At 68.7% G+C, this 57671-nt stretch carries 48 protein-coding genes and 6 pseudogenes (2 of these 54 running past the window's edge); 26 read left to right on the top strand and 28 right to left on the bottom strand.

Features of this window, described 5'->3' with window-relative positions; translation table 11 throughout:
- The 3 genes and pseudogenes from AB5J53_RS05585 to AB5J53_RS05595 all read right to left on the bottom strand — a co-directional run.
- Nucleotides 1-367: the 5' portion of a hypothetical protein gene (locus AB5J53_RS05585; RefSeq protein WP_369244492.1), read on the bottom strand. 110 nt of this gene lie to the left of the window's left edge; only the first 367 of its 477 coding nucleotides appear in the window; it begins with the start codon at nt 365-367; its stop codon lies beyond the left edge, outside the window.
- A complete protein-coding gene (locus tag AB5J53_RS05590) occupies nt 364-2259 on the bottom strand; it encodes an RHS repeat-associated core domain-containing protein (RefSeq protein ID WP_369244493.1) in 1896 nt (631 codons plus the stop codon). Before AB5J53_RS05590 ends, AB5J53_RS05585 begins: the two co-directional genes overlap by 4 nt.
- A gap of 120 nt (nt 2260-2379) precedes the next feature.
- Nucleotides 2380-2613 (bottom strand): annotated as a pseudogene (locus AB5J53_RS05595) (hypothetical protein); the annotation flags it as partial.
- A 31-nt stretch (nt 2614-2644) separates the two neighbouring features.
- Between AB5J53_RS05595 and AB5J53_RS05600 the strand changes: the two are divergent.
- On the top strand, nt 2645-3112 hold the full coding sequence (locus AB5J53_RS05600) for a DUF6368 family protein (protein ID WP_369252066.1): 468 nt from the start codon (nt 2645-2647) through the stop codon (nt 3110-3112).
- Nucleotides 3113-3239: 127 nt separating this feature from the next.
- On the opposite strand, the gene AB5J53_RS05605 is transcribed toward AB5J53_RS05600, so the two are convergent.
- The 6 genes and pseudogenes from AB5J53_RS05605 to AB5J53_RS05630 form a co-directional block, all read right to left on the bottom strand.
- The gene (locus tag AB5J53_RS05605; RefSeq protein ID WP_369244494.1) at nt 3240-4595 is read right to left on the bottom strand and encodes a PQQ-binding-like beta-propeller repeat protein; all 1356 of its coding nucleotides are present in this window, start codon (nt 4593-4595) and stop codon (nt 3240-3242) included.
- Nucleotides 4592-5143, bottom strand: coding sequence for a SigE family RNA polymerase sigma factor (locus AB5J53_RS05610; RefSeq protein WP_369244495.1), 552 nt, complete (start codon nt 5141-5143; stop codon nt 4592-4594). The genes AB5J53_RS05605 and AB5J53_RS05610 overlap by 4 nt, the downstream gene beginning before the upstream one ends.
- A gap of 711 nt (nt 5144-5854) precedes the next feature.
- Nucleotides 5855-7363 (bottom strand): integrin alpha, encoded by a 1509-nt coding sequence (locus AB5J53_RS05615; RefSeq protein WP_369244496.1) that lies wholly within the window; start codon nt 7361-7363, stop codon nt 5855-5857.
- 379 nt (nt 7364-7742) lie between these two features.
- Nucleotides 7743-7847: pseudogene (locus tag AB5J53_RS05620) on the bottom strand (IS5/IS1182 family transposase); the annotation flags it as partial.
- Between the two features lie 136 nt (nt 7848-7983).
- Complete coding sequence (locus AB5J53_RS05625) at nt 7984-8856, bottom strand: IS3 family transposase (protein ID WP_369244481.1); 873 nt, start codon at nt 8854-8856, stop codon at nt 7984-7986.
- Between the two features lie 17 nt (nt 8857-8873).
- Nucleotides 8874-9170, bottom strand: a pseudogene (locus tag AB5J53_RS05630) (transposase); the annotation flags it as partial.
- 305 nt (nt 9171-9475) lie between these two features.
- Here AB5J53_RS05630 and AB5J53_RS05635 point away from each other — a divergent pair.
- The gene (locus tag AB5J53_RS05635; protein ID WP_369244497.1) at nt 9476-10684 is read left to right on the top strand and encodes a PQQ-binding-like beta-propeller repeat protein; all 1209 of its coding nucleotides are present in this window, start codon (nt 9476-9478) and stop codon (nt 10682-10684) included.
- A 530-nt stretch (nt 10685-11214) separates the two neighbouring features.
- Here the strand turns inward: AB5J53_RS05635 and AB5J53_RS05640 are convergent.
- A complete protein-coding gene (locus tag AB5J53_RS05640) occupies nt 11215-11577 on the bottom strand; it encodes a hypothetical protein (protein ID WP_369244498.1) in 363 nt (120 codons plus the stop codon).
- 27 nt (nt 11578-11604) lie between these two features.
- Nucleotides 11605-11952, bottom strand: coding sequence for a hypothetical protein (locus AB5J53_RS05645; RefSeq protein WP_369244499.1), 348 nt, complete (start codon nt 11950-11952; stop codon nt 11605-11607).
- Nucleotides 11953-13262: 1310 nt separating this feature from the next.
- Here AB5J53_RS05645 and AB5J53_RS05650 point away from each other — a divergent pair.
- On the top strand, nt 13263-14216 hold the full coding sequence (locus AB5J53_RS05650) for an expansin EXLX1 family cellulose-binding protein (RefSeq protein ID WP_369244500.1): 954 nt from the start codon (nt 13263-13265) through the stop codon (nt 14214-14216).
- Nucleotides 14217-14434: 218 nt separating this feature from the next.
- On the opposite strand, the gene AB5J53_RS05655 is transcribed toward AB5J53_RS05650, so the two are convergent.
- Both AB5J53_RS05655 and AB5J53_RS05660 read right to left on the bottom strand, forming a co-directional pair.
- Complete coding sequence (locus AB5J53_RS05655) at nt 14435-14821, bottom strand: GntR family transcriptional regulator (protein ID WP_369244501.1); 387 nt, start codon at nt 14819-14821, stop codon at nt 14435-14437.
- Nucleotides 14814-15605: a hypothetical protein gene (locus tag AB5J53_RS05660; protein WP_369244502.1), complete on the bottom strand. Its 792-nt coding sequence runs from the start codon at nt 15603-15605 to the stop codon at nt 14814-14816. Before AB5J53_RS05660 ends, AB5J53_RS05655 begins: the two co-directional genes overlap by 8 nt.
- A gap of 170 nt (nt 15606-15775) precedes the next feature.
- Here AB5J53_RS05660 and AB5J53_RS05665 point away from each other — a divergent pair.
- From AB5J53_RS05665 to AB5J53_RS05675, 3 genes and pseudogenes are all read left to right on the top strand, one after another.
- A pseudogene (locus AB5J53_RS05665) lies at nt 15776-15952 on the top strand (site-specific integrase); the annotation flags it as partial.
- 569 nt (nt 15953-16521) lie between these two features.
- Nucleotides 16522-16800, top strand: a pseudogene (locus AB5J53_RS05670) (transposase); the annotation flags it as partial.
- Between the two features lie 17 nt (nt 16801-16817).
- Nucleotides 16818-17690: an IS3 family transposase gene (locus tag AB5J53_RS05675; RefSeq protein ID WP_369244481.1), complete on the top strand. Its 873-nt coding sequence runs from the start codon at nt 16818-16820 to the stop codon at nt 17688-17690.
- Between the two features lie 83 nt (nt 17691-17773).
- Here the strand turns inward: AB5J53_RS05675 and AB5J53_RS05680 are convergent, their stop codons facing one another.
- Nucleotides 17774-18235, bottom strand: coding sequence for a pyridoxamine 5'-phosphate oxidase family protein (locus tag AB5J53_RS05680; protein ID WP_369244503.1), 462 nt, complete (start codon nt 18233-18235; stop codon nt 17774-17776).
- Between the two features lie 483 nt (nt 18236-18718).
- On the opposite strand from AB5J53_RS05680, the gene AB5J53_RS05685 reads away from it, so the two are divergent.
- From AB5J53_RS05685 to AB5J53_RS05710, 6 genes are all read left to right on the top strand, one after another.
- The gene (locus AB5J53_RS05685; RefSeq protein WP_369244504.1) at nt 18719-20056 is read left to right on the top strand and encodes an MFS transporter; all 1338 of its coding nucleotides are present in this window, start codon (nt 18719-18721) and stop codon (nt 20054-20056) included.
- Nucleotides 20057-20969: 913 nt separating this feature from the next.
- Entirely contained in the window at nt 20970-22511 is a 1542-nt protein-coding gene (locus AB5J53_RS05690) for a sensor histidine kinase (protein WP_369244505.1), read from the top strand.
- 54 nt (nt 22512-22565) lie between these two features.
- Nucleotides 22566-23003 (top strand): roadblock/LC7 domain-containing protein, encoded by a 438-nt coding sequence (locus AB5J53_RS05695; RefSeq protein WP_369244506.1) that lies wholly within the window; start codon nt 22566-22568, stop codon nt 23001-23003.
- Between the two features lie 2 nt (nt 23004-23005).
- A complete protein-coding gene (locus tag AB5J53_RS05700; protein ID WP_369244507.1) occupies nt 23006-23386 on the top strand; it encodes a DUF742 domain-containing protein in 381 nt (126 codons plus the stop codon).
- Complete coding sequence (locus AB5J53_RS05705) at nt 23364-23966, top strand: ATP/GTP-binding protein (protein ID WP_369244508.1); 603 nt, start codon at nt 23364-23366, stop codon at nt 23964-23966. Before AB5J53_RS05700 ends, AB5J53_RS05705 begins: the two co-directional genes overlap by 23 nt.
- A gap of 31 nt (nt 23967-23997) precedes the next feature.
- Nucleotides 23998-24591, top strand: coding sequence for a GAF domain-containing protein (locus AB5J53_RS05710; protein WP_369244509.1), 594 nt, complete (start codon nt 23998-24000; stop codon nt 24589-24591).
- A 94-nt stretch (nt 24592-24685) separates the two neighbouring features.
- Here AB5J53_RS05710 and AB5J53_RS05715 read toward each other — a convergent pair whose 3' ends face one another.
- Both AB5J53_RS05715 and AB5J53_RS05720 read right to left on the bottom strand, forming a co-directional pair.
- Nucleotides 24686-25918: an acyl-CoA dehydrogenase family protein gene (locus AB5J53_RS05715; protein ID WP_369252068.1), complete on the bottom strand. Its 1233-nt coding sequence runs from the start codon at nt 25916-25918 to the stop codon at nt 24686-24688.
- Nucleotides 25919-26389: 471 nt separating this feature from the next.
- Nucleotides 26390-26695 (bottom strand): annotated as a pseudogene (locus tag AB5J53_RS05720) (Ku protein); the annotation flags it as partial.
- Between AB5J53_RS05720 and AB5J53_RS05725 the strand changes: the two are divergent.
- Nucleotides 26642-26809, top strand: coding sequence for a DUF6207 family protein (locus AB5J53_RS05725; RefSeq protein WP_369252070.1), 168 nt, complete (start codon nt 26642-26644; stop codon nt 26807-26809). The pseudogene AB5J53_RS05720 and the gene AB5J53_RS05725 overlap by 54 nt on opposite strands.
- A 242-nt stretch (nt 26810-27051) precedes the next feature.
- Here AB5J53_RS05725 and AB5J53_RS05730 read toward each other — a convergent pair whose 3' ends face one another.
- Together AB5J53_RS05730 and AB5J53_RS05735 are read right to left on the bottom strand one after the other, a co-directional pair.
- Nucleotides 27052-27201 carry a hypothetical protein gene (locus AB5J53_RS05730; RefSeq protein WP_369244510.1) on the bottom strand — a complete coding sequence of 50 codons (150 nt, stop codon included), beginning with the start codon at nt 27199-27201 and terminating at the stop codon, nt 27052-27054.
- Nucleotides 27177-27362: a hypothetical protein gene (locus AB5J53_RS05735; protein WP_369244511.1), complete on the bottom strand. Its 186-nt coding sequence runs from the start codon at nt 27360-27362 to the stop codon at nt 27177-27179. Before AB5J53_RS05735 ends, AB5J53_RS05730 begins: the two co-directional genes overlap by 25 nt.
- A gap of 298 nt (nt 27363-27660) precedes the next feature.
- Between AB5J53_RS05735 and AB5J53_RS05740 the strand changes: the two genes are divergently transcribed.
- The 5 genes from AB5J53_RS05740 (at nt 27661) to AB5J53_RS05760 (ending at nt 31652) form a co-directional block, all read left to right on the top strand.
- Nucleotides 27661-28152, top strand: a complete 492-nt coding sequence (locus AB5J53_RS05740) for a DUF2975 domain-containing protein (RefSeq protein ID WP_369244512.1) — start codon at nt 27661-27663, stop codon at nt 28150-28152.
- Complete coding sequence (locus AB5J53_RS05745; RefSeq protein WP_010981499.1) at nt 28152-28373, top strand: helix-turn-helix transcriptional regulator; 222 nt, start codon at nt 28152-28154, stop codon at nt 28371-28373. Before AB5J53_RS05740 ends, AB5J53_RS05745 begins: the two co-directional genes overlap by 1 nt.
- 536 nt (nt 28374-28909) lie before the next feature.
- The gene (locus AB5J53_RS05750) at nt 28910-29518 is read left to right on the top strand and encodes a TetR/AcrR family transcriptional regulator (RefSeq protein ID WP_369244513.1); all 609 of its coding nucleotides are present in this window, start codon (nt 28910-28912) and stop codon (nt 29516-29518) included.
- 241 nt (nt 29519-29759) lie between these two features.
- Entirely contained in the window at nt 29760-30158 is a 399-nt protein-coding gene (locus AB5J53_RS05755; protein ID WP_369244514.1) for a nuclear transport factor 2 family protein, read from the top strand.
- A gap of 627 nt (nt 30159-30785) precedes the next feature.
- Nucleotides 30786-31652 carry an alpha/beta fold hydrolase gene (locus AB5J53_RS05760; RefSeq protein ID WP_369244515.1) on the top strand — a complete coding sequence of 289 codons (867 nt, stop codon included), beginning with the start codon at nt 30786-30788 and terminating at the stop codon, nt 31650-31652.
- A 460-nt stretch (nt 31653-32112) separates the two neighbouring features.
- Here the strand turns inward: AB5J53_RS05760 and AB5J53_RS05765 are convergent, their stop codons facing one another.
- Nucleotides 32113-32466, bottom strand: coding sequence for a hypothetical protein (locus tag AB5J53_RS05765; protein WP_369244516.1), 354 nt, complete (start codon nt 32464-32466; stop codon nt 32113-32115).
- Nucleotides 32467-33871: 1405 nt separating this feature from the next.
- Here AB5J53_RS05765 and AB5J53_RS05770 point away from each other — a divergent pair.
- Nucleotides 33872-34051 (top strand): CsbD family protein, encoded by a 180-nt coding sequence (locus AB5J53_RS05770; RefSeq protein WP_369244517.1) that lies wholly within the window; start codon nt 33872-33874, stop codon nt 34049-34051.
- Nucleotides 34052-34137: 86 nt separating this feature from the next.
- Here the strand turns inward: AB5J53_RS05770 and AB5J53_RS05775 are convergent, their stop codons facing one another.
- Nucleotides 34138-34473: a hypothetical protein gene (locus AB5J53_RS05775; RefSeq protein ID WP_369244518.1), complete on the bottom strand. Its 336-nt coding sequence runs from the start codon at nt 34471-34473 to the stop codon at nt 34138-34140.
- 367 nt (nt 34474-34840) lie between these two features.
- Between AB5J53_RS05775 and AB5J53_RS05780 the strand changes: the two genes are divergently transcribed.
- Nucleotides 34841-35545, top strand: coding sequence for a GAF and ANTAR domain-containing protein (locus tag AB5J53_RS05780; protein WP_369244519.1), 705 nt, complete (start codon nt 34841-34843; stop codon nt 35543-35545).
- A 200-nt stretch (nt 35546-35745) separates the two neighbouring features.
- Here the strand turns inward: AB5J53_RS05780 and AB5J53_RS05785 are convergent, their stop codons facing one another.
- From AB5J53_RS05785 to AB5J53_RS05800, 4 genes are all read right to left on the bottom strand, one after another.
- Nucleotides 35746-37041: a diacylglycerol kinase family protein gene (locus AB5J53_RS05785; protein WP_369252072.1), complete on the bottom strand. Its 1296-nt coding sequence runs from the start codon at nt 37039-37041 to the stop codon at nt 35746-35748.
- Between the two features lie 130 nt (nt 37042-37171).
- On the bottom strand, nt 37172-37606 hold the full coding sequence (locus AB5J53_RS05790; protein ID WP_369244520.1) for a hypothetical protein: 435 nt from the start codon (nt 37604-37606) through the stop codon (nt 37172-37174).
- A gap of 33 nt (nt 37607-37639) precedes the next feature.
- Entirely contained in the window at nt 37640-38107 is a 468-nt protein-coding gene (locus AB5J53_RS05795; protein ID WP_369244521.1) for an SHOCT domain-containing protein, read from the bottom strand.
- A 200-nt stretch (nt 38108-38307) separates the two neighbouring features.
- Entirely contained in the window at nt 38308-38967 is a 660-nt protein-coding gene (locus tag AB5J53_RS05800) for an HdeD family acid-resistance protein (RefSeq protein ID WP_369244522.1), read from the bottom strand.
- Nucleotides 38968-39167: 200 nt separating this feature from the next.
- Between AB5J53_RS05800 and AB5J53_RS05805 the strand changes: the two genes are divergently transcribed.
- A complete protein-coding gene (locus AB5J53_RS05805; RefSeq protein WP_369244523.1) occupies nt 39168-39755 on the top strand; it encodes a potassium channel family protein in 588 nt (195 codons plus the stop codon).
- Between the two features lie 144 nt (nt 39756-39899).
- Here AB5J53_RS05805 and AB5J53_RS05810 read toward each other — a convergent pair whose 3' ends face one another.
- From AB5J53_RS05810 to AB5J53_RS05825, 4 genes are all read right to left on the bottom strand, one after another.
- Nucleotides 39900-40103 (bottom strand): hypothetical protein, encoded by a 204-nt coding sequence (locus tag AB5J53_RS05810; protein ID WP_369244524.1) that lies wholly within the window; start codon nt 40101-40103, stop codon nt 39900-39902.
- A 128-nt stretch (nt 40104-40231) separates the two neighbouring features.
- On the bottom strand, nt 40232-40750 hold the full coding sequence (locus tag AB5J53_RS05815) for a hypothetical protein (protein ID WP_369244525.1): 519 nt from the start codon (nt 40748-40750) through the stop codon (nt 40232-40234).
- Between the two features lie 17 nt (nt 40751-40767).
- The gene (locus tag AB5J53_RS05820) at nt 40768-42387 is read right to left on the bottom strand and encodes an MFS transporter (protein WP_369252074.1); all 1620 of its coding nucleotides are present in this window, start codon (nt 42385-42387) and stop codon (nt 40768-40770) included.
- A 194-nt stretch (nt 42388-42581) separates the two neighbouring features.
- Nucleotides 42582-45284 carry a LuxR C-terminal-related transcriptional regulator gene (locus AB5J53_RS05825; RefSeq protein ID WP_369244526.1) on the bottom strand — a complete coding sequence of 901 codons (2703 nt, stop codon included), beginning with the start codon at nt 45282-45284 and terminating at the stop codon, nt 42582-42584.
- 429 nt (nt 45285-45713) lie between these two features.
- Here AB5J53_RS05825 and AB5J53_RS05830 point away from each other — a divergent pair, with 429 nt between their 5' ends.
- The 5 genes from AB5J53_RS05830 to AB5J53_RS05850 form a co-directional block, all read left to right on the top strand.
- Nucleotides 45714-47822: a SpoIIE family protein phosphatase gene (locus AB5J53_RS05830; RefSeq protein WP_369244527.1), complete on the top strand. Its 2109-nt coding sequence runs from the start codon at nt 45714-45716 to the stop codon at nt 47820-47822.
- A 256-nt stretch (nt 47823-48078) separates the two neighbouring features.
- Nucleotides 48079-49617 carry a M1 family metallopeptidase gene (locus AB5J53_RS05835; RefSeq protein ID WP_369244528.1) on the top strand — a complete coding sequence of 513 codons (1539 nt, stop codon included), beginning with the start codon at nt 48079-48081 and terminating at the stop codon, nt 49615-49617.
- Between the two features lie 305 nt (nt 49618-49922).
- The gene (locus AB5J53_RS05840) at nt 49923-51854 is read left to right on the top strand and encodes an N-acetylmuramoyl-L-alanine amidase (RefSeq protein WP_369244529.1); all 1932 of its coding nucleotides are present in this window, start codon (nt 49923-49925) and stop codon (nt 51852-51854) included.
- Nucleotides 51855-52277: 423 nt separating this feature from the next.
- Nucleotides 52278-54848 (top strand): Pls/PosA family non-ribosomal peptide synthetase, encoded by a 2571-nt coding sequence (locus tag AB5J53_RS05845; protein ID WP_369252076.1) that lies wholly within the window; start codon nt 52278-52280, stop codon nt 54846-54848.
- 110 nt (nt 54849-54958) lie between these two features.
- Nucleotides 54959-57671, top strand: partial view of an amino acid adenylation domain-containing protein gene (locus AB5J53_RS05850; protein WP_369244530.1) — the 5' portion only. 575 nt of this gene lie beyond the right edge of the window; the window shows 2713 of its 3288 coding nt (coding positions 1-2713); it begins with the start codon at nt 54959-54961; its stop codon lies beyond the right edge, outside the window.

Below are 57671 nucleotides of genomic sequence, written 5' to 3' on the forward strand. Positions count from 1 at the left end.
CTATGGCTTGCCGAAATTCTGAGAGCCTACAGGACCCCTGAAAATCTCCGAAGCTTGGAGAAATTGTGACCATCTCGCCAGATCGATGAAACCGAATCTCGGCATCAGATTCCGTGAAGTAATACTTGGCGTCAGTGTCGCCAGCTACGCCAAGCGTCGTGTAGATGTCGGCAAGCGAGAGGGAGAAATGCAAAAGCGGTACCCACCCCAGGTTCGTCTCCCAGCAGTTGCTATCAACCCGGATAGAAACATCGCCTGGGAAGAAGTACCACAGAAGCTCGCCTCGCGTAGCGGACGCACAATCGCGTCGATGCTCCCATCCAACAGGATCCGGCCGCTCTTCAAGCCTGCCACGGAATTCGATCATCGGATTGGGTGCATCGTTTGGACGTTGCGGTCTTCATCAACCCAGACCCGCACCTTGGTCTCACCGTTCTCGCCAACAACTCGACCAAGATCATGGTCGTGAGCGTGGTTGCCGGTCACAGAGTCGACCTTACTCGGCGTAGGACTCCCGCTTACAACCTCATTTGCCATGTCTTCAAAATCATCCGGATCGACATCTTCACTGAACTTGCTTCCCGTAGCAGGTGAGCCCGGTCCGTGCCTCGGCAAAATGTGCGTGTCGATCCTCTCGTCGGACAGACTAACCGGGCCGCCACAATTGTGAACGAGTACCGAGGTGGCTCCCGCCAGCACATAGTACGTGTGGAGGGTTCCGACGGTGAGGTCGTACGTGGTGGTGTGCTGATGGAAGTTTCGGACGCCGAGGATGACGACGGTAGTGCCGTCGGCGTGGCGGAGTTTGGTGCCGGGGGTGAGGTCGTGGGCGTCGGTCCAGCGGTGGTGGGTGACGTCCCAGAAGGGGTGGTGCCATGTCGTGGTGAGCTTGGCCTGGTGGCTCGGCGGCGGCCCGCGCTTGGGCGCCGTGCCCATGGTGAGCTCGGTGAAGTCCTTGTCCGTAGTGGTGATGATGACGTTCTGGACCGGCTCCGGGGCCGTGACACCGGTCTGCGGGTCGGTGGCCAGGACCGTGTCGCCGGCCTTGACCGTGCTGATCGGTTTCGATGAGCCGTCCGCCAGGCGGACGCCGGTACTGGGTATGAAGCTGTGCACCGCGCAGCCTGCCGCGTCTTCGGCCGCGCCAGCCCCGGCGCTTTCGGCCTTGCGGGCTTCTGAGATGGCGTGTTCGGCCTTGACCGCGTCCTCCGCCAGTTTCGCGGCTTCTTCTGCGTCCTTGACCGCCGTGTAGGCGCGGTCGAGGGAGCGCCAGACCTTGAAGGCTTCGACGCCGACCTTGATGGCTTTGAAGATCTTGCCCCAGGGGACGGCTGTCAGGGCTGTGTTGATGCAGCCCATGACGTCGCCCTTGGTGAAGCAGTTGTAGGCGTCGGTGAGGCCGATGACGTCCGCGACCAGGTTGAGCAGGCGGTGTTTGAGGCCGGATGCCTGCTTCTTCGCCGCGGCGGCGGCCGCGTCGGCGGTGGCCTTGGCCCGCTGCACGGCGCGGGCTTCGGCCTGCGGGTCGTACGTCTCCTTGCTGATGTTGCCGCCGCTGGCGCCGAGGTTGTGGCCGTCGGAGCACTTGCCGTGGTGGCAAACGGAGTGGTTTGAGCCGCCGGGGTCGACCGGGCCGGTTGTGACGTAGCGCTCGGGGTTGCTCTTGCTGGTGCCGGTGCCGCCGATGGGGTAGCCGACGCCGCACTGGTCGGCCATGCACAGTCCGGACGGGTCGGAGTGGGTGACCGGGGAGTCGGCGGAGTAGTCGTAGGCGTTCCAGGTTTGCGGGGCGCCGGTGTCCAGCAGGGGGTCGGGGCTGAGGAAGCGGCCGATGGAGGGGTCGTATTCGCGGGCGCCGAGGTTGGTCAGGCCCGTGTTGTCGTCCTGGGTGCCGCCGACGTATCCCCGTTGCCCGGTCCAGGTTCCGGACTGGTCGCGTGTTTCGCCGAAGGGTTTGTACTGGCGGCGGGTGACCTGCTGGGTCTGGGAGTCGATGGCCAGGGTGCTGGTGCCCTGGCGGTCGGGGATCAGGTAGGTGAAGTGTCCGTCGGAGGAGTGGGTGGCCACGGTCTGGCCGGCGATGGAGATGTAGCGCACCCCGTCGGCGGTGGTGGCGCCCTTCTTGAGGGTGATCTCCTCGTCGCCGGTGTAGAGGGTGGTGGCGTCGGGGCTGTGACGGATCAGCAGGCTGCCGTCGGCGTCGTAGAGGTACTTGGTGTCGCCGCACGTGGCCGCGGCCGAGGAATTCTGTGCCGCCATATCGCTGCACAGCCCACCTGGAGCGTTCGCCCGCGCTCGGGGGCACGAGGATGCAGTAGTGGTGGGTGCACAGGTCGAGGAAGACCAGGCCGCCCTGACCCAGAGGCGGCAACCGGCAGCTCAAGCGAGCGATGTTCCTGTCCGCGTTCGCCGCCCTGCACGATCCCGCCTCCCGCACCTACTACGATCCTCGGGCCCGATGCCGAGTTCGGCGAGCACGGCGCGGATGTCGTCCAGTGCGGCTGTGACGTCGTCCTCGTCGACGAAGGTCTCGACTTCGAGGAACGTCCCGTCGATCTCAGGGACGCGGACGAGGGTGGCGAGCATCTGCCGGCCGCGGGACTCGAAGTCGTAGCACTCGGCGATCCAGCGGCTTCGCGAATTTCTGGCTAGCTCGTCGGCGCGTTTTGAGGAGAAGCGGGTCGGCGAGTACGACCTGAGCATTCGTGCGGAGAGCCTCGGCATCATGGACACCGGGGGTGTCGACGGGCATCGGCCGATTCTGGTCTCTCTCATGGGGCCTGGTATCGGTGACGAGGCCGTCTTCGAAGCCGAGCACGCCGACGAAGTCGACCAGAAGCCTCTCATCGGCTTCGCCCCGACCCACGCGGTCGACGTCATCGCGTTCTGCAACAGTCCAGTCGACCACACCGTTGCAACCCTTTTGACCGCCGCCATCATGGATGTGATCGGCGGTGTCGCCAACGCCGAACTGCGGGAGGACCAAGTGCCGATCGTCGCTGGCCTGCCGGGCATCATCGCAACGATGACCAATCCATGGCTCGCTGCGTACGGCTCGGCGGAGTTCCTTAGGGCGTGGACCGAACAGCCCGGTTTCCGGCTCCTGAAGTAGCCGGAACTCGTCCAGTCGGCTCACGCGAGCAGTACCCGTTTGCGCAACAGCGGGAAGCGGGCGCGGCCGAACGCACCAGTCAGGCCCAGGCCGGGGCGGGGTGCCGCCCCGGCCTGGGCCCTTCGGGTCAGTCGCCGGTCCGCGGCAGCAGGGAGACGATCTTGCTGCCGTTCCGGGCGACCAGCACATCCTCGTAGAGCAGGAGTTGGGGCGAGTCCCCGAGGCCGGGCCCCGGTCCCGGCTCGGCGGTGTCGACGTGACCGCGCCAGACCTGCTCACCCGTGCGCAGATCGAGGCCGGACAGATCTCCGGTCGGGCTGAAGAAGTACACGACCCCCTGCCCCGCCGACACCACGGGAGACGCGATGCCCGACATCGTGTCCTTAGCGGGCATCTTGACGCCCACCGGGCCTGTCCACAGAGTCTTTCCCGTGGTCAGCGAGTAGGCCGAGGCCTTGCCCTTCCAGGACACGGAGATCAAACGATCACCGACGACATCCGAGTTGGCCGCCTGCCCCTCGATCCGATAGGAGTGCGAGGTCTGCTCCCCGGAGCCGCTGATGGTGGTCAGCTGCATGTCCTTGCCGGCCGCATCCTTCACTCCGATCAGGACCATCCGGTCCCCCGAGGTCCCGACGAGCTCCTGCCTGCCGGGGAGGGTCATGACCTTCTTGGCACTTCCGGTGGCGGGATCGAGACGGAAGACGTCGGTGTCGCCCGGCTCCTCGGTGTCCCGCGTACACAGGAGATGGGGCACACCGCTCAGCACCGCCCGTTGACACACGATGCCCTTGTCCCAGGTGTGGCGCCACTTCTCCTTACCGGTCAGCGGATCGAGGGCCGACATCGTGCGAAGCGACGGGGTGTTCGCCAGCACCGCGCCGTCGATGAGCATGGCGGCCTGGCCGGTGCGGTCATCCTGCGGCATCTCGATCGCCCACAGCACATCGCCGGTGTCGGCGTCCACCGCCATCAGATCGGTGCCGCCCGCGTAGTCCCCGTTCGGCAGCTTCTCCGCGGTGTGATTGCGGTAGGCATAGACCACCCCATCGCGCACGGCGAACGGGTGGTCGATCCCGTCGCCTTCGCGATTGACCTTGACAGTCCACAGCCGCTTGCCGGTGTTGGCGTCGAACTTGGCGGCGTCGTACTTGGACCCACTGCAGTACAGCGCGGAACCGTCCACCAGGCAGCCCCGCTCACTGGCACCCGGGGCGCCGCTCTGCCACGGCTTCCAGCCCTCCGGCGACACCGCCGGCCGCACAGGCCGGTCATGCTCGGCCGCACCGCCGCCCCCGAAGCCGAACACCGCCCCCACAGTGATCGCGGCAACGGCCACCGCCGCCCCCGCGGCCTGCGAGAAACGGCGCCGGCTGCGCCGCCGCACCACCTTCTCGACCAGGTCCCCGGGCGCCCGCACCCGGTCCAGGGCGACCGCGTGCAGCGTCTCCCGGACCTTCTCCTCCACCTGTTCCGTCGTCATCCCTGGATCCCCTTCGACGTATAGCTGAGCGGCCGCACCTGTTCCGCATGCCCTTCGGGCCCGAGCTCCGGTACGAGCACCCGGAGCTTGGCGAGCGACCTGTGCGCCGTACTGCGCACCGTGCCGACCGGGCACCCCAGCAGCGCCGCGACCTCGGCCTCCGGCAGGTCCTCGAAGTAGCGCAGCACGACCACGGCCCGCTGCCGCTTCGTCAGACGACCGAGCGCCGCCCACAGCGCGATCCGCAGCTCGGAGTCCGACCCGGCGTCGGCCTCCCCGCCGGACTCGGGCAGTACCGGCACCGTCGTCTCGGCGCGGTGCCTGCGCAGCCGCCAGCGGTTGACCTGCTGGCGATACATCACCTGGCGGACATACGCCTCGGGCTGCTCGATGTGCGCCCAGCGCCCGTAGGCCTTCATCAGCGCAATCTGCAGCAGATCCTCCGCGGAATGCCGGTCCCCGCCGGTGAGCAGCACCGCGAGCCCCAGCAGCGCGGTGGAGCGCATCGCTACGAACTCCCGGAACTCGTCGTGACTCGAGGCCTTCATCGACCCTCCCCTTCTCTCAACATCACGACGCGATGAGCCACCCGCAGCTATCCCTCAGCGGGCGAGATTGTGTGTTCACACCAAGTTGGTGACAACTTTCGCGCTCCGCCACGAGATTGACGCGCGCGACAAGCCCACTCCGTCACGGAGTCCTCACCGCAGGTCCCATGACCCGCCGCCCCGCGCTTCTCGCCTCCGCCATCGCGACCGCACGCGCAGCAGGGCTCGTCACCGTCCCGTAGCCCGCCGTCACGGCGGAGCCGAGGATCAGCGACACCCGGGGCAGGACCCGCATATCCCCGCTGGACGGGCAGCAGGTGTCAGGGAGTCCGCGTTACGACAAACTCGCAGTCGCTACGAAGCCACCGGCCAACTCGCCCTGATACGACACACACTGTGACCACATCTCAAACAGGCCTTAGCGGAACGGGGCGCAGGCTGCGCAGCGCGCACTACCGTCTGGCAGCCACGTCGCGGTCGCATAAGGGAGGAGTTCGTTGATGGCGCCTGGTACTGCGCACTGATCAAGCTGGCTGCGCATTCCTCTACCGAAAGAAGCATCGACGCAGGGTCAGATGCGCGCCACAGTCTGGACAGGGTATGCGCTACTCACCTTGACTGAGCGATCACGCACACTCTCCGCTCAGTGCAAATGCACAACTCACAGCCCCGGCACCTCAGTTGCCCACACGTACGGGGATGTGGTCGCCGTCAGTCGGCCACCGAGGCTCCGAACAGGGCCCCGGTCGCGGGCAGGCCCATGGTGGACGGGCCGAACGAGAAGGAACCGCTCGCGGTGATGCCGCTGGAGGTGGCCGAGAAGACCCACGCGGCACCGTTGTTCGCGTTCTCCGCCCAGTCGCCGACGACCATGCCGTCCTTCTTGTCGCCGTTGGCGTCGACGAGGGCGGTCTCGCCGCCGAAACGGTCCAGCTTCTCGGCAGTGCCGGGTACCCCGGCGGTGTTCTGGCTGAACGACTTGATGCCGGTGGTGGTCAGACCGTTCGCGCTGCCGCGCAGCACGAGCACGGTGCCGGCGTCGGTGAGGCCGTCGAAGTCCTCGCCGGGCAGGCCGGTCACCACGTCGAGGTAGCCGTCGCCGTTGGTGTCGCCGATCGACAGGCCCGAGCCCATGCCGTCACGCCACTCCCCCACGCCCGGCACGCCCGCGGTGTCCTGGTTGATCCACACCGGCTTGCGGGTGGTGGACACGCCGTTCGGGCCGCCGTGGACGACGGCGATCGCACCGCCCTTGACCGGGAGGCCGACGTCGTAGTCGGTGCCGTCGACGGAGTGGCCGACGACGATCTCGGCGTGACCGTCCTTGTCGAGGTCGCCGATCTCGACGTCCTCGCCGCGGACGAGCCGGCCCTGGGCGTCCTTGAGGAGGCCCTTGTACGTGAACCCGGACGGACCGCCCACCAGCAGGGCGACCCCACCAGTACCGATCTCGCCGTCCTGCTGCCTGGCGCTGACCGCCAGATCGGCAATGCCGTCGCCGGTCACGTCACCGGCGGCCATCGCGATGGCGTACCACTCCTCGCCGGGGACGAGGGTGAAACGGGTCGTCCTCGCGCTGCCGCCGTCCCGCTGGAATGGGCCGTGCAGCACCGAGCCGTCGCCCGGGGTGTTCTCGTCGCCGTAGTCGTCGCCCGACGCCGCCACGTCCGGGTTCTTGTCCCCGTCGACGTCGGCGACCACGAAGGAGCCGCGGGAGTTCGCCGGCACGTTCCTCAGCAGGATCGGCGTGGCGGACAGCCCCTTGGGGCCGCCCCAGTTGACGGCCAGGAATCGTCCGTTGTAGCCGCTGATCGGCGACATGTCCACGAGCGACAGCAGGTCGGCGTAGCCGTCCCGGTCGAGGTCGCCGCTCTGCAGGTCGCTGCCGTAGCGCGTCTGTGGCTGCGTCGTCGACCGGCTCGACCAGGTCAGCACCTGCTTGCGCGAGGTCGACAGCCCGCTGGACGAGCCGTACAGCACCCTGACGGCCCCCGCCTTCGCCTGCCCGTTCAACGTGGTGCCCGGCGCGCCGATCGCCAGGTCGGGGTAGCCGTCGCCGTTGAAATCGTCGTGCAGGCGCTTGGTGCTGGGCGTGGTGGCGGTCGTCGCGGCCGGGGTGGCGGCGTTGACGACGGGAGCCAGCACGGCACCGCTGACAAGGGCGATACCGGCGGCGAGGACGAGCCGACTGCGGCGCCGGGGAAGGGAACGGGAAGCCATGGTTGTCCTTACGTAGGCGGAGAAGAAGGCGCGTAACGTAGGCGGAGAAGAAGGCGCGTAACGTAGGCGGAGAAGAAGGCGCGTAAGGGGGGATCAGCGCGGGAACGCGTCGCCGAGCCAGGCGCCGCTCGCGACCGTGCCGAGAGTGCGGGCGCCGAAGGGGATGGAGCCCTTGGCCATGACACCGGCGGACCCAGAGCGGAACACTTATACGGCACCGGCGTACGCGTCCTCACGCCGCCCAGTACGACTCACTAGAGCGACGGTTGGTTGTGTTGGGGTACGCCGCGACTTTCCCTGCCGTTAAGAGGTCGTTTTCTCCTGCTGTTTCATTCCGTGATGCGGATTTGGTCCTGTGATGTCGGGTCGCGCCAGGAATGGTGGCTCCACCGGTGAGGCGGCGGGCCATCAGGTCGGTCATCGTGGGGTGGATCATGGCTTCGGAATGGTGGGGGTGGGTTTCGTAGTCGCGCGCGAGGCGGCGGCGCAACATCAGCCAGGCGTCTCCATGCACGCTCACGAAGCGCACCTCAACGCCGAAGTGGCTCTGGTCGACATCTCTGGACGGTCACGATCGTTGTGAGCTTGCTCCGCTTTGACGGACACCATCGGTGTGGTGGTCAGGCCGCGAGTGCGGTCTCGTACTCGGCGGGACTGCGGTAGCCGAGGCTGCTGTGCAGCCGGTGCAAGTTGTACCAGCCCTCGATGAAGTCGAAGATCGCGGTGCGGGCTGCGGCCCGACTGCGCCAGGAGCTCGTGTCGAGCAACTCCCGTTTGATGGTGGCGAAGAACGACTCGGCTAGCGCGTTGTCCCAGCACTGCCCGGTGCGCCCGACGGAAAGCCGAACGCCCAACTCCCTTGCCAGGGCGGCGAATTGCTGACTGGTGTACTGACAGCCGCGATCCGAGTGAAAGATCACCGGCCGGGCGGGACGACGCAGGCGACAGGCGGACCTGAGAGCGTCCGCGACCAGTTCGGTCCGCAGGTGGTCGGCGGTGGACCAGCCGACCACGCGGCGGGAGGCGATGTCGATGACGGTGGCCAGATAGAGCCAGCCCTCGTCGGTGGCAACGTAGGTGATGTCACCGCACCAGCGGGTGTCGAGGCCGTCCTGGGCGGGAGCGAAGTCGCGAACGACGAGGTCGGGCCGAGCGGCGGCCCGCGGGTCGGGGATCGTCGTCAGCTGCCGCCGCCTGCGGTGCCGGCCCTGCAGTCCGGCGCTGCGCATCAGTCTGGCGATGCGGCGGCGGCCGCAGCCCTCGCCCTGCCGCTGCAGGACGGCGTGGATGCGCGGGGCTCCGTAGGTTCCGCGGGAGGTCTCATGGACTTCGGTGATCTTCTCGGTCAGCTCGGCATCGCGGACCGCCTGCGAACCGGGCCTGCCACTGCGACGGGCATAGAAGGCGGCTCGGGAGACCTTAAGCAGTTCACACGCGCGCTTGACGTTGTGACCGTCTCGCTTCTCCGCCTCGATGAACGGATGCACCGTCACCGGGTCTCCTTCGCGAAGAAAGCCGTGGCCCGCTTGAGGACCTCCACGTCCTCCCGCAACCTGCGGTTCTCCCGCCGCAACGCGGCCAGCTCCTCGCGCTCGCTGCTGGTCAGCCCGTCACGCTCGCCCGCGTCGACCTCGGCCTGGCTGACCCACAGCCGCACCGCCGTCTCCGTCAGATCGAAGTCCTTGGCGACCTGACCAACCGAACGGTCACCGCGCCGGCACAGCTCGACGATCTCGGCCTTGAACTCCGGCGTGAACGAACGGCGAGGCCGAGGCTTCTTCTTCCCCATGCTCTCCATGATGGACATCCTTCCGGGGCAGAACCCCTGATCTCAGATGTCCGTCAAAGCGGATCAAGCCCAGTTGTTCGCAGCGATCAGCTGTGTGGGGTGGGAATGCCCAGGTCGTGCAGGTCATGTCCGTGGTGCCGCAGCTCTCCTTCCAAAGGCGACCGGATGGGTGCTCGACCGGTTCATCGAAGCGGACCTGACGGTTGTGGTCGAAGCGCCCGCAGTGCTTCGACCACCGCTGCGTTTGGGGAAACGGCGTGGTCGGTGCAAGGGACGCATAATCTTGAGCCTGTTGGGGACATCCGTCGATCGTCGGGGGAGCGATGGCAGCGGAGCGGGTCAGAAAGAGACGCCTGCGGCAGGTGCGGGCCGTCTGGCAGGTACCGGGGGCCCCGGGCAAGAATCACGACGCCGTGGGCGGTTGGTGCACGGCGGGACTGGTGGTCCGAGGGCGTCCGGACGGGCTGCACGGATACGACGTGGAGACCGGTGAACCCCGCTGGTCCTGGATCGCTCCTGACCGCAGACTGCTGCTCGCCATGAGCCGCGCGGCCGAGGACGGGGTGGGCCTGGCTGTCCACGCCGACGAGAACGGCCCAGGTGAGTGGGGCGCCGATTGCGCCGTCACCGCTTTCAGCACCGAAGACGGCAACGCCTTGTGGTCCGTTCCCTATGACTTCAGCAACGAGCCCTGGAGATACGACTACGACCGCTTCGCCGACGCCATCGCACTTGCCCCGGACCGGGCCGTCGTCCTGGCACAGGGAAGCCCCACGGCCCACGCGCTGCGCAGCGGGAACATCGTCTGGCCGCCGATAGCACCCCTGAAGGGTGACGGCCGGCTTGCGGTCTGCGGGCACGGCATCGTCCAGATCGGGCTCGCCGACGGCCACGTCACCGTCCGCTGCCTCGACGCCTCCGAGGGCGCCATCCGCTGGGAAGTCAGGCCGTCCACCGACGGTCCCGTCGGGGAGGTCCACGTGCTGTATGAGGATCCCCTCGCCATCCTCTGCCTGGGAAAGGGACGCCGTGCGGAAGAGATGCTGCTGGTCCTCGACGGCGAGGACGGGCAGCCGACCGCCCGGATACCGGTCCAGGGCCTGCACGGTGAGCTGTGCGTCCAGTCCCCGTACGGGCTGCTGGACGACCAGCCGGTGGCGGCCGTCCGGGACTTGCTGGTCGCCATGGTCCGTCCCCCGGGTGCCTACGGGGACCATCTGACCGCGTTCGCCCTCGATGGTGGAACGCCACGTTGGACATGGCGGTCCAAGGGAACGATCAGCGGCGTCTTTGCGCTCGGCGACAACGTTGTGGCGGTAAGCAAGTGGCAATCCTCTGAGGGACCGGACGGCACCGTCCATGTTCACCAGCTCAACGGCGCCACCGGTGCGGTGATGAAGGTGCGCCGGCTGCATGGATGCCAAGCCGGCATGCGCGGCCGGTATTACCTCGATGGAGACCGGCGCCTCGTCCGCATTGCCCGCTGGGGTGAAGGGACCTGGCATCCGGTGCAGATGTTCCGGCTGCGCTGACACGTAAGGCTAGGGTTGCGAACAGCACGGTGTCGGTCTCCGTGCAAGCATGACGGGGGAATTCGCGCCCTGATCTGTGATCGTTAGAGGGCGGTCACAATCGCAGCAGGACACGGGTGCGGAGGAGCCGGAAGGATCCGCGGCCGTACATCTGCCGCTTGATCACCATAGACACCTGACAGGTACCGCTTACCTGCAAATGGGTTACGCGGCGCCCCGGTGACCAGGGATTGGGTGCCCACCATCTGTCGTTGCCTGTCGTGGTTGGCCACCCTCGGACGGCCCACAGACGGCCCAGTCTCGGCCCCCGAGGAGCCGCTAGTGCTAGCGACAGGGGCCGCTAACGTTAGCGGCCCCGCTAGCGACCAAAGCCGCTCGGGATCAGTGTGTTAGCGGTTAGCGAGCCATCCGGACAGACGCCAGAATCGTGCCGCTCGGGGTCCTGAGAGGAGCGCCGGCCGGACGCTACGCGGCCGTAGTCACGCGCGAACGGCCAGGCGCCTGCGCACCTGGCCGTTCGACAGCCGCCGTCAGGCGCTTTGCCAGCCGGAAGTACGCCCGCCCCGCCAGACAACTTCGATCTGAGTGATTACGGTGCCGGTCGGCGCGTTGAACTCATAACAGCTGCCGTTGGCCCCATCACCGTCGGCAACGTCGTAGATCTTGCCGCCGGTGACCTTGAAGCGGCCGTAGACCCCCACACCGTCCGCTTTCTCGTCGCATACCGCCCCCCTCGTGTGGTCGTACGACGCCCAGATCGACCCGAGCAGCGTTCCGTCCGCGGCCTTGACGAAGGCGGACCCGTAGTGGGCCGCCGCGGGCGTCGCAACGGCGAGCACGCAGGCTGCCGAGGCAGCAGCGGCGACGGTAAGGAATGAGGTGGTTCTGATCAACGTGATCTCCCTCGTGAAGGGTCGTCTTCAGGACGTCTTCCAGCCAGAACCGCGCGGTGGATCGCTCCGCAAGACTGCTTCGAACTCGATGATGTACTTGCCGATCGGCGCGGTGAACCCGGGGCAGATGCCCCCAGCACCATCGGAATCGGCAACGTCGTAGATCTTGCCGTCGTTGAGCTTGAAGCGGCCGTAGACGCCCAGACCGTCCGCATCCCTGTCGCAGACACTCCCATGCTCGTGGCCGTCGTAGACCGTGGTCTGCGCGGCCACCACAAAACCGGCATGCGTATAGACATAGGCATTCATCGTGTGGGCCGCTGCGGGCGTCGCGAAAGTCAGCATGCCGGCGATCGTGGCACTGGCGACGCCCAAGACTGGGATGGTCTTTCTCAAGGTGATCCCCCCGTGAATGTTCGAGTCGTCTGTGATTCAAGTCACGCGAGTCGGAATGCTGGCATGTACCGCACAAGGCGTCAATGGCCCCACAGAGGGTGCCTCCCCACTTCATGTCCGCAGCCGCCGAGCGCGCCGCCGGGCGCGGGCCTTGATGAGGTAGAGAAATCTGCAGCTCCGGTCTTCCCGCGGTCCGTGTTCCGTCCTCTGCCTTGTCGCTTGTCGCTTGTCTTGTCGCTTGTCGGCTCGCAGGTCAGAGGCCGTATCAGAGTGCCGCTGCAGTACGACTTTGTCTGAGGCGACAAGCGACAAGCGTGCCGACGGGCCGCCCCGCGACGCGGGGTGCGTCATGAGAAGAGCAGGAAGGAGCGGCCTACGGCCGCGCGACCCTTCGCAGCTCGCTACGCTCGCGCGGAGACCCGCCGTCGGGGCGAAGGCGGGGACGCCTTCCTGAGGGCCCGGACCCCCTTGCGCGGGGTGTGGAAGGTGCGTAAGGGCGTGAACGGCCACCCATGGCCCCGTGGTTGCGTCGACAGCAGCAGTTTCCGCCCGCCCTACGCGCGCATGCGCGTAGGGCCCCTCCCCGGAAACCCCAGCGACTCGGAAACCCGCAGGTCGGAGCCAGTTGCAGGGGTCAACTGGCGCTGTCGACGCAACCGACGGCATCAACCGCCGCAAATCGGGCGGGCTGGCGACCCGGTATAACGACCGCGTGCACAAGCAAGAGCACGCCTCGCCCCGTGGTGCTCCTCTTGCTTGTGCACGCGAGGACGGCAATCCAGGGGGCGGCGGACGCGCCCGCCTGGAATGCCGTCCTGGGGGCCTTCCAAGGGGTGGACGGCGATGTGTCCGTGCATGCTGATGATCAGGTTGGCGAGGGTGTCCCCGCGGAGCTCGCGGCATTCCTGCGGGGTCGCTGTCCGCGATGAACGCACGGCTGCCGCATCCAGAAAAAGGGGCCCGCCATGGCCGCTGCCGCTGTCGTCACCGCCGCGCCCGCGCTGCCGCGCCAGGCGGTCTGGGGCATTTCCGTCAGCATGCCGATCCGGAGCCGGTTGCCGTCAGGGGCGCACAGCTCTCACGCGCCCACGGAGCGCCCTTGTCCATGTCGCCCCTCGCCGCAGATCGGCCGACCGAGGAGGGGCGGACGTGACAGGGATCTGCCGCAGCGCTTCTCTCTGGCTGTCAAAATCCCGGACCCAGCCCGACCGAAAGGCCGTTGGCAACCTTTTCGCCTCCTGCGGCAACTGAGGAGCGCAAGACCTACTCGCTCTTCCGAACGGATGGACATGCAGGAAACAAGGCAGGCCGCGCGGCACCGCAAGCGCAGACGCGGGCTGATGACGGGCACAACTGCGGCGCTGATCATCGCAGGCCTTCTTGTCTGGCTGGTCGTGACCATGCAACCCGACAGCAAGACCGATGCCAGGCGTGCCACGGCCACGCCCGTTGCCGACTCCCAGAAGACTCTCCCGCCCACATCGCCGGGTCAGAAGCCGTCCACAGCCTCCCCGTCCCCCGCCTCTGCGACCGGCACGGCCTCCGCGACCACTCCGAAGGCCTCCGCGACCACGTCGACGCCTCAGTCATCGGCCACCCCGCGCAGGGCTCCTGCCACGGCATCCTTGGCCGGACGGATCCGACCCAAGGTCACCTACCAAGGAGTTGCCACTGTCTACAAGGCCGGGACCGGGGACGGCGCCTGCTCGTACGGCCCGAGCAGCGACATGATGATCGCGGCCATGAACACCACCGACTACGAAACGTCCAAGGCCTGCGGGGCATACGTGCTCGTCCGCGCGGCGAACGGCGCCTCCGTCACGGTTCGGATCACCAACGAATGCCCACTGCCCTGCGCACCTGGGCAACTCGACCTCAGTGAACAGGCCTTCGCCAAACTGGCCGCTCCCTCGACCGGCCGGATCGCGATCACCTGGAGCCTGTTGAGCCCCAGCACGTCCGACACGATCTCGATCCGCTACAAGACCGGGTCCAGCCCCTACTGGTGCGCCATCCAGGCGATCGGCCACCGTAACCCGCTCGCGCGGCTGGAGGTCCGCACCAGCAGCGGCTGGCGCCAACTGACCCGCACCGGCTACAACTACTTCCTCTCCCCCGACGGCAGCGGGTGCGGCGGCGCCATAAGGATCACCGACATCTACGGAGAACGACTGACCATCAACGGGATCACTCTGCGGCCGGAAGCCGTGCAGCCGACGCGGCTCCAGTTCGCACGGCACTGACCCGCAGCCCACCCTGGCGCCCCTCCGAACGGAACGCTCGGCCACGAGGCACTGCCGCCTACGAGTTCGGCTACGGCTTGGCCGCCGTCCTGTACTCCAGCGATACGCAGCACCGTCCCACCCCCGGCCGCCACGACCCCCCTCGGCTGTGGCGGCCATGGCTCCACCCCCACCAGCTCTCGCCAGAGGCAGGTCCAGATTTCTTCAGGGGCAAGTAGCTAGGGGCGGTCCGGGTCCAGGGCGTCGCGGACGGCGGCCATGATGGCCTCGGTATCGGCGCCCAGCGCGCGGGCGGAAGAGGTGAAATCGCGCGCAAGGGTGGCGAGTTGGGAGGCGTATGGGCGGGTCGGGCCAGCTGGAAGTGCCGCGACCCGGGAGCCCGCCCCGCGCCGGGTGCGGATCAGCTCGGCGGCCTCCAGCTCGCGGTAGGCGCGGGCCACGGTGCCTGGTGCGAGGCCGAGGTCTGTGGCCAGCTGGCGCACGGTCGGCAGCCGGTCGCCCTCGGCCAGCTGGCCGGTGACGATCAGCGCGCCGAGTTGCGCGCGGATCTGCGCGTACGGCGGTACCTGGCTGGCAGTATCGACGCGGACGGCGGGCTCATTCATCGTCGGGGGACCCCTTTGCCGCATCGTCGTCGACGGCCCGGGGGGCCACCACGGTGATCAGGGACCAGGCGACGGTGAACAGGTTCAGCAGGGCCAAAGGGTAGAACACCCAGAAGGTGAGCGCGCCCATCGAACCGGCGCAGCCCGTCTCCGTGAGCGAGATGGAGATCATCAGCACGGCGTACAGCTGCTGGCTCGACACCAGCAGGCCCCAGGCCCCGGTGACTGCCCACGCGCGGTCGCGACGCTGCTGCTCCCCGCCCGGTCCGTGGGCGATGCGGCGCAGAGCCCACACGCAGGTTGGGGTGGCTATGGCGAGGGCGCCGAACGTCGGGAGGCTGTAGTACATGCCTGGCCAGGGGCCCAGGGACGCCGGCATCCCGTTGCAGGTGACGGCGATGACCTTGCCCGTGCTGAAAATACGGTCGGGGTCGACGGAGGCCGTGGCGGCCGTGATGGCCAGCAGCACGGCAAGCGAGACCCCCTGAAGGGCAATCAGGGGGCCCATGCGTGGTGGCACATGGTCTCTGACCAGGCGCGGGGCGAGACTCGCCGTGCGTACCGCGTCCTGGGGGATCAGGGTCAGCGCGTCGGCAAGAAGGACGCCTGCCACCGCGCACAGGCCGAAGGCCGTGATGCAGAACACGACGCGCTGCTCGAACTCGACGTGCCCCAGTGTGGACAGCGCCTGTGCGGCCACGATGCCGATGGCCAGGCCGGACCAGCGGGCGTAGTAGTTGGCGTGATCGAGGAAGCAGCGCTGGAACGGGGCGGTGCCGAGCATAGGGAGATCCCCTCAGATCATCTTGTACCAAGCAGCAAGCACAAGATGCCCTAGTTGGAATCTTGTGTCAAACATCCGATACAAGGCGATGCAGAGGGAGGTGGATTCTGGCGCGGGACAGCCCTTGGGACTCCAGCCGGACTTCTGCATTCGTCCTGGTCAACGGCTCGCTGGCGTCGGTTGCGGACGACGAGATCGGCGTGGCCCTCGAACTGCTCTGGGGCACCGCGGCGATGAACACGTGGAACTCCCGCCGGGCGGGAGTGCTGTCCTGGCTCGGCTGGTCCCGTGAGCGCGGCTACGAGGGGCCGACGGTCCCGGCCTGGGCGAAGCGGCTGGCTGTGCCCCGGACCTCTGAGCGCGGATGGCGCCATCGTGTCGGCGAAGGCGATGTCGCCGAATTTTACGGGCAAGTTGGGGCGTTGTGCTGGGACGATGACTGTGCTTCTCCTCTGGGGGCACCGATGCGCCTGTCGAAACTGTCGGCGGCAATCCGCCGAAGTGGGCTCATCGACCGGGCTTCACCCCGTCGTCCATGTCCACGCGGTCACGCTGTCGAAGTGGACCCGCTGGGCGCTCTGGCTCCACTGACCGGCAGCATCGTCTGCCCGGGGCCGCGCGCCGCCCCGCCGTCGCGCGCGAGAGGGCAGGGTGACGCCCCGATCCCCTCGCCCGCTGCCAGCGCTCCCGCCCCACCCCCCTTTCCTTTCCTGGTGTTCGAGGCGGGCGTGGGTGGCGTAGAGGGGATGTCGGGCTGGCGACCACGGCCGGACCAGCGTGGTGACCTGCGTGTATGCAGACCGGGCCCGAGAACGGACGGGCGGCTGTCGTACTCGAGCTGTAGTGGGCTTGATCCGCTTTGACGGACATCTGAGATCAGGGGTTCTGCCCCGGAAGGATGTCCATCATGGAGAGCATGGGGAAGAAGAAGCCTCGGCCTCGCCGTTCGTTCACGCCGGAGTTCAAGGCCGAGATCGTCGAGCTGTGCCGGCGCGGTGACCGTTCGGTTGGTCAGGTCGCCAAGGACTTCGATCTGACGGAGACGGCGGTGCGGCTGTGGGTCAGCCAGGCCGAGGTCGACGCGGGCGAGCGTGACGGGCTGACCAGCAGCGAGCGCGAGGAGCTGGCCGCGTTGCGGCGGGAGAACCGCAGGTTGCGGGAGGACGTGGAGGTCCTCAAGCGGGCCACGGCTTTCTTCGCGAAGGAGACCCGGTGACGGTGCATCCGTTCATCGAGGCGGAGAAGCGAGACGGTCACAACGTCAAGCGCGCGTGTGAACTGCTTAAGGTCTCCCGAGCCGCCTTCTATGCCCGTCGCAGTGGCAGGCCCGGTTCGCAGGCGGTCCGCGATGCCGAGCTGACCGAGAAGATCACCGAAGTCCATGAGACCTCCCGCGGAACCTACGGAGCCCCGCGCATCCACGCCGTCCTGCAGCGGCAGGGCGAGGGCTGCGGCCGCCGCCGCATCGCCAGACTGATGCGCAGCGCCGGACTGCAGGGCCGGCACCGCAGGCGGCGGCAGCTGACGACGATCCCCGACCCGCGGGCCGCCGCTCGGCCCGACCTCGTCGTTCGCGACTTCGCTCCCGCCCAGGACGGCCTCGACACCCGCTGGTGCGGTGACATCACCTACGTTGCCACCGACGAGGGCTGGCTCTATCTGGCCACCGTCATCGACATCGCCTCCCGCCGCGTGGTCGGCTGGTCCACCGCCGACCACCTGCGGACCGAACTGGTCGCGGACGCTCTCAGGTCCGCCTGTCGCCTGCGTCGTCCCGCCCGGCCGGTGATCTTTCACTCGGATCGCGGCTGTCAGTACACCAGTCAGCAATTCGCCGCCCTGGCAAGGGAGTTGGGCGTTCGGCTTTCCGTCGGGCGCACCGGGCAGTGCTGGGACAACGCGCTAGCCGAGTCGTTCTTCGCCACCATCAAACGGGAGTTGCTCGACACGAGCTCCTGGCGCAGTCGGGCCGCAGCCCGCACCGCGATCTTCGACTTCATCGAGGGCTGGTACAACTTGCACCGGCTGCACAGCAGCCTCGGCTACCGCAGTCCCGCCGAGTACGAGACCGCACTCGCGGCCTGACCACCACACCGATGGTGTCCGTCAAAGCGGAGCAAGCTCAGTAGATCGTGATCCGAGAGAGGCGCGTCGGCGAGGGACGGCCGTTATTCCACCCACATCCCGTCGCGCATGATGACTCTCCCGCGTAGTTCCGGCTCGCCGCGCCAAGCGCGCACAGTCCTCGGGACCACTCGTACATACAGAAAGGAACCCTCTTCCACGCGTGGATCCCACCCGAACTTGTCGGCGAACGCCTCCGCTGCGCCTCCGGGCACCTCTTGGTCCGGGAAGCACTCCGCCTCACCCTGGAGGAGCACGACGTCGAAGGTGTCCGGTAGCGCCAGGCGCACGCGCGGCTCTTTGCGGACGTTCCGCGCAGTCACGGAAGTGGCGCTCGTGCACATCCACACTGCCCGCCCATCCCACAAGAACCACAGCGGCACCTGATGCGGCCCGTGATCAGGGTGAGCCGTCGACACCCATACATCCCGCTCGTCAACAAGCCGCTCCAGAGCGTCGCGCATACGCTCCGCCGTCTGGCGGCGAGCGATTCCCGTGGTCTCCATGAGGACCGACCCTAGCCAAGCAGGCGCGAAGCGCGCCTCAGGCGCAGGACCTACTCCCAGCGACCGATGAACCCCTCAGCTTTCGGCTCGGGCGACCGACTTCGGTGCTCACAGTGGCCAGCGGAAGTGCTCAGTCACCCTTGTCTCCGGTAATGGCTGGCTCGTGATCGCGCCCGGTGGCTGCGTCGCCAGGCGGACCAGCTGAGCCGGTGGGCCGGGCCGTGAACGGGCCGGACAACAACACTGAAGCTCGGCCATCTTGAAGTGTGACGTCCGCTGTTGTTCGTTTCTGCGCCGTTCCTCTAGGCTCAAGGAGCGTCTGCAACTACCGCATGACATCTGCCCGGTGACGAAGTCGGCGTGGGGTGCGCGTCCCCGCTCCACGCCACTACTGGACGGCTTCAGGCGCAGCCACGGGTCGGGTCATTTGGACGCCGACGACCCCGTGTGGCGCGTCCCGCCGGGCGGCGAAAGGGATGCGCCGTGCCTTCGGCTTCGGCGAACTACCGTGCTCTGCTGCGCACTTCGGGTGCCGCGGCCTTCTTCCTTCCCGCTGCTGCCGGGCGTCTGGGCATCGCCATGACGGGGATCGGCATCGTGTGGCTGGTGCACGCACGCACCGGGTCGTATGCCGCCGCGGGTCTCGTCACCGGCGGATTCGCTGTCGCGGACGCCGTCGCCGGGCCCCAGCTCGGGCGCCTTGTCGACCGGTTCGGGCAGGCGCGGGTGCTTCCCTGCGCGCTGGGCGCACATGCCGGGGCCGTGGCGCTGCTGCTCGCCGGCGCCGTTCCGGACCTCGTCGCCGGAGTGCTCGTCGGGGCAACGCTGCCCCAACTCGGTGCCCTGTCCGCCGCTCGCTGGTCCGCTCTGCTGTCCGGCGAACGGGCTGCCGCGCTGCCCACCGCCTTCGCCCTGGAGGCCCTCGCCAACGGCGTGTCCTACCTGGCCGGCCCGGCCCTGGTGAGCGTCCTCGGTGCGGCGGGCCGCCCGGGCGCCGGGGTGCTGCTCGCCGCCGGGCTCGTCGTCGGCGGCGGGCTCGCCCTCGCCGCCCAGCGCCGCACCATGCCGCCCCTCACCGGACGCGCCGAACGCCGGCACGCCGGACGCGCTCTGCTCCGCTCCGCATTCCTGCGGCAGGTCGCGCTCGGCCTCGCGCTCGGGGTGTTCTTCGGCGCGATGCAGGTGTCCGTCGCCGCGTATGCCGTCGGACGCGGCACGCCGGACGCGGCAGCGCTGCTCTACTTCGCCTCCAACTGCACCAATCTGGTGGGTGGTTGGGCCTACGGATCACGGCGCTACGGCGGCTCGCCCCGGCGCCGCCAGGCCGCAGCCGCCGCCTGCCTCACCCTCGCGAGCCTCCCGCTGACCTTCCTCGACGCGCCCCTCGCGGTCGCCGTCACCCTCGCCCTGACCGGACTCGCCGTGCCGGTCCTACTGATCCTCGCTTCCGTCCTCACAGAGTCGTCGGTCCCGCGCGCCGTCCTCACCCAGGCGTTCATCTGGGGCAACTCCGCAAGCGCCGCAGGATCAGCAGCCGCCGCGGCGGTCGCGGGGCGGGTGGTGGACACGGGCGGCGCACACAGCGGTTTCGGTGTGGCGGCGGGGGCCGCGGTGGCGATGACGGTCCTGGCGCTCGGCGGTCTGCGGGACTCATCGCCAGACGTGCCGAAGTCGTCCGCACCCGCGGAAACCACGGCGCCGAACCCGTCGGCAACCCCGAGACTGAACGCGGCGCGCGCACACGAGTCCGGCGCAGGCGGCGAAGCCGACCGCGGGCGCCGCGTAGTCGTGCATGCCGGCTGGGTTGCGCGGTGCCGGTAGGCGTCGGATGACGATCGTCGGCGCCATGGGCCCCCTGAAGATTTGACTCGCGGAGGAGACCGTATCTGCTTGCCGGTGAGGGCAGTTGGGCTGCGGACTTCGTGGTCATCCGGCATCCCCGCCTTCGACCAGATCGTCGCGTGCACCAGCACGACGCGGGGTTCCGCCCGATAGCGGAACGCTGCCGGGGCGGCTGCCCCGGCGTGGGACGTGAAGGGTCCCGCGGTCGCAGCATCGCAGAGCCGATCCCCTCCACACCGTCACGCCCGCTGACAAATCTTGGGCGTGCGCGTCCAGTTTGAGTAAGCATGTTTCCGCCCGAAACGGCCTGTTCTCAGAAGAAAGACACGCGCTATCGCGGTCCTGCAATGTAACGAAAAGTCGAAGTTCGGAACGTTCAATGCATTTGGTGGATTGGTGACTCCTTTGCCGTGACCGCCGACTTCGCGCCGTCATGGCCTCCCTGCGATAGCACGGCGTTTCCGGGATGTTTCTACACGTTGCAAATATGTCCATTGGCGGCATAGGTGCACCTCGGGTATTGGAGGTGCCATCCCGTGAGGCTGAGCCGGCTAATCGATTTGCAGGTCATGTGTCATGTTTTGCAACGAACCATTCCCCGGTGCGATTACGCCACATTGATGAGCTGTCGTAGGGTGGCCGCGCCATTAACTGTCCAATCCGGTACCCGAGTTGACGGTTGGTCGACGGTGTACCGCCGTGTACCCCCAGGCTGATCGAGAGGACTCCAATGTCTGAATCGCCGACATATGCAGTGCGCTCGGAGCCCGGTCGTACGGCCGCTGCGAGCCCGGAACGAAACAGGCACGGCAAGCCGCCGGCACAGCATGGGGAAACAGACCCCGAAGCCCGCTCCCGTGCGATACGCCTCGCAGTCTTTCCCGCAGCCGCCATGGCAGCTGTCGCCGCGGCCGTGGTTGTTTTCGTTCTGCGCGCGCAGGCCGGCACGGCCGACGCCGCTACCTGGGGCGTTCTCGCCGGTAGCGCGGTGCTCGGTTGCGGTGTTCTGATCGTTGCCGCGCGGGCAGCCTCGGCCGATGCCCGTCGCATAGCCGGACGCCACGCATCCCTGCGCCGCACCGTTGCTCAGGGCGCGGCCGATCTGCGAGGGATGGTGCTCCAGCTGGAGCGGGGCGACGTGGTGGAGCAGTCGCTTTTCGCGCAGCCTGCTCCGCCCGCGGATGACCCCATCAGCCGTCTCACGTATGAGCTCACTCTCAGCCAGCTGCAGACCCGGGACGTCATTGCGCACGCCTCGCAGATAGCTCAGGGAACTGCCTCCGACAGCGAGGAGAACATCGAGGTCTTCGTCAACCTCGCCCGGCGCCTGCAGTCTCTGGTCCACCGGCAGATCAGCATGCTCGACGAGCTCGAGAACGAGGTCGAGGATCCCGAGCTCCTCAAGGGCCTCTTCCAGGTCGATCACCTGGCAACCCGTATCCGCCGGCATGCGGAGAACGTCGCCGTTCTCGGCGGCTCCGTGTCGCGCCGGCAGTGGACCAAGCCGGTGACGATGATGGAGGTGCTGCGGTCTTCGATCGCCGAGGTCGAGCACTACTCCCGGGTGAAGCTCGTTCCGCCGCTCGAGGGGACGCTGCGCGGCCACGCGGTCGCCGACGTCATCCACCTCTTGGCCGAGCTAGTCGAGAATGCCACCGGCTTCTCCGAGCCGAATACCCAAGTGCTGCTGCGGGCTCAGCGGGTGACCGCCGGACTGGCCGTCGAGGTCGAGGACCGAGGCCTGGGAATGTCCCAGCAGGAGCAGGACCGGATCAACTCCCTGCTCGCATACCCCGACCGCATCGACATCAGCAAGCTCCTTGCGGACGGCCGAATCGGTCTGTACGTGGTCTCTGCGCTTGCTCGCCGCCACGGCATCGCGGTCCGGCTTCAGAGCAACATCTACGGCGGCATCCAGGCAGTCCTGGTCCTGCCGCACGGACTTCTCGGTGACGTGACCGCCGAGGCACCCCACCAGGCGGCCACCCAGGCACCCCGGCCGGTCCACGCCGCCCCTCCGCAGCGTCCCGCCGTGCAGCCGGGGCCTGAGGCGCGATACACACCGCCGGCGCTGGACACCTCGCAGCCGATGACGCAATCCCACCAGATGCCCCAGCGCCAACCGCAGCCTCAGCCCCGGCAGATGGCCACCCCGACACCCCCGCCGCATCAGCCCACGCCCCAGCAGCAAGCCCGGACCGCAGAACGTCCAGCGCCGCCGGCCCCCGGGCCGTACGACAGTGACGACCTGCGCACCGGGCGGCCGCGGCTGCCGCAGCGCCGAGCGCAAGAGCACCTGGCTCCGCAACTCCGGAACGCACCGACCACGCGCGCGACGGGCGACGCGGAACCCGAGCACGACCCGGGACTGATGGCCGCCTTCCAGCGAGGAGTCAGCCTCGCCGACGACGATTCCGACGAGAGCCCCAGCTGACAACTCTCGCTGGCGCAGGCCCCGTACTCACCCCCAAGGAGAAAGACCGCCACCATGGTGAGCGACACGCGTACTGGTTCGAACCAGAACCTCGACTGGCTCCTGCAGAGTCTTGTCCAGAGGGTTCCGCATACCCGCAGCGCACTGCTGCTGTCGTCCGACGGGCTGACCAAGGCCGTTTTCGGGCTGGAGACAGACGAAGCCGACCACATGGCAGCCCTGGCGTCCGGCATGTACTCGCTCGCCCGCAGCGCTGGTGTCCGCTTCGCCGATGGCGCTGACGTACGTCAGGTGTTGGTCGAGCTGGACACCGCCCTGCTCTTCGTATCCGCGGCGGGTTCCGGCGCCTGCCTGGCCGTGCTGGCCACACGGGACGCCGATGCGGCCGTGCTCGGCTACGAGATGGCCATGCTGGTCAAGAGCGTTCGCCCCTACTTCTCCACGCCAGCCCGACACCAGGCCCCCGCCACGCCGCGTGATGCGGGGCACTGAGCATGTCGGACGCGCAGGACGGGGCGTGGCTCGACGACGAGGCCGGACGACTGGTCCGGCCCTACGCCGTCAGCAACGGGCGCACCCGTCCCACCGCGCACTTCGACCTTCTGACCCTCGTCATGGCCACCGGTACCCGGCCGAAGACCTACCTGGGCCCCGACTACGACCAGGTCCTCGCCCTGTGCGGCGGCCGTCCCCTGTCGGTGGCGGAGGTCGCAGCCCATCTGCGGCTGCCGGCCGCCATCACCAAAGTGCTTCTCTCCGACCTCGTCACGCACAGGGCGCTCACCACGAGGGCGCCCCGCCCCATCGAGGCGGCTCTCCCGACCGACCGAAACCTCCTGGAGGCGGTGCTGCATGGACTACGCAAGCGGCTCTGACCCCTTCCCCACTGCCGTGAAGATCCTCATCGCCGGAGGATTCGGGGTAGGCAAGACCACCTTCGTCGGAGCAGTCAGCGAAATCGCACCGCTGAGCACCGAGGAGCTGCTGACCCAGGTCAGCGCCCGCACGGATAGCCTGGTGGGCATCGAGGACAAGACCACCACCACCGTGGCGATGGACTTCGGCCGCATCACCCTCAGCCAGGACCACGTCCTTTACCTGTTCGGCACACCCGGGCAGGAACGGTTCTGGTTCATGTGGGACGAACTGTCCAACGGGGCACTCGGAGCTGTGGTGCTCGCCGACACCCGCAGGCTCGACCAGTGTTTTGCCGCCGTCGACTTTTTCGAGCGCCGCGGCATCGGCTTCGTCGTCGCCGTCAACGAGTTCGAGGGCGCCTACAAGTACGACGCTGACGAAGTCCGCGCGGCCCTTGACCTCAAGCCCGACATACCCGTGGTGATGTGCGACGCCCGGCAGTGCAACTCCAGCACCCAAGTTCTGATCGCACTCATCGAGCACCTGCTTGCCCCGACTCCCGGCATGCCGGCCGCGGAGCCTACCCAGTTGCACTGACGCACGCCCAGCGCCGTCGAATGGAGCCCGCATGTCCGCGCCTGTTCCCTACACGCAATACGACCCGACCGGCCAGATGCTGGTGACGCCCCAAGACAGGGACGCACCGGCCCGGGTAGCCCGGCTGCGCGAACTGGGCATCGAGAATGTCCCCGTCCCGGAATTCGACGCGTTCGCCCGCAACTTGGCCCGCGAACTCGGCGCCCCGTACGCGATGGTCAACTTCATCGACGAGAACCGCCAGTACTTCGCCGGCCTCTTCACCCCTGCGGACGACCAGCCCGGCGTTGAACTGGAACCGCAGCAGGGGGCCAGCACGGGCCGGGTCATGGCGCGCGATCACGGCTGGTGCCCGCATGTCGTGGTGCGGCGCAGGGCGCTGGTGCTGGAAGACGTCTGCGACTACCCGAGGTTTGCTGGGAACCCCGTGGTGGACGAGATCGGCATCCGCTCGTACCTGGGCGCGCCACTGATCGATTGGAACTCAGGCATTGCCCTCGGCACCATCTGCGTGATCGACACGGACATCCGCCCGTGGGGCCGGGAGGGCTTGGAGATCATCAAGGCTAATGCGCGGGAGATGGTCGACCTGCTCCATCAGCGGGAGGACAGGGGCGGAATCTGACCGGGCACGGGCTGCCGCCGCTCTCGGCGGAGGTAGCCCCGACACCAAGGCGGGAGCTGCGGGCACGACGCTGTGTCCGTAGCTCCCCGTTCTTTCACACCCCAGCCGTCTCCAGCCGGCCTTCTTCCAGGTGGTCCGTCGGCCCCAGGCGTACCAGGTCCGCCAGCCGCTCAGACCAGTGCCCCTTGGCCGTACCGAGCGCGACCTCCCCCAGGCGCAGGAGCTGGATGTCAGAGGTGCCGGCCGGTGCGTAGATGTGGTGGGCGTCGCGCAGATAGCGCTCGATGGGGCGGTCGGTGAACAGGCCGCTGGCGGCGTGGATGTCCATGCCATCACGGGCCGACTCGATGGCGGACTCCACATTGAGGTACTTGGCATTCATCAGTTCCACGTCACACGGCAGACCCTGGTCCAGCAGATGCACGGCGTAGTACGCAGCCAGCCGAGCCGTCATCAGCCGGTGTTTCATCATTCCCAGCTTGATCTTGATGTTGCTGAGCTCCCCGAGCGCCGCGCCGTACCGCTCGCGCTCAATGCACAGCGCAGTCGTCTCCTCAAATATGGCCTGGTGGATGCCGAGGCTGACGGCCGTCAGGTTGGGCCGGCCGTAGAGCACGCTGGAGGAGTACGCGACAGCGAGGCCCTGGCCCTCCCCGCCGAGTAGATTCGCCATCGGTACCCGGCAGTTGTCGAAGATCAGCTTGCCGAAGCTGAAGCCGTGCAGCCCCATCGCCGACTGCTGCTGGGCCAGTGAGAAGCCGGGCCGGTCCGCCTCGACGAGGAAGGCTGACAGTCCCTTCGATCCCTCACCGGTGCGCACGATCACGCCGTGCAGGTCGCCGACATGGCTGTTGCCGACGAAGACTTTGTGTCCGTTGAGGATGTACTCGTCGCCGTCCCGGACGGCGGTACTGCTCATGCCGAGGACATGGCCCCCTGACTCTTCCTCAGTGGTCGCGATCGTCGGCAGGCAATCGCCGGCGGCGATACGCGGCAGCCAGGTGGCCTTTTGGACATCGTTGCCAAAGTGGATGATCTTGGCCACGCCCAGCTGGGAAGCCTGCACCATGGCGCCCATGGCTCCACTGACCCGGGCCAGTTCCTCGATGATGATCGTCTTCGCCAGGTGCCCGGCTCCCATGCCCCCGTAGGTCCGGTCGATGGTGACGCCGATCCATCCCTGCTGAGCGATGAGCCGTGACACCTCGTGCGCTACCGTCCGGGACGCCTCCATCTCCGGTATGCGGGGCCGTACCTCGCGCTCGGCGAACTCCCGCACACGCTGCCGCAGATCCTCGTGCCATCTCTCGGTGAAGTACCGCTCCACAAGCCCCTCCTCCACGCTGCCTCCGGGTCCGAACGGATACGGAGGGACGTCCTCTTCGGGCAGTGGTTCTCTGCCTCCAGGCAGACCGTCTGTAAGATTGTCTTCTTATCGATCCATCTCGGCCAAGATCGCCAGCCACCTTTGACTCAAACTCTGCGTCTTGCGAAGCGATCCCAACTGTGCGATGTGGTAGATCACTTGCTCACGTCGGGACAGAAGCGGAAGTAAAGCGGCGAGAGTGCGAGCAGCGCCTCCCGATGCGGACGCCTGCCCGCCCACCAGGCAATTGCCCGGCGCACAGGCCGTCGTGCCGGAGCCCAATCAAGCACCCTCCTCGTGGCCGATAACTCCCTTCCCGTGAAGACCGATCGACGCTCCGTCCAGCGCACTTCAGCCATAGTCGCGGGAGTGGGGGTATACCGGTCCATCCATGGGCATGCATCGTGCGGCATTCTGCCGGTTCAATGAACGCCCCAGTCGCTCCCGGCCGGACCGCGCGCACTTGGCGACCGCGACCTTCGACGAGCGCTCCAGGGCCTGGCACAGCAGCGAATAGGGCTTCGCTGCTCCCCGCCCATCCGCCTGCGGGTAATACCCTTCGCCGATTCGGATCGGGTCGACGCTGCCGTCCGGCACGAACGCTTCGATCTCGATCGCCGTCGGCAGCTGCAGCTCCCGCAGCTCCTCATCCAGCACCGGGACGATCGTGTCCTTCGACAGCTGATTGCCGTTGCCGATCTTCGCGGTCGACACCTCGCGGTCCTCGACTTCGCACGCACATGTGCGACCGCGCCGGCAGACAGGACAACCCGAGATCCCGGCCAGCCCGGCGTCCGGCTGCGTCTCTTCCTTGACCTGCGCCAGACACTCCCCCATCAGGACGGGCCATAGCTGCTCACGTGCCGCCGCCGCGGATACCGGATGGCCCCGACGCAAGGGGCATGGCCCGCCGCTACGGGGGAGAGCGACGGGCCACGTCTGGCTCTACCGTGCCACGCGCGCCTCTTGCATGGGCGGTTTCTGGGTGAACTGGCCTGTCCTCACCGCGGCGTACGCGTTCGGAGCCGGCGGGGCCGTCGGCGGTGAAACGCAGCAGATGCTCGTGCTGGCGCGGTCGGCCTCGATGCGGATCGTCATTCCGTGGTCCAGTCGCGAAGCTGGGCGGCGATCTCCTGGACGCCGGCTCCCTTGTGCTTGGCGCGCATGACGAGTGCGAGGGCCTGTTCCGGCTCGTACTGCATGTAGTGCCCGTTCGCGTTCAGGAACACGTCGGCGACCAGCACGCGAAAAACAGGTTCTTGTTCTCCAGCGGCTCATGCAGGGCGACCGACTCGAGCACCGCGGCGGCCTTGAGCCAGTCGCTGGAGTAGTCACCGACTTCGTCGGTTCCGGGCTCAACAACTTGCTTCACAATGAGGGCCAGCCACAGCCGCATCGGTGACACGCCGTGCGCCTTCTGCCTCGCTCACAGTCCCGAGACCACCCTGCCTCGTGTGGGCGGCCGTCACAATCCGGGAGCCGGCGGCATCCAGGGCTTCGGCGTAGTCGGGTGACGTCCGATTTGTGCTCGAGCGAGGCCGACGTCGACAAGATCAAGACGGTTCGCGCAATCGCCATGCCATGGGAGGGGGCGGCGGCGTCCAGCCATGGTGTGAACCCGCCGCCCCATCCTCCGCCCCAGCGCTTGCTTCACCTATCGAAACTCGATAGATTCCCATCGTAACTCGATGGAAGGATGGGTCGTGGGGAAGCTGACAGTGCGTGCGCTGCGCGCCGTGCTCGCGGTGGTGCTCGCCGGCACCGTGTTCGTACAGGCATTGATGGTGTGGGTGTTGGCCAGCGGGAGCGACCCGGAGGACGGGTCGCTCCCGCTGACCCCGCTCCGCGTGATCACGTTCCTGGGCATGGTGTCGGTCCAGGTCGCTCTGGTCTGCGTATGGCGGCTGGTGACGATGGTGCGACGCGGAACCGTGTTCTCCCACGCCGCCTTCCGGTACGTGGACGGCGTGATCGGCGCGATCGTGGCGGTTGCCCTGTTGTGGTTCGCGGTCACGGCCCTCAATGCGCCGGGCCAGCGGGACGACCCGGGGGTCACCGTCATCATGGGCGGGATCGGCATGGCCATCCTCGGGGTCGCGCTCATCGTGCTCGTGCTGCGGATGCTGCTCGCCCAGGCCGTCGCGCGCGACGTCGAAGCGGCGCAGATGCAGGCAGAGTTGGACGAGGTGATCTGATGCCGATCGCCGTCGACATCGACGTGATGCTGGCCAGGCGGAAGATGTCCGTGGGCGAGCTCGCGGACCGGGTAGGAATCACGCCCGCCAACCTGGCGGTACTCAAGAACGGCCGCGCCAAGGCGGTCCGCTTCGCGACGCTCGCCGCGCTCTGCGAGGTGCTCAAGTGCCAGCCGGGCGACCTGCTGCGCTGGGAGGCCGAGGACGCCGCCGGCGGATGACGTGCCCCGGGGCAGGCGTGAAAACGCCCGACACCACCGGCCCGTGACACGGCACATGGACCGCATGGACATGGATCGCCGATCACCCACAGCACCGTCCCGACACCGTGGGCAGATCCCGGTTGACCTGCACCGCACCGCACCGTCCCTGCCGACGATCGCGACCTGCGAACGTGCCCCCACCGCAAGCCCCCGCCCTTCCAGCGCGGAAGGGCGGGGTTCGTCGTTGGGCCGGCAGCCAGGGCTTCGCCGTAGTCGCTTGACGCCCGAATATGACGAACTGCCAGTTCGCGGGCCTGACTGCGCAACTCCACCCGGGCCGCCGGCTCTTTGCCGGGACTCGACCAGAACGGATGCCACCAAAGGCGAATCGACGGCATCAGCAGGCGGCGACGGAGCGTCGTGTTCGCCGTAGTACGGGGCGCGGCGAGGGCGTCGTAGGTGCGGTTCCAGGTTACCGAGGGGTGCTTGAGGAAGCCGCAGCACGGCTCCTCGCCATTCTGTACCGATCGGTGTAAAAGTGTTACTGTCCATGCATGACCACGAACCAGCGCCCAGCACTCGGCCGGCCCCGCGCCTTCGACGTCGACCAGGCGCTCGACCGTGCGATGCAGGTTTTCTGGCATCAGGGCTACGAGGGAGCCTCGCTCAGCGACCTGACGGGCGCCATGGGCATCACGCGTACCAGCATGTACGCGGCCTACGGCAACAAGGCGGATCTCTTCCGCAAGGCACTGCAGCGGTACACGGCCGGGCCGGCCGGCTACGTGTACGAAGCGCTCAAGGAGCCGACCGCGCGGACAGTGGCCGAGCGCATACTCCAGGGCGCGGCTTGCGCGACCACCCTGCCGGGCCGGCCGGCTGGGTGCCTCGGCGTACAGGGCGCGCTCGCCGTCGGCGAGAGTGGCCGAAGCGCGAACGAGGCTCTCATCAGGTGGCGCCGCGACGGTGAGGACGCCATCCGGGAGCGGTTCGTGCGCGCCCGCGCGGAAGGTGATCTGCCCCCGGACGCCGACCCCGCGGCCCTGGCCCGCTACCTCCTCACCTTCGCCTACGGGATTTCCGTCCAGGCCGCCACCGGCGTCCCCCGTGACGAACTGCTCCAGGTCGCACAGAGTGCGCTGCGGGCCTGGCCCGCAACCTGAACACCCAGGCACGCCGGGCGGGGCCGGCAAGGACCAGCGCACCGGACCCGACCTCCCGGGCGGCGGACGCACGGCGCTCGCGGGACTGCACAGTGGCGCGACGTGATGGCCGACTCTGCCGGTCAGCAGCGGACAGGGGCGGCAGGCTCCTTCCCGGAAAGAGGCAGACCTCACCCCCCTACCAGCAGTCATGCGCAATGACATTGACATTGCGTGCTCTCCACAAGGAAAGGCTTTGATCATGACTACGCGAGACGTCGTCGAGAAATTCTTCCACCTGCTGGCAAGCGGAGACCCCGACAAGATCACAGATGTCTTCGCCGACGACATCGACTGGTACGTTCCCGGGTCGGCGGATCTGCCCTGGACGGGGCCGCGCACCAAGGGCAGCGAGGTAGCCGACTATTTCAGGACCCTGGGCGCGAACATCGTGCCCGAGAAGAACGTCGACGATATCGAGGCGCTCCTCGTCGACGGTGAACACGCGGTCATGCTGGGACGGTTCACCCGAGTGGCGAAGGGCACGGGCCGGACGTTCATGACGCCCATCGCCATGCACCTTCAGGTGGCAGGCGACAAGATCGTCAAGCTGCATCTTTATGAGGACACCCTCGCGGTAGCCGAGGCATACGCCAAGTGAGCAGCCTCGGCCGTACGGGGATGAGCGCGGGCGCGCGCCTGCATTCGGTGCGACACGCAACGTGGAAGTGACAGGCGCTCAGCGATCGCCCGGCACACTGTGCTCTCCCCCAGGCATCGCCTCGACTTACCGACCGATCGAGTCGACGGCACCGATCATCACCATCAGGGACGACACCGCGATCTTCTACAAGAACTGGGATACCGGGCAGCCTGTGGTCTTCAGCCATGGCTAGCCTCTCAACGCCGACGTCTACGACCCCAGGCCCAATCGATGGCCGACAACGGACTCCGTGTCATCGCCCATGCCCGCCGAGGGCCGGGACGCATCCGACGCAGAGACAGCGGCCCTCGACATCTCTTGCAATCTGTTGGGTCCGGTGATTCAGCGACCTGCACATGAATTTCGCGATCCCATTCATTGGTTTTGCTGCGTTGCCCTCCCTGCGGGTCAGGTCTAGCGTGAGAAAGACGGCAACCGGCGCCATCTGCCGCGAGGCACCACGCCGCCGAGGGAAAATAGTTCCCGAGCCTCCACGGCGACCGTCCTGACCTTGGTCGCATCCAACCGGGTTTTATACGGGCGGATTTGACGCCCTCCCGCGCCCGTGGGCGCCCGGAGGTTGATGTGCTTCCCACACGACACAAGACCGCAACCATCAAGGGCCAAGAAGTCTTCTACCGCGAGGCCGGCCCCAGCGACGCACCGGTCGTGCTGTTGCTGCACGGATTCCCGAGCAGTTCCCACATGTTCCGCCATCTCGTCCCCGCGCTGGCCGACGACTATCACGTGATCGCCAGCGACCACATCGGATACGGCCACTCCGCCATGCCCAAGGTGGACGCATTCGACTACACCTTCGACAACCTCGCCGGCGTCACCGCCGGACTGCTCAACCACCTGGGTATCAAGCGCTTCGCCATGTATGTGCACGACTACGGAGCGCCGATCGGCTGGCGCCTTGCGCTCGACCCTTCCTTCGACGTCAGCGCGATCATCTCGCAGAGCGGCAATGCCTACATGGAAGGCTTCGCCAAGCCCTTCTGGGACGACTTGTTCGCGTACGCCACCCATCCCGGCCGCGACACGGAGCCGGGCGCACGGGCCAAGCTCAGCCCGAGTACGACCCGTTGGCAGTACGAGAACGGCGCACCCGACACCAGACTGGTCAGCCCCGACACCTGGACACTCGACCAGCTCCTGCTGGAACGGCCGGGCAACGACGAGATCCAGCTGGCGCTGTTCCGCGACTACCCGAAGAACATCGAGGGGTACCCGAAGCTGCACGAGTACTTCCGCACCAGCCAGGTTCCCCTGCTCGCGGTATGGGGCCAGGGGGACGAGATCTTCGGACCGGACGGCGCACGGGCGTTCTCCCGTGACCTGCCCGAGGCGGAAGTCCACCTGCTGCCTGCCGGGCACTTCGCCCTGGAGACGCACCTGGACGCCATCAGCGGATACATCCACGGATTCCTCGGACGCGTCCTGACCTGAAGCGTGGCGAGACCCGCGCACCTCCAGCTGAACATGATGTGTAAGCGGCGGAGAAGCACGTACCGATTCACGCACGGTTCAGTCGGCCGATGCCAGGTCGGCCGTCGCAGGCTCTTTCGGCGCGAGGCACTACATGGTGCCCGGGGACACAGCCCGATGTCGCATCGGGCTGCCCCAATCGACACGGCGGCCAGAAGGTCAGAAGCTGACGCGACGTGCTTCCCTGTCGGAGCGCGCACGGGAGGCATCGCAGGAGAGGTGGCGGGTGGCCACGGCACGGGCCGGGGGCGACACGGGTGTGTGAGTGCGCGATCCCCAGCACTGTGTGGTGCGTGCCCCAGCCCGGTTCGCGGCGATGCAGTGAGTGCGCGTCGACGCCAGCGGCCGGGACTGGAACGGGGCGGCGGCTACCGCGCCAGTCCCCTGCGGCCGATGGGTCCACCGCATCCGGCCGGCGCGGTCAGGCCGCTCCCGTGCCGGGTATGCGCTCCCACGCCATCCCGTACAGGACGACCGACACTGCCATCACGCCCGCCGCCGTGAAGACGCCCGGCGCCCAACTGCCCGTTGCGTCGCGCGGGATGCCGCTGACGACCGGGCTCGCCACCGCGCCGATCTCGGCCACCAGATTGAACAGGCCAAAGAGCGAACCGCGGTGCTCCTCGGCGGCCAGGTCTCCCAGGATGCTGTGGACGATCGGCTGCAGCGCATTGAAGAAGAGGCCGGAGCAGAACAGGATCAGGCCGAGCAGCAGGGACGGCTTGCCGTCACCGAGCAGGCTCACCCTGAACGCGATGGCAAGGAGCGTGTGCACCGCCGCGCAAGTCGAAGACGTACAGCGGCATGCGCCAGGCGCCGCCGCCCATCCCCCAGTTGCCGCCCCAGTCGATGAGGGGCGGGGTAGCGACGATGCCGACGGTCAGCGTTCTGGGGCGCTGGATGCAAGCCGTCACCGGGCATAACGCCTGTCGGCAGACGTGGTGGCAGCCCGGTATGGGTATCAACCGCCGACGTCCTGCGGGTACGTCTTCCAACGAGCCGGGCTCCATGAGGCAGATGCCGGGTCAACTGCGTTGCCACGTGGCGGCGTTCGCGTTCCCTGCACGCGGCGGCCCGCCCGGTACTGCGTCGGCCGACGCCCTCCACCATCCAGCCCGGCTGCACACATCCCACCCGCAGTGGACGTCCGCCTCACCCAGACTCCCGAACGACAGGCAGCACACCGCCACCGTTGAGACGGACACGCGCCCACGCCCCCGGCGCCCGTCGAAGGCGCGCAGGTCGGGCATGGTTGCACTTCCCGCAGCCCCCTGTCAGGAAAACAAGGACTTGAGCAGTCACGGATTCCCATTTCTTGGCTGCTGCCGCTGCGACGGATACGTTGGTCCGCAGGCAGGCACCGATCGAGAGCGTCACCGCCGGTGTTCGCCAGACATGAGGCGGGGGCCGATCATCAAGACCGACCCCCTTGGGTGAGCGCGTCAGACTAGACGGCTGAGCTGCAGGGTCAGATCCAGCGTCCACTGGATCAACATGACCACCAGCGTCCAGAACGTCCAGTCTGGCGACTCATCGAGCTTGTGCACCTACTACCTCCTTCCTCTTCCGGGAGCTCCACCAGAAGAGAGCGAAGGCCGCTCGACGGCTCGCTGAGAACTCTATGGGTGTTCCAGACGGCCAAGACCCAATCTCCAGCGAATAACAGAAGTTGTTCGCACACAGCCCTGAAGTAGCTGATAATGCCGCCCCGTTCGGGGACCCCGAGCAAGCGAACACCTCGCTGACCTGGACCGACGTCGGCTGAGCGGCAATCGCGGCGTGCAGGTACTCGGTTGGGATGCCGACTCAGCTCTCCGCGGCCATGCCGGATGCGCCCTCAGCGCCAACGTCCGTGCTGTCCGGCCAACGGCACGGAGGCCGGCCAGCGTGCAACAGAGCCAACTGCCGCCCCGAGGGCACCGCAGCCCTACGCAGGCGCGCCGCTTGGGCACCGCCGGGGACGGCCTCGGGGTGTTCTTCCAGACTCGCCGCGATCATGCCGCTCCCTCTTCGCAGGCAGAGCAGGGCCAGCCATCTGGACTGGTGCCTGAACCCCATCACGCACTGTTGCGGATCGTGCGCGCCGCGCACCGGTCGCGGCCGGTCGGGTTTGGACTGGTTTTTCCCGGTCAGTCGTATTCATAGATCGCACAGTCGAAGCAGTGAGGACGTGATCCGCAGTGGCCAAGAACCAGAAGGCGCGGGCCAAGACGGAGCAGGTCAAGGGCAAGGCCGAGGAGGCCGCCGGGCGTGCTGTCGGCGACGAGCGTCTGACTGCCGAAGGCAAGGCGGAGCAGGTGAAGGGTGACACCCGCCAGGCCAAGGAAAAGATGAAGGACATCTTCCGGCACTCACGATGACATGACCCAGGGCCCGCCGCACGCTCGTGCGGCGGGCCCTGCACCTGCCCAGGCGAGCGTCCCGGGCCGCGCTTGTGCTGATGAGGTCAGGCCGTGAGGGCCTGCCGGGGTGCACTTGCCGGGGCCTGTGCGCCGCGCACGGCGGGGCGCACCGGGTACGTGGTCTTCGCCGGATCGACGACCGGCTCCCCCAGCACGATCCGGCCCGCCGCGTGCAGCGCGTCGCACTCGTCGGTGGGCAGTGCCACATAGCAACCTCCCTGACCGGCACCCGAACTGAGGGGCTGCCAGTAGCCGTACCGGCGACGGCCGTTGGCGTGCACGGTGAGACAGACAGGAACGCGCTGCACGGTGATGAGACGCAGAACCTCGGCACCGCCGGGGCCGAGTGGAGCGGGCGTGCGCGGGAGGGTTCGGAGCATCGTCAGCGGTCTCCGCTCAGGGCTCGCGGCACGGCGCGGCGGTGAAGAGTGGGCGTCATGTGCGAGCGGGCCTTTCGACGGACGGGTTCGATCACGTACCGCCGGGAGCGGTGGCGTTCTCGCTGCCAGGGCATTGTTCCTGAGGGCACTGACAACGCACTCAGGGCCATTCCGGAGCACTCCCCGAAGCCCACCGGCAGTGAGCGGCGTCTGTGCGCGACAGCACCGCTTGAACGTGAATCGACAGGGTCGGCCGCGCGCGTGCAGGCGCACGAGGACGCGTGGTCAGCGCGGCGGGGACGCGAGGGTGGCAAGATGGAACCGAGCGTGAGCGACGCGGGCGCTTCAACAAATAAGCAGGTGGCACATGTCGCACGAGCACGGCGAGGTCTGGGAGGAATTCGCTGTCGCCCTGGCGGACATGGCGCGGGATCTGCTCGCCCAGGACTCGGTCCAGGACACGTTGGACCGCATCGTGGATCATGCGACGGTTCTGATCAACGGATGCGACGACGCCGGCATTCTCACCGTGCGGCGGGGTGAGGTGCGGGCTCTGGCGGCCACGAGCGAGGTGGTGCGCCGCGCGGACCGGATCCAGCAGGATCTGGGCGAAGGCCCGTGCTTCGAAGCCGTGGCTGACCGTCAGCAGATCTACGCCATCGAGGACTTGGGCCGGCCGAATGAGCGCTGGTCCCGCTTCGCCCCCGAGCTGAGGAAGCTGGGGATGGGGAGCATGATGGGCATCCTCCTCTTCACCGAGGACGACGAGCTCGGCGCGCTCAATCTGTACTCCCGGCGGCCGCACACCTTCGACGAGGCCGCTCGGCGGGCCGGCTGGATCCTCGCCTCTCACGCGGCCGTGGCCTTCTCCGCGGCCCGTACACATCAGCAGCTCGGCCACGCCCTGGAGACCCGTCACGAGATCGGCGAGGCCATGGGCATCCTCATGGAGCGCTACGGGTTGACGGAGGACACGGCCTTCAAGCTGCTCAAGAAGGCATCGCAGGACCACAACATCAAACTGCGCGCGATCGCCCGCCAGATCTGCGAGACCGGAGAGAAGCCCGGCTGACACCGATCCCCTCCTGGCCGAGGCGGCCGCGATGCCGCACGACGTCCGGCGGACGCCGGGCGGCACGTCCGGCTCAGGCGCCGTGGACACCTTGCGCCGGAGCAAGGTGAGGGTCTTCACGAGCATCGCCCCGCGAAGACCTCCTGGCCACGAAGGGTGATGTCCCGCCGGGCGCGAAGTGCCGCGACGGCGCCTGCTCATCAGGCGGGCGCCGGGGATCGCCTTCTGCCCGGAGCCAGGGGGCCCAGTGCGAGCCGTGTGACGCGCGACCAGTCGGCCGCGGGTCGGCTCGGCGGTGCTCCCGGGCGGTCGCGCGGCACGCGGACCCGCAGTGCCCCGGGGGCGATCCGGCACACCACAGGTGCCGGCAGCATCACGTGTTCCCCGTCTATGCCGGCCGGGACGGTGTCCGTGTCCGCTTCGACGACCACCTCGTGAGCGGTGAGCCGCAGGAGGCCCGCGGAACGGGCGCCGCGCACCATCCGCGCCGCCTGCGCGGCGTTCTCGACCCGCACGCACAGCACGCCGAGCAGTCCGGAGTCCAACCGCTCCCTACGCCCGGGGTGGGTCGAGTCGACGGCGCGCAGATAGGGATTGTTGCTGACGAGCAGCGCCTGCAGCCCGTCGGCGCGCGTCGCGTCGGCCCGCATCCGCAGCCTGGGCGCGTCGGGGCCGGTGAGAAGTCCCGGCAGCGCCTGCAGGGTCGTATGCACTTTCGCGTCGCGGTAGGCGGGGTCGCCGACAACAGCCGCGTAGGTTCCGAAGGAGGCGTTGTTGACGAACACCCGGTCGGCGGCGAACCCGAGGTCGACGCGGAGTTCGATGCCGTCGGCAAGGGCGTCCAGACCCGTCGTCGGATCGTCGCGGTCGAGGCCGAGGTCGAGGGCGAAGTGGTTGCGGGTGCCGGCGGGAATCACCAGGAAGGGCAGGTCGTGCCGCGCCGCCACCTCGGCCACCAGGGCCTGGGTACCGTCTCCGCCCGCCACCGCCAGCAGATCGGCTCCCTCGGCCACGGCCTGCCGGGCGAGTTCGGTCACGTCCTGCCCTTCGGTACCGAGCAGAACGACACGGGCGCCCGCCGCCCGCGCCTTGTCGACCAGGTGGAAACGTCCCACCTTGCCGCCGCCGGAGCGCGGATTCATCAGGATCCAGGGATGGTGGGGTGCCTCGGCGGGCTCACGCTCGTGTGCCGAAGGGATGTGTCCCGGCGCCACGGCGAACCGCGCCGCCGCCATGGCCAGCACCCACAGGGCCAGGGAGAAGAGGGCCGGCCCGAGCATGCCGTAGGCGGCGTACAGCGCCAGGACCGTGACCGGTGCGGTCAGGGACAGGACCACTCCCGCCACCCGCACCACACCGGTGTGGGCCAGAGTCCACCACACCCCGACGGCGGCGAGGGCCAGTCCGGCGATGCCGACCAGCGCCCAGAGCACGCTCCGCAGACCGGCTGCGACGAGCGCCACCAGCACGCTGGTCAGCAGGGCGAGCAGTGCCAGCCGCGCCCACCCGGGGCGGCCCTCACCGCCGCCTGCCGCGGGGTGGCCTGCTGGCCCGCTCGCCTCCGTGCGGTGTCGTCCCACGTGGCGCCCTCCCGCGGTTGCGGCTCGTGCGGTTCCCGCCGCCGGTTCACGGCGAGCGCGGGAACGGGCCGGAGGACCCTTCCTCCCGGGCCACGCACAGGGCCCAGATGACGAACCCGGAGAAAGCGATCATCACGATCGACCAGACCGGGGAGTACGGCAGGGAGAGGAAGTTGGCGATGATGATGAATCCGGCGATGACCACCCCGGCCACGCGCGCCCACATCGCCGTCTGGAAGAGTCCGAGACTGACGATCACGGCGACGGCGCCCAGAACAAGGTGGACCCAGCCCCAGCCGGTGAGGTCGAACGCGAAGACGTAGTTGCGTGTCGTGACGAAGACGTCGTCCTGAGCGATCGCCATGATGCCTCTGAGGAGGTCGAGTACGCCTGCGATCATGAGCATGACGGCTGCGAATGCTGTCAGACCTTCGGCCCAGTGTCGCTTGGCCGGGTGTGCGTGCGTGGTGTGAGTCGTCATCGTGCTGCCTCGTTTCGGTCTCGTGCGGTGCTGTCAGCCACTGGAGCTGGAGGAGCCGGCGCCCGAGCGTTGCGACGGGCCGGAGCCGCTCAGGACCAGTTCCTTCGCCCTGCGGAACTCCTCGTCCGTGATGTCGCCGCGGGCGCGGATTTCGGACAGCTTGGCGAGTTCGTCGGCGCTACTGCGGCCCTCGCCGCCCTTTGCGGTCTCCCGGACGTAGCTTTCGAAGGCCGCCTGCTGCTCCCGCGCCTGCGCCACCTCCCGCTGGCCCATGTTCTTGCCACGGGCGATCACGTAGACCAGGACGCCCAGGAAGGGCACGACGATGACGAACAGCAGCCAGCCGGCCTTGGCCCAACCGCTCAGCTTGTCGTCCCGGAAGATGTCGACGATGACCCGGAAGAGCAGGATGAACCACATGATCCACAGGAAGAACCACAGCATGGACCAGAAGACGCTCAGCAGCGGATAGTCGTACGCGAGGTACATCTGCGCGCTCATGTCTCTCCTCCGTCCCGGGCCTCGGCCCGGCAGCCGTTCTGTGCCGTCTTCAGCGTGCCCACGGCACGGACCGGGCGGCCTCACCCGAGACGGGTGAGCGGGTTTCCCGACCATGGCTCACGGCTGGTGCTCGTCCTGGCCCTGACCGTGTCGGCCGTCGTCGCCGTCACAGATCCCACGCCGACATCGAGCGGAGCGCCTCAGGCCGTCTCGCCGCTTCCGTGCGGCCCCGCGACGCCGGACCTGCGGAGTGCGGCGCGCCATGCGAACGCGACCGCCACCTCGACCAGGCCGAGCAGGACGAGCCACAGACCGAGCAGCCGGGTCAGCGCCCGGGCCGACTCGGTGGGCAGGGCCAGTACCACGATCCCCGCGAGGACGGCGATCACCGCGGCACCGATGACGAAGCCGCGGTGGGGCAGGTCCTTGGCAGCGATGGCTCCGTAGAGGGTGAGGATGCCGGACACCAGCCAGACGATCCCGACGATCAGCGAGAGCGCGGCGATGGTCTGCAACGGGTTCCGCAGACACAGCACCCCGGCCAGGACGAACAGCACCGCGAGGAGCAGCCCGGGCAGCCGTTCGCCGAGCTCGTCCCGGCCGAAGGCCGCGACGAACCGGAACGCCCCCATCACGAGCAGGTACAGGCCGATGAGGACCGCGAGGACGTGCAGGGTCTCGTCCGGCCAGACCAGTACCAGGATGCCCGGCACGAGCGTGGCGACCGCCGAACCCAGGATCCACGTCCACGAGCGCCCGAGTTCCGCCAGCACGTCCGCGGGGTCGCCGGCCGGCTCGGCCGCCCCGTCGGGCATGTGTTCCGGTCCGGTACGCGGTTCCGGACCACGCGACACGGTCATGGCTCCTCCTCGCGCGATCGAGCGGATCGCTCCCGGACCGCCGACGGGGCGGTGTGTGGGGATCTCACCGGGCCAGCGTCCCGCCCGTCGCCGGTCACCGGGTCACCCCAGGCGGGTGATCCGTGCGCACAGCCGGGGCGATGAGGTGGGTGCCGAAAGAGATGCGACGGCGTACGGCGGTAGGGACGAAGAGACACGATATGAACGATCCAGTGGCTCCCCGGACGGGGCCCGCCCGGTTCGGGCGGGCGACGAATCGCCGACGACCCGGCCCGGGACTCCGGGCGAGGGCCGTGCCCGTCGCGCGAGCCGTGTTCGTCACGGCGGCCCTCGTCACCGCGTACTACCTGCTGCCCTTGGACGGAGGCAGCACGGGTGCCACTGCGGCCCTGTTCGCGTTCGGTCTGCTGGGGGTCGTCGTGGTCTTCTCCTGGGAGGTACGGGCCATCGCGCGCTCGCCCCATCCCCGTCTGAAGGCCGTCGAGGCCCTGAGCGCCACGCTGGCGTTGTATCTGGTGCTCTTCGCGAGCGCCTACTACCTGCTGGAGCATTCCGCCCCGGGCTCCTTCAGCGAACCGCTGACCAGGACGGACGCCCTGTACTTCACGCTGACCACGTTCACCACCGTCGGGTTCGGCGACATCACCGCCCTTTCCCAGACGGGGCGGGTGGTGACGATGCTTCAGATGACCGGCGGACTGCTGCTCGTGGGCGTCGCCGCACGGGTGCTCGCAGGTGCGATCCGGGCGGGGCTGCGCCGCCAGGGCCGTGATTCTCCGCCGGAGTAAAGGATCGTCGGTACGGGACGGCGGTCCAGGAGGTTTCCACGGCCACACCGGACACCTGCGGGACTTCGAGGCGTTGGGCGCCGCCACCCGCTCCGGCAGGATCCACGCCGAGAACCCCCGAGGGCCCCCGCACGGACGGACGCGTCACTCCGACTCCGGCAGCTGGCGCATCTCGAGGACCCGTAGACCCAGCGACTGACAGCGGGCCAGCAGCCCGTACAGATGCGCCTCGTCGACGACGGAACCGAACAGGATGGTCTGTCCGGACATCACCACGTGGTCCAGCTCCGGGAAGGCACTGGTCAGCGTCTCCGACATGTGTCCTTCGACGCGGATCTCGTAGCGCATGAGCTGCTCTCCCCCGGGTGTCCTGGGACCGGCGGGCTGCACCCCTTCCCTGCGATCCTCCGCCGCGGCACACCGCCCGGCCTCACCCCGTAGAGGTGATACATCGCCCGGCACGCGCTCCACCTGCGTCAATGCTTCAGGAAGAGCTTGAACGAGATGATCAGCAGACCGAGCAGCAAATTCACCGAGGCGGCGACGGCCACCAGGCGCCACGAGGCACCGGCCCGCCGTGCCGCGGCCGCCGACCAGCCCACCTGGCCTGCCACGGCAACCGTGAGCGCCAGCCAGAGAGCGCCCGGTACGTCGAGACCCAGGAGAGGGCTGACGGCCACGGCCACGGCCGGCGGGATGGCGGCGTTGACGATCGGCCACTCGTCGCGGCACACATGCAGCACGGTCCGGCGATCGAGGTTCTGCGCCGCCAGGCGCGCCCCGAACAGCTGGGCGTGCACATGGGCGATCCAGAACACCACGCCGGTGAGCAACAGCAGCAGCACCAGCTCCAGGCGCGGGAAGGCACCCAGCGTGCCGGCGCCGACGACCACCGAGGCGGCGAGCATGGATCCGTAGACGCCACCGGTGTAGTCGGCATGGGTCCGCCGCTCGCCCGTGCGCGCTCGGGCCGGGACGTGCTCGGTCTCGGACATCGCGGCCTCCCTCGAAGTCAGCGGCGCGAGCCGATCGCGTCGGCCGACGCGCCGGGTTGCTTGGGACCGCTGGCACGGGTCGGCAGATGCGGCGTGACCAGGAAGCCGGCCAGCGTGATTCCCCCGGTGGCGAGGATTGCCGCCTTCAGGCCGTCGAGCTGCGCCGACGCGTACGAGTCTGTAAGGGCGTCGGCCTCGGACGGCGGCAGCCCGGCTTGTTCGGCCGCCGAGCGCACCTGCTCGGTCGGCACGAAGGTGATCCCGGCTTCGAGGGCGACACCGGTCTGCTGGCGGGTTTCCTCCGACAGCCTCGGGTGGTCCTCCACCTGCGTGGTGAAGGCGTGGGCCAGGGCGCCGATGAGTATCGATCCGATGAGCGCGGTGCCCAGCGCGGAGCCCAGGTTCTGGGCGGTGAACTGCAGCCCGCCGACCTCGCTGCGTTCCTCCTCGCCCACGCTGGACTGCACGACGTTGCCCAGCTGCGAGGCGAGCAGGCCCATGCCCACACCGAGCAGGGCCATGGCTCCGGCGAACTGCGCGTCGTCGATGACCGGGTCGATGGTGGCCAGCAGCCACACGATGGCGGCGGCCAGCGTCGCCAGCGCCAGTCGGACCACCCGGCGCGGTCCGGCCACCCGCCCCAGCCGGGCGGCGATCATGGAGGCCGCGAGCATGGTGACGGACACCGGGAGCAGCCGCAGCCCCGTCTGGAAGGCGTCGAAACCCTGAACCACCTGCAAGTACAGCGGGATGGTGAAGAACAGTCCCAGCAGGATGAGGTTCTGGCTCAGCAGTGACATCAGGCCGGATCGCAGCGCCGGCTTGTGCAGCAGGGGCAGATGCACCAGGGGCTCGGCACCGCGGGCCTCCCGCCGCCGCTCCCAGTGCACGAAGAGGGCCAGCACGGCCACCCCGGCGCCGACGACGAACAGCGTCGGCGCGAAGCCCAGGACGGTGAAGGGCGGGTTGCGGGGCTGCACCCATCCCCAGGAGCTGCTCTGCAGCACGCCGAGCACGCCCAGGGCCAGCCCGGCCGCCGATAGCGCGGCGCCGACTCCGTCCAGCCGGGGGCGCGGACCGGTCCGGGGGGATTCCGTGATCACCCGGTGGAAGCACAGCACGGCGATGACGACCACGACCTCACCGGCGAACACCAGCCGCCAGGTGAGGTACGTCGTCACCCAGCCGCCCAGCAGCGGGCCGACCGCGATTCCGGCCCCGGCGAGTCCGCCGATGACGCCGTAGGCGACGGCCCGGTCCGGTCCGCGGTAGGACTCGGCCACGAGGGCCGCCATGGCCGGCAGCACCATCGCGGCACCGAGTCCTTCGATGACCGACCAGCCCAGCGTGAGGACCCACAGGGTGGGAGCCGCGGCGGTCAGGGCCGACCCGGTGCCGTAGACGACGAGGCCGAGGAGAAAGAGACGACGTCGTCCGAAGATGTCTCCGAACCTGCCACCGATGATCATGAACGCCGCCATGACCAGCGCGTACAGCGTGATGACGGCCTGGATGGCGGTGACCTCGGTGTCGAAGTCCTCGACCAGTTGGCTGATGGACACGTTCATGACGGATGTGTCGAGGACCATCAGGAACTGGGCGGTGCCCAGCACGATAAGCGCCCGCCAGTGCGTCACGGTGTCCACCTCGCCGAGTCGGCCCGGGACGCCGGCGGAGTCGGCCGGGCAGCGACGGGCACCTGCCCTGCCGCCACCCCCATCGCATCCGAAGTACTCACCCGGCGCCTCACCCACCACGGGCGAGCCGGACGAGCCGCCGCGGCCCGTCATGGACCCGACCCTCATGGCCCGTACCCGTCCTTGGCGGCCCTTCACGATCGCGGTGACAGCAGCCGCAGCTCGCGCGCGCGCCGCACCGCGTCGTGGCGCCGGTTCACCGCCAGCTTTCGGTACACGCTCTTGAGGTGCGTCTTGACCGTGTTCACCGACACATACAGATCGGCGGCGATCTCTTCCGTCGACATCATCTGAGCCAGTCGCTCCAGCACATCGCGCTCGCGTCCGCTCAGCTCCTCCACGACGGGCGCCGGTGGCTGGTCGCCGGGCCGAGGCAGCCCACCGTGTGACGGCGTTCCCGGTGTGAGCCAGCCCGCGGCCAGCTCTCGCAGGGGCACCATGCCCAGCAGAGGCCGGATCCACGGTCCGGCTTCGAGGAAGGGGCGCCGCAGCCGCTCGCGCCGTGCCTCATGGAGAGCCTGGGCGACGAGCCTGCGCGAGGTGGCGGAGTCCCCCGCCCCGTCCGCGGCCTGCGCCCTCACCAGCGAGGCCCGGACGGTCACCGCGGGGCCGGTGCGGCCCTCGGGACGCACTCTGTCGAGCAGGTCGATCGCCTCGACGGGCCTGCCCGCGGCGAGCTGGGCCCGTGCTGCCCCCACGACACACGCCGGCTGGTCGTCGGGCACCGCCTGCAGCAGCTCCGCTGCCGTCTCCGGCCGGCCTTCGGCCAGGTGCGCGGCGGCGGCCACCAGCGCCGTTTGCCCCTCCGCCCAGGGGGAGACCACGTCGGCGGCGACGGCCGGTTCCGCCGCTTCTAGCGCGGCGTGCGTGTCGCCGCGGGCCAAAAGCAGACGCGCGGTGGCGATGGCCCGCCCCGCTTCCATCACGGGGTCCCGCATCGCGCGGTGCGAGTCGGCCGCCGTGTCGAGGAGGGCCTGGGCCTGCCCCAGTTCGTTGCGGTCGACGGCCACGGCGGCCAGGACCAGCAGCTCGATGCCGGAGCCGGACGTCTGAGGCAGGCCGAACCGCTCCGTCTCCGTCATCGCCGCCAGGGCCTTGCGCTCCGCCCTGCCGAGCCAGCCGTTCAAGTAGTCGATCAGGGCCAGGTGGCCCAGGGACTCCTCGCGCGGGAGCGCCGTCGACGCTCCCTTGGAGCAGCTGGCCGCTGTGGTCAGGGCGGTACGTGCGTCCTCGAATCGCCCGGCCCACAGCCGCGTCGAGCCAAGGTGGGTCAGCAGGAGGGCGCTGAGTTCGGGATGCTCGTCCAGCAGGTGGGTGGGCAGCTCCTCCTGGAGTCTCTCGGCCGCCTCCGCGGCGATCTCCGCTCTTGCGGGCGAACCGGTCAGCCGGGCCGCCAGGGCTTCCAGCAGGGCACAGCTGAGGCGGGCCGCCGCCAGGCCGGACGAGTCGGCCCCCGCCGACGTCTGCTCCTCGGCCAGGCTCTGCTCGGCGTGCCGCAGGTGGCCCAGGCCGCGGTCGAGGTCGCCTCGGGACAGCTCACGGGCCGCGCGGACGAGGTCCGTGGCGGTGCTCGTGGCCTCGGGCCCCATCCGTGAGAACAGACCCGCCAGGTCGTCGCAGCGCAGGCCGGTGAAGAGCTGACCGATGGCGAGGTCGTCCACGAGGGCACCGGCGGTGAACTCCCAGTCGCCGGCGGCCGCACCGTGCCCCAGCGTCTCCGCGAGGGATCCGGAGCGCCGCAGCCATGCCGCGGCCCGCCGGTGGAGTTCGGGCTCAAGGCCGGGAGAGCGCACCTGCAGATGGGCATGGAGGATCTCCCCGAACAGCGGGTGGAGGCGGTACCAGGCGTGCCCGAGGTGCTCGACGAACGCGTTCTCGCGGTGCAACCCGGCCAGGATGGCCCCGGCGTCGGTCCGCTCCGTCAGCGCGTTCGCCAGCTCTGGACAGAAACGCTCGAGAACGCTGACCCGCAGCAGCAGATCCTGCGTCTCGGGGGTCTGCCGCTTGAGGACCTCCGCCAGCAGGAAGTCGGCGACCGTGGTGCGGTCGGCCTCGAACTCCTTCAGATACGTCTCCGGGTCCGGCATCTCCTGTGCTGCCAGGGCGCACAGCCGTAGTCCGGCGGCCCATCCCCGGGTGCGCTCCACGAGCGCGCCCGCGGCGTGCACCGGAAGGCACAGCCCGTGCAACTCCAGCAGCGCGGCCGCTTCCTCGGGGGTGAAGGCCAGCTCCGCGTTCCTGATCTCCGTCATGTCGCCCGCCGCCCGGTAACGGTGCAGCGGCAGCAGCGGTTCCGTGCGGGTGACGAGGATCAGGCGCATGCCCCGTCCCGCGTGGTGCAGGACGAACTCCAGCTGCTCCGCGATCTCCTGGTCGGTCACCCGGTCGTATTCGTCGAGCACCACGATCAGGGGCCGGTCCCGAGCGCTCAGATCGGCGGCGAGCCGTGCCAGCAGCGTGTGGTCCACGCGGCTCGCGTCCGCGGGGAAGCCGACCTCGGCGGGCAGCGGCACACCGGAGGCGCGCAGAGCCTGGAGCAGATACGCCCAGAACATTCCGCACCCCTGCTCCGAGGCCTCGGTGGTGAGCCAGGCGACGGGCCGGTCCCGCCCCGCGGCCCAGTCGGCGACCAGCAGGGTCTTGCCCGCACCCGCGGCTCCGTTGACCATGGTCAACGGGGTCAGCAGAGCCTGGTCGAGGTGCTTGACCAACCGCTCCCGCCGCAGGAACGTCACGGGGCGCTTCGGCACGGCGAACCGCGTGCGCAGAAACGGGTCTCCCTGGGGATCAGCACTCGGCGTGGTCGATTCCGGACCGTTGTCCTGGAGCCCAGTCATGGCGCTCACCACCACTGTTCGTCAGGTCATGGGCAGCGCTCCTGCACTCAGCATCCCAGTGTTCCTTCGTGTACGCGCGCCACAGAGGCCCCAGTGGCCCCGCCCCAAGGGCGCCACGGCGGCCGCCGGACAGCTCACGTGGGTCTGCGGGACAGCGTCGCATGATCGGTGCTCCCTTCCGGCCGGAGCGTCCCGGGCACACGCGCGTCCCGGGCGCCGTATCGCGCCCCGCGTCTGCCACCCTCTTCGCGCCGGACCGCGCCGGGCCTCCCCGCCACGGGTGAGTTCCGGGCGCGCGGCGCCGGGAAACGGGTCCCGCACCCTCGCCATTCCTGCCCCGGCGCTCTGCGGGTGCGATCGCGCCGACCGCGCAGCACGCTGGAAGCACGCCCGGATACGGGGCAGTGGTGCGCAGGACGGAGCTCGGAGGTGGTCGCCTTGGCGCACAGCGATCCCGGCCGGCGAGTGGACGAGACGGCGGCCTCGATGCTGGAGGCGCTGTTCACCCAGTCACCGATCGGGCTGCACCTGCTGGACACCGATCTGCGGGTGGTAAGGGTCAACACCGCCACCCCCGTGATGCGTGGCGTGCCCCTGGACGACATGAAAGGGCGCCCGATCCGCGACGTCTACGACATCGTCGAAGGCTGCAACGTGGAGGCGCTCCTGCGCGAGGTGCTGGAGAGCGGAGTCCCCCTCCTGCAGCGCGTCGTCCGGGCGCGTGGCGAGGGGAACCCCCCGCAGGAACGGCAATTCGAGATCAGCGCGCTGCGCCTGGAGAGTCCGTCCCGCTCTGTGCTCGGATTGGCGGTCACCGCGATCGACGTCACCGAGCGGGAACGGGCCCGCACCCGCACCCAGGTGCTCGACGCCGTGCGCCGACACGTGGGACGCACCCTGGATCCGGCCGTGACCGGCGAGGAACTCGTCCCGACCGTGGTCCCCGCGTTCGCCGATATCGCGATCGTGGAGGTGGTGGAGGCCGTGATCCGCGGCGACGACCCGCCCCCGGCCCCGCTGTCCACGGGCACGCCCCTGATGCGCACCGCGTTCCGCAGCGACCGCGCGCGGCCGCCGCAGGCCCATCCGGTGGGCGACGTCCATCGCCTACCGGCTCCGACCCCTTTCACCCAGGCCATGGCCGACCTGCGTCCGCGCGTGGTCGCGCTCCATCCGACCACCCCTTGGCTGTCCGTCGATCCCCCGCGCGCGCACGCGATCCACGCGTCGGGGGCCCATTCACTCCTCGTGGTTCCCCTGGCACTGCGCGACGCGGCCCTCGGCGTCGTCAGTCTGTACCGCAGCGGACACTCACCCCCCTTCGACGAAGGTGACCGGGAGCTCGCGGTCGAACTGGCCACACACACCGCGTTGTGCATCGACAGCGCGCGGCGCTACACACGGGAGCACACGGTCGCCGCCACCGTGCACCGCCGACTGCTGCCCCGCCGCCCGGAGTCCCACGCATCACTGGAGACCGCCTACCTCTCCGCCACCGGCGCCGATCCCGGCGCCTGGTACGACACCATCGCCCTGTCCAGCGCCCGCACCGCCCTCGTCGTCGGCAAGGTGTCGGGAGGCGGCCTGAGCGCGGCCGCGACCATGGGGCAGCTGCGCACCGCCGTACGCTCCCTGTCGGCCTTCGACCTCGCCCCCGACGAGCTCCTCGCCCGCCTGCACGACACGGCGGGCCAGCTCGCCGCCGAACGGGCGCATCTCCCGCTCGGCGATCCGCTGCGCTGCGAAGCGCTCACCGCCGACTGTGTGTACGCGGTGCACGACCCCCTGACCGGCACGTGCGCGATGGCGGCGGCCGGCAATCTGGCCCCTCTCGTCGCGCAGCCCGACCACACTGTCACCAGCTGCGGCACACCGGCCGGGCCGCGGCTGGGCACGACGGAGGGCGCGCCCTTCGCGTCCGTCGACGTCGAGGTGCCGGACGGCAGCGTCCTGGTGTTCACCAGTGATCCGCTTCTCACCTCGTATCTCGCCGAATCCTCGGGCCCGTTGTCGTCGGCGGCGGACTATCGCGACCGCCCGCTCCAGGACCTCTGCGACGCCGTCGTCTACGCGGTCCCGGCAGGTCTGGGGGCCGCCGATGCCGCGGTGATCGTCACGCGCACCCGGTCCTTTCCCCCCGACCGATTCGCGGCGTGGCCGCTCGATGCCGACCCCGAGGCCGTGGCCGTCGCCCGACGCCGTACCCGCGCCCAGCTCGCCGCGTGGGACGTCGACGACGAGACCGCCTTCAACACCGAGCTCATCGTCAGCGAACTCGTCACCAACGCCGTCAAATACGGAACCCCGCCGCTCGAGCTCCGCCTGATCCATGACCGCACCCTGACCTGCGAGGTGCGGGACGCCGGCTCGGCCGCACCGCACCTGCGCCATGCCGGCACGGTCGACGAGGGCGGACGCGGTCTGTTCATCGCCGCGGAGCTGGCACAGGCGTGGGGCACCCGTTACACGGCTCCGGGCAAGACGATCTGGACCGAGCAGCCGCTGCCCGGCGTCACCGCGCGCGAGGGCTCGTTCTGACCCGCGCCGCGGGCCAGAACGCCTGGACCGCCCGCCTGGCCGTCTCGCCCGTACGGGCGGATGAAACGCGGACATACATCGCTATAGATATCTCTTGCTGACATAGTGCCGCCATGAAGATCACGACCGTCGGCAACCGAGTCACCCGTACGGCAGGGAGCCGCGCCCGTCGAACGACCGGCCGCCGCGCCCTCCGGCCGATGAGCAGCCGCGTGTGCCGACCGGTCGCATCCCATGACGCCCACCGGTTCCGCCGGTGAAGGCGTCGTTCACGAGGTCCCTGAAGGGTCGTCCCCGCCGCACGGCCCTCGCCCTTGCCCTCACCGGTGCCGTCGGGATCACGGGCATCGCCGTCCTCGTCGGCACCCTCCCCCACGGGGGTCACGGCTCCCCCGCACCCGGCCCCTCCGCCGCCTCGTCCGGCGAGGCCCCGTCCCCCGGCGCCCCGGGCATCGGCGATCCGCTCGTGCCCCTCGACGGCAACGGCGGCTACACGGTCCGCCGTTACACACTCGCCTTCGACTGGCGGGCACCCAGGACGCCGTTCGACGCGAGTACCACCATCAGCGCCACCGCCACGCAGGCCCTGTCCCGCTTCGACCTCGACTTCGCGGGCAACACGCTGCACACGGTCACCGTCGACGGCGCACCGGCGACCACCGCACGCCACGGCGACGAGCTCGTCGTCACTCCCGCCAAGCCGATCCCCCACAACAGCACCTTCACCGTGCGGGTCTCCTACACCGCCGACCCGACCCAGCAACGGCACCGCGGCGACGCGATCCAGGACTACGGCTGGGTGCCCACGTCCGACGGCACCGTGCTCTACGCACAGCCCAACGGCGCCAAGATGATCTTCCCGGCGGACGACCATCCGAGCCTGCGGGCGCCGATCACCTTCCGCATCACCACCCCACCCGGCCTCACCGCAGTGGCCAACGGCCGGCTCGTCGAGCGCGTCCGGCGACCCGACGGACGGGTCCAATGGACGTACGACTCCGAGCAGCCGGTCGCGGCGCAGCTGGTCCAGCTGGCGATCGGGAAGTTCGCGTTCGTCGACAGCACCGGCCCGCGCGGGCTGCCTGTCCGGGACGTGGTCCCGGACGGGCTGGTCACCGACACCCAGGAGTACCGCTCGCTCACCCCCGAGCACCTGGCCTGGCTCGAACGGCGGCTCGGCCCGTACCCGTTTCGCCGCTACGGGGTGCTGGTCGGGGACACCGACCTGCCGGTGGCGCTGGAGACGCAGTCACTGTCCGTCGTGCCGAGGGCCGACCTGCTGGGCGACCGGGTCGACGCCGAGCGCAACCTCGTACACGAGCTGACCCACCACTGGACCGGCGACAGCGTCGCCATCCGGCGGTGGTCCGACCTGTGGCTGAGCGAGGGGCACGCCCGCTTCTACGAACGTCTCTACGCCGACACGCACGGCGGCGCAGGCATCGAGTCCGCGATGCGGGCTGCGTACGAGCAGCACGACCAGTGGCGTCACGACGCCGGAGCGCCCGCCGAACCCACCGAGCCGACCCTCTTCAAGCAGATGCGGTACGACGGTTCGGCGCTGGTGCTCTACGCGTTGAGGGAGAAGGTCGGCGAGGAGACCTTCGACAGGATCGAGCGGTCCTGGGTGAGCAAGTACCGAGGCCGGGCCGCCGGCACCCGGGACTTCGTCGCGCTCGCGTCCGAGGTCGCGGGCAGGGACCTGAACCCGTTCCTGACCCCGTGGCTGTACGGGGCGCACACCCCGCCCATGCCGGGGCACCCCGACTGGCAGGTGGACCCGGTCCAGGACTGAGCCGTCACTCCGCCGGAGGCGGGCGAACCGCTCGGTACAGGGGCTTGCGCCGGCTCCCGCCGGAGGGGACGTGCTGCCGCCGACCGGGTGGCCTGTGCCGTGCGGCTGGTCCACCTCGGTGACGCTTGGCGCGACGTGGCGTGAAGGGCACGGAAGCGTACGAGGGGTGGCGTGAAGGGCAACTCCTTTGTCCTGGTTGCGTGTCCTGGTTGCGACGAGCATGGTTGGAGACCCTTGCAATGAGAAAACCTGTCGCCCCCCGTATCCCCCGCGCGACGGTATGCGGGTGCCGCCGGATCGTGTGCGTGACCGCATCGGCGGCGATCCTGGTGCCCCTGCTGCTCGGCCCGCCGGCCTTCGTCGACGTGGCGGCCGACCAACGCCTGCAGAAAGCTTTCACCACCGCCGCGGACGAGTACCACGTACCGCGAAGCGTGCTCATGGGCGTGTCCTACCTGCAGTCGCGCTGGGACTCCCATTCCGGCGCTCCGAGCGTCGTCGGCGGCTACGGGCCGATGCACCTGGTCGACGCCCAGCAGGCCCAGGCCCAGGCGAAGCCGCCTCGCGGCAGTGCCCGGCCGCACGCGGTGGCGGCGGGTCCGCCGGACTCACACGAGGCGAACCCCTCGGGCAGCGGCTTGGAGGAGCCGACGGACCTGCGACAGGCCGCCCGCCTGATCGGGGCCCCTGCCGGGAGACTGCGGACGGACGCCGCCGCCAACGTGCGCGGTGGCGCGGCGCTCCTGGCGGCGGTGCAACGACGGCTCGGCAAGCCGCTCAGCGCCGACCCGGCGGACTGGTGGGAGGCGGTGGCGGAGTTCCCGGGTACGGAGGACGCCGCGTCGGCGGCGACGTACGCGAACGACGTCTTCTCGGTGATCCGCCAAGGCGCGCACCGCACCACCGACGCGGGGCAGCGCCTCACCCTCCCCGCAAGCCCTGGCGTGCGCCCCCGCACCTCCCCGCAGGACGCCGCGCGATCGAAGGACGTCGAGTGCCCGGTGGAGCTGCACTGCTCCTGGCTCAGCGCGCCGTACGTCGAGATCGACGACGGGAACTACGGCAATCACGACCTCGCCGACCGGCCCAGGGACCAGAAGATCGAGTACATCGTCATCCACGACACCGAGGCGCCGCTCGCATCCATGCTCCTGACCGTGCAGGATCCGACGGAGGCGTCCTGGCACTACTCGATCCGCTCCAAGGACGGTCACATCACCCAACACGTCAGGACCAAGGACATGGCCTGGCACTCGGGGAACCAGTTCGTGAACGCCCGCTCGATCGGCATCGAGCACGAGGGATTCCTCAGGCAGCCGCACACCTGGTACTCGGAACAGATGTACCGGGCTTCGGCCCGTCTGGTGCGTTACCTGGCGAAGAAGTACGACATCCCGCTCGACCGGCAGCACATCTTCGGCCACGACAACGTCCCGTCCCCGACCGCCGGCTCCATCCCCGACATGCACGACGACCCCGGCCCCTTCTGGGACTGGCGGCACTACTTCGACCTCCTCGGCGCGCCCCTGCGTGCCACGGCCCGATCGAAGAGCGACATGGTGACCGTGCTGCCGGACTTCGCCACCCACAAGCCGCCGTTCACGGGGTGCACCAAGAGCGGGGTGCCGTGTGCGCCGCACGGCTCCAGCGCCGTCCGCCTGTACACCGAGCCGCACGAGGACGCCCCGCTGATCCAGGACCCGGGCCGGAAACCGGACGGTGAAGACTCCACGGAGGACGTCAACGACCTGGGGTCGCGCGTCTCCGCCGGCCAGACCTTCGCGGTCGCCGATCGCAAGGGCGACTGGACGGCGATCTGGTACCAGGGCAACAAAGCATGGTTCAAGAACCCGAAGAAGCACCCGACCGCCGTCGGTGCGAGCGGCCGGATGGTGACTCCGAAGGACGGCTTGAGCGAGATCCCCGTGTACGGGCGTGCCCTCCCGGAGGAGGACGCCTACCCCGACGAGGTGCCGGAGCAGTCCGAGTCGCCGCTCCCGTACAGCATCCTCGCCGGCCAGCGGTACGTGACACAGGCCCGCCTCGCCGGTTCCTACATCGACAGATCGTCCTTCGGCGACACACCCAACCCGGTGGTGAAGGGCCGGGAGCAGTACTACGAGATCCAGCTCGGCCACCGGCTCGCCTACGTCCGGGCGAGCGATGTGGACGTGGTGAGCTCATCGGCTACCGCAGGCCCGCCGGCAGGACACACGCCGCGCCCTCCTGCGCGGTGACGGGGCATGGTCCAGCGGTGTCGGCCGAGCCGGACCTTGTGCGCCTGCGGCGCGGCTTCCTTCCGGGTCAGGCATATGCCACTCGTATGCAGTAAGACGCGACCGGTGCGCAGCTCATCGACGTCCTGTCGGGCGCGATCGCTGACGAGGAGTGAATCGGGCGGCGAACGCCCGGCGCTGCCGACGTCAGGCGTCCGGCAGCGAGGCCGTCCGGGCGCCGTCGCGAGCTGCTGCCGCGCCAAAGCGATCGAGTTCGAGTGGCAGCCCGACGGTGGACATTGGAGACTTAACACGGTTTTGGAACCCGTCAACACCTCCCGAACTCATGACTTCCGGATAGCTCGCTCCGGACATCAAAAAACGCGAGTACAGGGCGCCGACCGTAGTGGCCGAGTGCGCTCGACAGTTCCTCAAGGAGCTCGCATGGAGGAGAAGTCCGTCGAAGTCCTGACGCCCGGGCCGGATGAATCTGCGATCGACAAGCGCAGCGATACCGGCCCGAAGAACGGCATCGAGAGGGACCTCGCCGAGGTTCTGGCCGACGTCATATCCGTCGAGCGGGTGTCGGTCGACAGCCACTTCTTCGACGACCTCGGCGCCAACTCGTTGGTGATGGCTCAATTCTGTGCACGGGTCAGGAAACGGGCAGACCTCCCCTCGGCGTCGATGAAGGACATCTACCGGCACCCGACGATCCGCAGCCTGGCAACGGGACTCGCGGACGCAGCGCCCGCCCCTGACGAGTCGTCGCCCCCGGCGCCGACCGAGGCGGTGACACCGGCCGGCCCACTGCAGTATGTCCTCTGCGGAACGGTGCAGTTCCTGCTTTTCGTGGGATATTCCTTCCTCGCCGGATTTGTTGCCGACCGAGGCTATGCATGGGTCTCCGCCGGCGTGGATACGATCGACATCTACCTGCGATCGACCGTCTTCGGCGGCATCGGCTTCGTCGGTCTGTGCACCTTCCCGATCGTGGCGAAATGGCTCCTGGTCGGCCGGTGGAAATCGCGCGAGTTCCCGGTCTGGGGTCTGACGTATCTGCGCTTTTGGACCGTCAAGGTGCTGATCCACGCCAACCCGATGATTTTCTTCGTCGGCAATCCCCTGTACGTGCTGTATCTGCGAGCCCTGGGCGCGCGGATCGGCAAGGGGGTCACGATCCTCTCGCGCAACGTTCCGGTCTGCCCCGACCTGCTGACGATCGGCGCCGGCACGGTGATCCGCAAAGACTCGTTCTTCCACTGCTACCGGGCGCACGCCGGCCGTATCCAGACCGGCCGGGTCACCCTGGGCCGGGACGTGTTCATCGGTGAGAAGACCGTGCTCGACATCGACACGTCCATGGGCGACGGGGCGCAACTCGGCCACACCTCCACGCTGTACAGCGGCCAGGCGGTCCCGGACGGCCAGCGCTGGCACGGATCCCCGGCACAGCCCACGGAGCATGACTACCTGAGGATCGGGCCGGCCAAGTGCGGCACACTGCGCCGGGCCGGATTCGGCCTCGTCACCGTGCTTCAGCTGTTCTTCCTGTATGTGCCGCTGACTGTCGGGGGCGCGTACATGCTCTTCAACCTGATTCCGGCGCTGCACAACCGACTGGGCCCGGGCGCGGTGGGGTTCACGTCGCCGGCTCTCTACATCGACGCGCTGATCCTGTCCTTCGTGCTGTTCTTCGGCTTCGTCGTCGTGGGCCTGGCCGTACTGTTCACCGTTCCGCGCCTGCTGAACGTGCTCGTCAAGCCGGACAAGGTCTATCCGCTGTACGGGCTTCATTACTCGACACACCGGGCGATCGGGCGCATGACCAACATAAAGTTCTTCAAATGGCTGTTCGGTGACAGCTCCTACATCGTCCACTACTTGCACGCCCTCGGATACGACTTGTCCCGGGTCGAGCAGACCGGGTCGAACTTCGGCACGGAAGTGCAGCACGAGACCCCGTATCTCGTTTCCGTCGGCAGCGGAACGATGGTCGCCGACGGGCTCTCCATCGTCAACGCCGACTTCTCGAGTACGTCCTTCCGGGTTTCCCGGACCTCGATCGGGCCACGCAACTTCATCGGGAACAACATCGCCTATCCCTCCGGGGCCAGGACGGGCGAAAACTGCCTCCTCGCGACGAAGGTGATGATTCCTCTCGACGGTGAGGTACGCGAAGGGGTGGGCCTGCTCGGCTCACCGTGCTTCGAGATTCCCCGGTCGGTGGAGCGCGACTCCCGCTTCGACCATCTCCGGAACGGCGAAGAGTTTCGCCGCAACCTCGCCGCAAAGAACCGCTACAACATCCGCTCGATGGCCCTCTTCCTGCTCGTGCGGTGGCTCTACTTCTTCGTGATCACGGTGGTCGGCCTCGCGGACGTCGATCTGTACGATTCTTTCGGGCACGTACTGATCGCCGCTTTCCTGGTGTTCAGCCTCGGGTTCACCCCTGTGTACTTCGTACTCGTGGAGCGCGGCATCGCGGCATTCCGTACGCTGCGACCGCAGTTGTGTTCCATCTACGACCCGTACTTCTGGTGGCACGAGCGCCTCTGGAAGGTGCCTGACGAGTACCTCAACGTCTTCAACGGCACCCCTTTCAAGAACGTGATCTGGCGGATGCTGGGTGTTCGGCTCGGCAGCAGGGTCTTCGATGACGGCTGCTATTTGACGGAGCGAACGCTCACCACCATCGGGAGCGACTGCACGCTCAATGCGGGAAGCAAGATCCAGTGCCACTCGCAGGAGGACGGCACCTTCAAGTCCGACCGCAGCACGATCGGCGTCGGCTGCACCCTCGGTGTCGGCGCCCACGTCCACTACGGCGTGACGATGGGCGACGGCGCAGTGCTCGCCCCCGACTCCTTCCTCATGAAAGGCGAGGAGGTTCCGCGGAGCGCTCGATGGGGCGGAAACCCCGCCGTGGAGATGCGAGATGCCCCCCATCGGCCTGCCGCACTCGTACGGACAGACCCGGCGGGACCGTCTCGGTCGACACCCCCAACTGGCTGAAGAACATGACCGACCCGCAGATCAGGCGAGAAAACGGCGACGCCTTAGGCGTCGCCCTGATGGGCGGCCCACAGCGCCGTGGCGACCGTGAGTGGTGGGGGCAAGATCCGATGGGAGTGCACGTGGAAGCCGACCAGGAGTTCTGGCGCGGTGAGCTCGTCGCCGGTGGCTTCACCGCGATACCGCGGTGGACCCTCAATCCGGTGACGGGCGTCGTCGACCACGAGACGACGGTCCCGGAAGACGTCGTAGGACCGTTGCGCCGCCTCACCGAGGACCTGGCGGTGCCGCTCAACTCGGCGCTGCTGGCCGCGCACGCCAAAGTGCTGGCCGCGCTGTCCGGTGAGCGTGAGGTCGTGTCCGGCTACGTCTCCGCAGCGGGCGACCGGCCGTTGCCCTGCCGGCTGACGACCGAACCCGATACATGGCGGGCACTGCTGCTGAACACCCATCAAGTCGAGTCGGAATTGCTGTCGCACAAGGACTTCCCGGTCGACGATCTCCGGCGCGAGATGGGCCTGACCGAACCGCCGTTCGAGACCGTGTTCGACCCGAGCGGCGTCGGGGGCGACCTGGCCGAGGACACCGTGCTGTGGGTCGGGTTCTCCCGTCATGGCGGCCAGCTCGTGCTGCGGCTGCGGTACCGGACGGACGTGCTCGACGCCGACTGCGCTGTCAGGATCGCCGGTTACCACGTCACCGCGCTCGCGCTGATCGCCGCCGATCCGGACGCCGCGCACGGGCAGCAGAGCCTGCTCTGCGCCGAGGAACTCCACTTCCAGCTCGAAGGGCTCGCCGGACCGCGCCGGACCCTGCCGGACCGGCGGGTGCACGAGCTGTTCGAAGAGCGGGTGAGGACACACCCGGACGCCGTCGCGGCCGTACACGGCGAGCGGCAGTGGACGTATCACGAGCTCAACTCCCGGGCCAATCGGCTGGCACGCGCTCTGCTGGCGCGGGGGCTGCGCCGCGAAGGTGTGGTCGCGGTGGTGACCGAGCGCAACCTGGACTGGCTGGCCGCGGTCCTGGCGGTCTTCAAGGCCGGGGGCGTGTACCTGCCCATCGAGCCGCATTTCCCGGCCGGTCGCATCGCCACCACGCTCTCTCGTGCCGAGTGCGCACTCGTGCTCACCGAACACGGCAGCACCGCCACCCTCGACCACGCGCTCGCCTCGCTGCCCGGGATCCGGACCGTCTACATCGACGCAGCCTACGAGGAGGATCATGCCGACGGTGATCTGGGCACCGATGTCGCCCCGGACCAACTCGCCTACATCTACTTCACCTCGGGCTCCACCGGAGAGCCCAAGGGCGCGATGTGCGAGCACGCCGGCATGCTCAACCATCTCTACGCCAAGATCGACGACCTGGAGATCGGCGAGGGACAGGTGGTCGCCCAGACCGCACCCCAGTGCTTCGACATCTCGCTGTGGCAACTGCTGTCCGCGCTCCTGGTAGGGGGGCGGACCCTGCTCGTGGAGCAGGAAGTGATCCTCGATGTCCAGCGGTTCGTCGACAAGATCATTGACGGCCGGGTCGCCGTCCTCCAGGTCGTACCCTCCTACTTGGACGTCATCGTGTCCTGTCTGCAGCAGCACCCCCGCGAGCTGCCGGACCTGCGGTGCGTGTCGGTCACCGGCGAGGCGCTGAAGATGGAGCTCACCCAGCGCTGGTTCGCCGCCCAGCCCGCGATCAAGCTGGTCAACGCCTACGGGCTGACCGAGACCTCGGACGACACCAACCACGAGGTCATGGACCGCGTGCCTGCCGGAGACCGGGTCCTGCTGGGTCCGGCGGTCAACAATGTGCACGTCTACGTCGTCGACGAGCACCTCAACCCGGTGCCGCTCGGCGCCCCCGGTCTGATCGTCTTCTCCGGCGTCTGCGTCGGCCGCGGATACGTCAACGACCCCGAGCGCACCCGGCAGGCCTACCTGCCCGATCCGCACCGTGACGGCGCCCGGCTCTACCGGGGCGGCGACTACGGCCGCTGGACGCCCGAGGGCAAGTTGGAGTTCCTCGGCCGCCGGGACACCCAGGTGAAGATTCGTGGCTTCCGGATCGAGATCGGCGAGATCGAGAACACCTTGCTGCGGGTGCCCGGCGTGCGCGACGGTGCTGTGGTGGTCGCCGAACGGGCCGACCAGAGCCAGCACTTGGTGGCGTTCTACTCCGGCCCACGGCCACTCGAGGTCGACGTCCTGCCGGACCGGCTCGGTGAGTCGCTGCCCGAGTACATGGTCCCGTCGGCCTTCCACTGGCGGGAAAGTCTGCCGCTGACGGCCAACAGCAAGATCGACAGGAAGGCTCTGCGGGCGCTTGCGGGGGAACTCGACGTCGTTCAGGAGGACTTCCGCGCGCCGCATACGCCGACCGAACAGCAGCTGGCGGCCGCATGGGCGAAGGTGCTCGGCATCCCGCAGAGCCAGATCGGACGGCGGGACCACTTCTTCGACCGGGGCGGCACGTCGCTGTCGGCGGTGAAGCTGGCGATCACCCTGGACCGCGCGGTGTCCCTCAAGGACGTCACCGGTCACCCGATCCTTGCCGATCTGGCCGGGCTGGTCGACGGCAGGTCCACACCGCGCTCCGGGCCCGTCGACGGCAGTTCCGAGCGGCGCTCCGGGCTGCTTCAGCCACTGTCGGAATCGGACGGGACGCAGGCCACTGCCCTGGTGTGCTTCCCCTACGCTGGCGGCAACGCGGTGAACTTCCAGCCGATGGCCGGGGCACTGCCGGGCGGCGGGCCGGCGGTCTACGCCGTTGAGCTGCCGGGTCACGACCTGGCCGCCGAGAGCGAGCCGTTCGCGCCGATGACACAGG

It is taken from the genome of Streptomyces sp. R41, from assembly GCF_041053055.1.
Lineage (GTDB): Bacteria > Actinomycetota > Actinomycetes > Streptomycetales > Streptomycetaceae > Streptomyces.

What these genes read in the sequence shown, in the direction of transcription:
- AB5J53_RS05590 (WP_369244493.1), bottom strand. Translation starts at nt 2,259, where the DNA reads ATGGCGGCACAGAATTCCTCGGCCGCGGCCACGTGCGGCGACACCAAG.
- AB5J53_RS05605 (WP_369244494.1), bottom strand. Translation starts at nt 4,595, where the DNA reads ATGACGACGGAACAGGTGGAGGAGAAGGTCCGGGAGACGCTGCACGCG.
- AB5J53_RS05610 (WP_369244495.1), bottom strand. Translation starts at nt 5,143, where the DNA reads ATGAAGGCCTCGAGTCACGACGAGTTCCGGGAGTTCGTAGCGATGCGC.
- AB5J53_RS05615 (WP_369244496.1), bottom strand. Translation starts at nt 7,363, where the DNA reads ATGGCTTCCCGTTCCCTTCCCCGGCGCCGCAGTCGGCTCGTCCTCGCC.
- AB5J53_RS05635 (WP_369244497.1), top strand. Translation starts at nt 9,476, where the DNA reads ATGGCAGCGGAGCGGGTCAGAAAGAGACGCCTGCGGCAGGTGCGGGCC.
- AB5J53_RS05650 (WP_369244500.1), top strand. Translation starts at nt 13,263, where the DNA reads ATGCAGGAAACAAGGCAGGCCGCGCGGCACCGCAAGCGCAGACGCGGG.
- AB5J53_RS05655 (WP_369244501.1), bottom strand. Translation starts at nt 14,821, where the DNA reads ATGAATGAGCCCGCCGTCCGCGTCGATACTGCCAGCCAGGTACCGCCG.
- AB5J53_RS05660 (WP_369244502.1), bottom strand. Translation starts at nt 15,605, where the DNA reads ATGCTCGGCACCGCCCCGTTCCAGCGCTGCTTCCTCGATCACGCCAAC.
- AB5J53_RS05680 (WP_369244503.1), bottom strand. Translation starts at nt 18,235, where the DNA reads ATGGAGACCACGGGAATCGCTCGCCGCCAGACGGCGGAGCGTATGCGC.
- AB5J53_RS05690 (WP_369244505.1), top strand. Translation starts at nt 20,970, where the DNA reads ATGGCAGCTGTCGCCGCGGCCGTGGTTGTTTTCGTTCTGCGCGCGCAG.
- AB5J53_RS05695 (WP_369244506.1), top strand. Translation starts at nt 22,566, where the DNA reads ATGGTGAGCGACACGCGTACTGGTTCGAACCAGAACCTCGACTGGCTC.
- AB5J53_RS05700 (WP_369244507.1), top strand. Translation starts at nt 23,006, where the DNA reads ATGTCGGACGCGCAGGACGGGGCGTGGCTCGACGACGAGGCCGGACGA.
- AB5J53_RS05705 (WP_369244508.1), top strand. Translation starts at nt 23,364, where the DNA reads ATGGACTACGCAAGCGGCTCTGACCCCTTCCCCACTGCCGTGAAGATC.
- AB5J53_RS05710 (WP_369244509.1), top strand. Translation starts at nt 23,998, where the DNA reads ATGTCCGCGCCTGTTCCCTACACGCAATACGACCCGACCGGCCAGATG.
- AB5J53_RS05745 (WP_010981499.1), top strand. Translation starts at nt 28,152, where the DNA reads ATGCCGATCGCCGTCGACATCGACGTGATGCTGGCCAGGCGGAAGATG.
- AB5J53_RS05750 (WP_369244513.1), top strand. Translation starts at nt 28,910, where the DNA reads ATGACCACGAACCAGCGCCCAGCACTCGGCCGGCCCCGCGCCTTCGAC.
- AB5J53_RS05755 (WP_369244514.1), top strand. Translation starts at nt 29,760, where the DNA reads ATGACTACGCGAGACGTCGTCGAGAAATTCTTCCACCTGCTGGCAAGC.
- AB5J53_RS05775 (WP_369244518.1), bottom strand. Translation starts at nt 34,473, where the DNA reads ATGCTCCGAACCCTCCCGCGCACGCCCGCTCCACTCGGCCCCGGCGGT.
- AB5J53_RS05780 (WP_369244519.1), top strand. Translation starts at nt 34,841, where the DNA reads ATGTCGCACGAGCACGGCGAGGTCTGGGAGGAATTCGCTGTCGCCCTG.
- AB5J53_RS05790 (WP_369244520.1), bottom strand. Translation starts at nt 37,606, where the DNA reads ATGACGACTCACACCACGCACGCACACCCGGCCAAGCGACACTGGGCC.
- AB5J53_RS05795 (WP_369244521.1), bottom strand. Translation starts at nt 38,107, where the DNA reads ATGAGCGCGCAGATGTACCTCGCGTACGACTATCCGCTGCTGAGCGTC.
- AB5J53_RS05800 (WP_369244522.1), bottom strand. Translation starts at nt 38,967, where the DNA reads ATGACCGTGTCGCGTGGTCCGGAACCGCGTACCGGACCGGAACACATG.
- AB5J53_RS05805 (WP_369244523.1), top strand. Translation starts at nt 39,168, where the DNA reads ATGAACGATCCAGTGGCTCCCCGGACGGGGCCCGCCCGGTTCGGGCGG.
- AB5J53_RS05810 (WP_369244524.1), bottom strand. Translation starts at nt 40,103, where the DNA reads ATGCGCTACGAGATCCGCGTCGAAGGACACATGTCGGAGACGCTGACC.
- AB5J53_RS05815 (WP_369244525.1), bottom strand. Translation starts at nt 40,750, where the DNA reads ATGTCCGAGACCGAGCACGTCCCGGCCCGAGCGCGCACGGGCGAGCGG.
- AB5J53_RS05825 (WP_369244526.1), bottom strand. Translation starts at nt 45,284, where the DNA reads ATGACTGGGCTCCAGGACAACGGTCCGGAATCGACCACGCCGAGTGCT.
- AB5J53_RS05845 (WP_369252076.1), top strand. Translation starts at nt 52,278, where the DNA reads ATGGAGGAGAAGTCCGTCGAAGTCCTGACGCCCGGGCCGGATGAATCT.